The sequence below is a fragment of the Anaeromyxobacter sp. K genome (assembly GCF_000020805.1).
GTDB lineage: Bacteria > Myxococcota > Myxococcia > Myxococcales > Anaeromyxobacteraceae > Anaeromyxobacter > Anaeromyxobacter dehalogenans.
Genome location: NC_011145.1, coordinates 1,966,279 through 2,022,983, shown reverse-complemented (window position 1 = coordinate 2,022,983; position 56,705 = coordinate 1,966,279). Strand labels below are relative to the sequence as shown.

Sequence of the window (56,705 nt, the reverse complement as noted above, 5' to 3'; positions counted from 1 at the left end):
CGGCGGAGGACGGCGGTTCGGCCGGCGGCGGCGCGACGGCCGCCAGCGAGAGGAGGAGCGCGGCGAGCGACGGGGACATCGGACCTGCCCATCCACGGCGCGAGGGGGCGCCGTCGATACCGGCGGCGCGAGGGGGCGCCGTCCGCTCGACGTTGCGTCGCCGGGCGGCGGGGCGCCACGCCCCGCGCCCGGCCAGCGGCGTGCGCACGGCCTGCGACGCGGCGCGGCGTCCCCCTCCGGACGGGCGGCGCACCCGCGCACGGCGGGTTAGAAAGGGGGCGCCCCGCACCCGAGGACGCGCCCCATGAACCCAGCCTTCACCGACCACCTGCGCACCCAGCTCGACCGCCTCCAGGCGGAGGGGCTGTTCAAGCGCGAGCGCGTCATCACCAGCCGCCAGGGCCCCTGGGTCGAGGCCGACGGCCGGCGGGTGGTGAACCTGTGCGCGAACAACTACCTCGGCCTGGCCGGACGGCAGGAGCTGGTGGACGCCGCGGTGGCGGCGCTGCCTCGCTGGGGCTTCGGGATGTCCTCGGTGCGGTTCATCTGCGGCACCCAGGACATCCACAAGGAGCTGGAGCAGCGGCTGGCGCGGTTCCTCGGCTTCGAGGACGCCATCCTATTCTCGTCCTGCTTCGACGCGAACGGCGGGGTGTTCGAGGCGCTGCTCGGCGAGGAGGACGCGGTCGTCTCCGACGCGCTCAACCACGCCTCCATCATCGACGGCATCCGGCTCTGCAAGGCGCGCCGCTACCGGTACGCGAACGGCGACATGGCCGACCTCGCCGCGCAGCTCGCCGCCACCGACGCGGCCGGCGCGCGCTTCAAGCTGGTGGTCACCGACGGCGTCTTCTCCATGGACGGGTACCTCGCCAACCTGCCCGCCATCTGCGACCTGGCCGGGCGGCACGGCGCGATGGTGATGGTGGACGACAGCCACGCGGTGGGCTTCATCGGCGAGCACGGCCGCGGCACGCACGAGCACCATCGGGTGATGGGCCGGGTGGACCTCGTCACCGGCACGCTGGGGAAGGCGCTCGGCGGCGCGTCGGGCGGCTACGTGGCCGGCTCGCGCGAGGTGGTGGAGTGGCTGCGCCAGAAGGCGCGCCCCTACCTGTTCTCGAACACGCTCGCGCCGGTCATCGCCGCCACCAGCATCGCGGTGCTCGACCTGCTGGAGTCCGGCGACGCGCTGCGGCGGCAGCTCCGCGAGAACGCCCGCCACTTCCGCGCCGAGCTGACGCGGCTCGGCTTCGAGCTGCTGCCGGGCGAGCACCCCATCATCCCGGTGATGCTCCACGAGGCGCCGCTGGCGCAGGAGATGGCCCGCCGGCTGCTCGACGAGGGCGTCTACGTCACCGGCTTCTTCTTCCCGGTGGTGCCGAAGGGGCAGGCCCGCATCCGCACGCAGATGAGCGCGGCGCACTCGCGCGAGGACCTCGACCACGCCGTGGCGGCGTTCGAGAAGGTCGGCCGCGCGCTGGGCGTCATCTGAGCACGTTCACCCCGAGGGAACCGACGCGATGAAGGCACTCGTCAAGGCGAAGCGCGAGGAAGGCATCTGGATGCAGCACGACGTCCCGGTCCCCGAGGTCGGGGTCCACGACGTGATGATCAAGGTGACGAAGAGCGCGATCTGCGGCACCGACGTGCACATCTACAACTGGGACGAGTGGAGCCAGAAGACCGTCCCGGTGCCCATGGTGGTGGGGCACGAGTACGTGGGCCGGGTGGAGAAGGTCGGGGCCGAGGTGGAGGCGTTCCGGCCCGGCGAGCGGGTGAGCGGCGAGGGCCACGTCACCTGCGGCTTCTGCCGCAACTGCCGCGCCGGCCGCCGGCACCTCTGCCGGCACACGGTGGGCGTGGGCGTGAACCGGCCCGGCTCCTTCGCCGAGTACGTGGTGATCCCGGCCGACAACGTCTACCGCATCCCGGACGACATCCCCGACGACATCGCCGCCATCTTCGACCCGTTCGGCAACGCCACGCACACCGCGCTCTCGTTCGACCTGGTGGGCGAGGACGTGCTCGTCACCGGCGCCGGTCCCATCGGCGTCATGGCCGCCGCCATCGCGCGGCACGTGGGCGCGCGGCACGTGGTGGTGACGGACGTGAACGACTACCGGCTCGACCTGGCCCGCCGGATGGGCGCGTCGCGGGCGGTGAACGTGGCGAAGGAGGACCTGCGCGCGGTCATGTCCGAGCTGGGCATGCGCGAGGGCTTCGACGTGGGGCTGGAGATGAGCGGGAACGGCCGCGCCTTCCGCCAGCTCCTCGAGGTCATGAACCACGGCGGCAAGGTCGCCCTGCTCGGCATCATGGCCGGGCCGGAGCCGGTCGACTGGAGCCAGGTGGTGTTCAAGGGGCTCCAGCTCAAGGGCGTGTACGGCCGGGAGATGTACGAGACCTGGTACAAGATGGTCGCGATGCTGCAGAGCGGGCTCGACCTCTCCGCGGTCGTCACCCACCGCTTCTCGATCGACGACTTCCAGCAGGGCTTCGACGTCATGCGCAGCGGGCGCTCCGGCAAGGTGGTCCTGGACTGGGGCGCCGCGCGCTGACCGCTTCACCCTCCGTGATCTGAGACCGCACGTGCGGCGCGCCCGCGCCGCGCGACAACAAGCCGCGCGCCGGTCGCACCCGCACGCGGGGTGCGACGCCGCGAGGACTGCGCCCGGATCCCCACCGGACCGGTCCACTTTCGTCCCCGCCGTGCGCTGCGCGAACGTCGCACGCGCAGCGCGTGCGGGCTGCCCGGACCCGGACCGATCGGGCGCGACCGGGCATGCGGACCGGTGGAATCCACATCCCGCGGACCGGCGCGGCCAGCGCGCTCACGTCGCGCGCCCCGCGGGCCGGCGGCGGCCCCGCGCACCCCGCGCCCCGGCGCACGGTGCGGCCCGTCCGCGCGCGCGAACGAACGGCGCTCCGTCGCGCACCGCGTGCGCGGCGCGGGGGTGGGCTCCGACCCATTGCCGCCACCCCGCCCCGGTCGAACGCTGGCTCCCGCAACGCCGCGCCCAGACCGGAGCGCGGCTCATCCGCCCCCCGGCGGAGAGGAGAAGCCAGATGAGCGACCAGCAGCAGAAGAGCGGAATCGGACGGCGCGCGATGCTCAAGGCCACCGCGGTGGCCGCGGGCACGGGCCTCGCGCTCGACCTCTTCGGCGGGAAGGCCGAGGCAGCCGAGCCGCGCGCGAAGCGGCCGCTGCCGAAGAAGTGGGACGAGACCTGGGACGTGGTGGTGGTGGGCTCCGGCTTCGCCGGCCTGGCCGCCGCGGCCGAGGCCGCCAAGGCCGGCGCCAAGGTGACGGTGCTCGAGAAGATGCCGGTGTACGGCGGCAACTCGATCATCAACGGCGGCGAGTACAACGCCTGGACCGACGAGCTGCACCTGCGCGAGAAGCTGAAGCTCCCCGACGACTCGAAGGACCTCCACGGCAGCGACACGCTGAAGGGCGGCGACTACTACGGCGACCCGAAGCTGGTCGAGATCCTCTGCCGCGAGTCGCCGAAGGCGCTCGACTGGATGATCGACGAGGGCGGCCTTCAGCTCCGCGAGATCCTGAACCGCACCGGCGGCCACACCGCCTACCGGACCCACACCTGCAAGGAGGGCGTCGGGCGCGGCTACACCGAGGCCGAGCGCAAGATCGCCGAGAAGGCCGGCGTGAAGGTCCGCCTCAACCACGAGATCACCTGGATCTGGCGCGCCGACGTGGACGGGCCGGTGCTGGGCGTGGAGGTGAAGGCCCGCGGGAAGAAGCTCCAGGTCAAGGTCAACCGCGGGCTGGTGCTCGCGTCCGGCGGCTTCAGCCGCGACGTGAAGATGCGCATGGCGTTCAACCCGAGCCTGGTGGCGAGCTACAACTGCACCAACCACCCGGGCGCCACCGGCGAGACCATCCGCTTCGCGCAGGCGGTCGGCGCGGACACGCTGCACCTCGGGTTCATCCAGCTCTACCCGTACGCCGAGCCGGAGACCGGCATCCTCGACGCGCCGGCCGTCTACCCGTTCCGCGGCCCGGGCTACGGCATCCTGTACGTGGACAAGAAGGGCAAGCGCTTCGTGAACGAGCTGGAGCGCCGTGACGTGGTCTCGCGCGCCGAGATCAACACCGGCATGAAGCCGACCTACTCCATCTTCAACGCGAAGATGGCGCCGCTCATGGGCGGCACCAAGGAGGAGATCGACGCCGGCATCTCCAAGGGCCGCTTCGTGAAGGCCGACACCATCGACGAGCTGGCCGGGAAGCTCGGCCTGCCCGCGGACACGCTCCGCGAGACGGTCGCCACGCACAACCGGTACATCCGGGAGAAGAAGGACCCGGACTTCGCCAAGCCCATCACCGACCGCATGCTGCCGCTCGAGGAGGGGCCGTTCTACGGCATCGCCCAGTGGCCCGCGGTGCACCACACCATGGGCGGCCTGCGCATCGACGAGCAGGCGCGCGTGATCGACATCTGGGGCAACCCCATCCCGAAGTTCTTCGCCGCCGGCGAGGTCACCGGCGGCATCCACGGCGCGAACCGCCTCGGCGGCAACGCCGGCCCGGACGCGGTCGTGTTCGGGCGCATCGCCGGCCGCAGCGCGGCGGGCGCCGGCCCGGCCGCCTAGGCCGGCCCGCGGACGCCCGGCGCCGGTCCCGCTCGCCGGCCCGGGCGCCCGCCCTTCCCTCACGGAGCCATCCATGAACGCCCTCGTCGCGCTCGCCGCGCTGGCGCTCGTCGCCGCCGCGCCCCCTCGCCCCTCCGCCCCCGCGGGCAGCTGCAAGCAGTGTCACCCTTCGTGGACCGTCCTGCCGAAGGACCACCCGCCGGTGAAGGGCACCACGCTCGCCGCCTGCCTCGGCTGCCACAAGCCCGCCGCCGACGCGAAGCCGGACGCGTTCTCGGCCCGCCTGCACCGCGCCCACCGCGCGCCCGACGCCGACTGCACCGTCTGCCACACGCTCTCCCGCGGGCGCTTCGGCCTGGCCGGCGGGAAGCAGCCGATCGGCAAGCTCACCGAGGGCGACGCGCCGCTGCGCCGGGCCGCGGCCTCCTGGGCCGGATCGACGCTGCTCGACGGCGCCCACGCGAAGGCCGACGTCTCCTGCGCCGGCTGCCACGCCGGCGAGCTCCCGGAGACGGGCGCGACGGTCGCGAACGACCGCTGCCTCGCGTGCCACGGCCCGGCCGACGCGCTCGCGAAGGCGACCGAGCCGGCCGTGCACCCCGACCGCAACCCGCACCACTCGCACCTCGGGGAGATCGACTGCACCGTCTGCCACCATGCTCACGCCGCCTCGGAGAACTACTGCCTCAACTGCCACCCCAAGTTCGAGATGAAGAAGCTGCCGGGCGCGGAGCGTTGACGCCCGGTCACGCAGCACCGGAGGAGACACCATGATCGACACCGTCATACGGCTCGCGTGCGCCGCCGCGCTCGCGGCCTCCGCGCCGGCCCTCGCGGCCGAGCCGGCCCCCGCGCCCGAGAAGCCCTCGGTCGCGCTCCACGGGTTCGTGTCCGCCACCGTGTTCGTGCAGGACGCGACCACCGGCCCCTGGAACGGCCAGGGCTCGCTGTTCACCGTGACCGAGCCGCGCACCGACGAGACGTTCCTCGGCGGCGACCTGCGCCAGACCCGGCTCCAGCTCGCCGCCACCGGGCCCGCCATCCTCTCCGGCCGCGCCACGCCGCGCGCGCTGGTCGAGGCCGACTTCTTCGGCGGCAACACCGGCGGCGCGTTCGGCGACGAGTCGGTGGGGCCGCGGCTGCGCCTCGCCTACGCCGAGCTGGTGCTGGGCAACACCACCTTCCAGGTGGGCCAGAACCACGGGCTCATCTTCGCCATGGCGCCGGTGAGCCTCGCGCACGTCGCGTTCCCCGCCAGCTACGCGGCGGGCGGCATCGGCTGGCGCTTCCCCGGCGTGATGGTGTTCCACCGCATCCCGCTCGCCGGCGCCCACGTCCTCGAGCTCGCGGTGAGCGCCACCCGCGGCTCCTGGAGCGACGCGGACGCCGACCTGCCGCTGGGCGTCTCCTACGGCGAGGCGTCCTCGATCCCGCAGGTCGAGGCGCGCGCCATGCTGAGCGGCAAGCCCGCCGACGGCGTCGCCTACTCCGCCTTCCTGGTCGGCCACTACGATCGCAAGGACCTGACCGGCGTGGGCGCCACCGCCCCGGAGGACGGCGTGGACGGCTGGGCCGCCGAGCTGGGCGGCAAGGTGACCGCGGGCCGGCTCCAGCTCGCCGCGAACGGCTGGACGGGCCAGGCGGTCGGCCAGCTCTTCGGCGCCATCGTGCAGTTCGGGGACATCCAGGGCTGGGGCGCCTGGGCGCAGGCGGGCTGGTCGTTCACCGACACCGTCTCCGCGCACCTGTTCGCCGGCATGGACGATCCGGACGACGCCGACGTCCGCGAGGCCGGCGCCACGCGCCTCCGCAACGTGTCGGTCGGCGCGCTGACCAAGTACTGCGAGGGGCCCTACACCCTCGGCCTGGAGTACTACCGGTACGAGACCCGGACCATCACCGGAACCCGCACCGCCGACCAGGGGTCCCTCACCGCGATGTACTCCTTCTGACCGCGGGTGAACCCCTCGCAGCCCCGGGCCCCGGCCGCGTCCCGCTCGCGGCCGGGGCCCACTCGTCCGGGCGCGTCCGCCCCGCCCGGAGCGCACTTTTCGTGAATGTAGGCCTCGACGCGGGGGCACGCGGTGCACAGCGTCGGAGGTGTCCGCCCCCGCGGCGGGCCCCCGATGCTCCCCGCCATCCTCGCGCTCGCCCTCGCCGCCCAGCCCGTCCCGGCCGTCCAGACGGTGCCCGCGGCCCTGCCCTCCCCCGCAGCCATCTCGCCGCCGGTCGCGCCGGACCTGCCGCTCGACGCGCCCGAGGCGCGGCCGCCGGGCGACAGCGTCTACCGCCTGGTCCCCTGGCTGGACGTGCCGCTCACCGCGCTCGCGGCGGGCGTCGCCATCCTGCCGGCGCGCTACCCGTTCAGCTTCATCACCCCGCGGTGTCCGTGCGACCGGGCCGAGGTGAACGGCTTCGACCGCTTCGCCATCGACCTGCACAGCCGCGCCGCCGGCGTGATCAGCGACGTCACCGTGCTCGCCTCGGTGGGCGTGCCGGTGGTGGCGGACGCGTTCTGGGTGGGGAACACGCGGGCGCTCCGCGAGGACCTCATGATCCTCACCGAGACGCTGGCGCTCAACTCGGCCGCGGTGATGACGGTGAAGTTCGCGGTGCAGCGGCCGCTGCCGGTCACCTACGCCGGGCGAGACGGCCTGGTGAAGCAGGCGCAGGGCTACCGCTCGTTCTACTCCGGGCACACCTCGACCGCGGTCGCCGCGCTCACCGCCGCGTCGTGGACGTACACGCTGCGCCGGGGCCCGGCCGCCTGGCCGTGGCTGGTGACCGCGGCGGTGGGCGCGAGCGTGGGTGCGGAGCGGGTGCTGGCCGGGCGCCACTTCCCCACCGACGTGCTGGTGGGCGCGGCGGCGGGGTTCGGGTTCGGGACGCTGGTCCCGCTGCTCCACGCGCGCGGCGGGCGGCTGCCGGTGGCGCTCGCGCCCATGGGGCGCGGCGTCCAGCTCACCGGCACCTGGTAGCGCCTCCCGGCGCGGCGCGGGCTACTTGCGCACGTGCGCGGGCGCGGGGCGGAGCGCGGTGCGGGCGTCGAGCTCGCAGAGCGCGTTCCAGAGGCGGGCCAGCGTGCGGATGAGGCGGATCATGCTCGGTTCCTCCGTGGGGTCCGGCGGGGGGCGACCGGCGGCTCAGCCGTGCAGCCCGGCACCGGCCGGGATCGCGGGCGGCTCGGGCTCGTTGGCCGGCTCCACCTCCTCCGGCACGGTGCCGGCGAGGACGGCGCGGGCGCGGGCCTGGTCCAGCTCACCCTCCCAGCGCGAAACCGCCACCGACGCGACGCCATTCCCGATGAGGTTGGTGATGGCGCGGGCCTCGGACATGAAGCGGTCCACGCCCAGCAGCAGCGCCAGCCCCGCCACCGGGATGTTGCCCACCGCGGAGAGCGTCGCCGCCAGCGTGATGAAGCCGCCGCCGGTCACCGCCGCGGCCCCCTTCGAGGTGAGCAGCAGCACCGCCAGGATCTCCAGCTCCTGCACCAGGGTGACGTGCGTGTTGGTCGCCTGCGCGATGAACAGGGTGGCGAGCGTCAGGTAGATGGACGTGCCGTCCAGGTTGAAGGAGTAGCCCATCGGCACCACCAGCCCGACCACCGGCTTCGAGCAGCCGAGCTTCTCCATCTTCCGCATCATGAGCGGCAGGGCCGACTCGGAGGACGAGGTGCCGAGCACCACGAAGATCTCCTCCTTGATGTACCGGAGGAAGCGGAACAGGCTCAGCCCGCACCAGCGGAGCACCAGCCCCAGCATCAGCACCACGAACAGCGCGCTGGTCGCGTAGAAGCAGGCGATGAGCTTGCCCAGGCTGAGCAGCGTGGCGATGCCGTACTTCCCCACCGTGAAGGCCATGGCGCCGAACGCGCCGACCGGGGCGAGGCGCATCACGAACCCGACGATGCGGAACAGCACCAGCGACAGGCCGTCCACGAACTCGAGCACCGGGCGACCCTTGTCCTTCAGGGCGGCGAGCGCGGCGCCGAACAGCACCGAGAACAGCAGCACCTGGAGGATGTCGCCGCGCGCGAACGCGTCCGCCACGTCGCGCGGGATCACGTTCATGAGGAAGTCCACCGTGCCGTGGGCCTGCGCGCCGTTCGTGTAGGAGGCGATGGCCTTGGTGTCGAGCGTGGCCGGGTCCACGTTCATCCCGGCGCCGGGGCGCGCCAGGCGCGCCACCACCAGGCCGATGGCGAGCGCGACCGTGGTGAGCACCTCGAAGTAGAGCAGCCCCTTCAGCCCCACCCGCCCGACCTTGCGCAGGTCGCCCATCTTCGCGATGCCGGTCACCACCGTGGCGAACACGATGGGCGCGATCAGCATCTTCACCAGCTTGATGAACCCGTCGCCGAGCGGCTTCAGCGACGCGCCGGTGGCCGGGAACAGGTGCCCGACCAGCGCACCGAGGACGACCGCCAGGAGCACCTGCAGGTACAGGCTGCGCGCGAGACGCTTCACGTGTCTCTCCTGCCGGGAGCCGCCGCCGCCCGGCGCGGGGTCGAGGCCGGCGGTCGCGCCGCGGGCCGGTCATGTATGCCGAGGCCCCGCCCCAGAGCACCTTCGGTGCCGGATCGCCCGCGCGCGGAAAGCGGCGTGATCACCCGCCGCTCGCGCACCGCGTCGCGATCCGAACCGGCATGCCCCGGGTTATCGCGACGGCGCGCCGCAGGGCCCGTGCGGGTGCGGACCGCAGTGATCCCGCGCGTCTGCGGGCTGCCATGCCGGGGGGCATGGACATTCCCGCGGGAATGCCCGTTCGGCGGCGCGCCGGGGCCGCTGCGCGATCCGCGGGATCAGAGCGCGTGAATCCATCCCCGGACCGAGCCAGGCGGTCGAGACGCGAGCAGCGCGAGGCGCGACGACCGAGCATGCCCGTCGGCATGTGAGGGAGGAGCAACGACGCGATGCGACGCGGATCGGCCGCCGCGGCGACGGGAGGGGATGGGTTCACGTGCTCTCAGGGACCGTGAAGTAATCCGTTCGCGTCGAGCGTGGCGGCGCCGGAGGCGCCGCGGAGTCGAGACGCGCCCGAGTCCGGGGGGGCAGCGGCGGCGGTTCGGCCGGCCGAAGTCCGATGCTGCCCGGTCAGGACCCTGGTTCGGGCGCCCGAAGTGGGCGCCCGGAGACGCCGGTCAGGCCGAGAGCCCGCTCGCGATGAGCCGCATCACGTTGAAGCTGATGGCGGCCAGCAGCACCACGGTTTTCACCTTCACGAGCCCACGGACGTTCAGCCGGTCGAGACCTCGGTGCGCCCGGAGATCCGCGTTCGTCCGCTCAGCGAGCACGCCGCGCTGGATGTAGACGCGCTTCGCATCCTCGGTGCCCATCCGTATGCGCCACGCACCGACCGCGGGCGGGTCGTTCCGCTTCGGAGCGTGAGGGTCGACGTCCTTGCTCTTCGACTTCGGCAGCGGCGCGTAGGCGGTCGCGCCGCGCTCCGCGATCGCCTCGATGTTGTCGAGGGTCACGAAGCCGCCGTCGACCAGGTACTCGCGTGGCGCCTCGCCGGTGCGGCGCTGGATCTCGTCGAGCATCGGCACGACGTGTGGCTGGTCGGTGCCGTTGTTCGTCACGTCCGCGCCGACGATGAAGCCGCTCTCGTCCGTCGCGAGCTGCACGTTGTACGCGGGGCGAAAGCCGCCGTCGGCCATCTTCATCACGCGGCTCTCGGCGTCCGTCGTGCTCACGCGGATCTCACCGCGGCGTCTCGCGTCTGACGGCTTCTTCTCGTCGCGCTCGGCACGCTCCTCCTCGACCTCACCAATCTCCGCAAGCGCAGCGTCGATGGCGTCGAGCCGCGCCTTCGCCGCGCGCTCCTTCGCGGCTGTCACTCGCTTCGTCGATGCGGACGGATCTTCGCTGATCTCGCGGCGGAGCTTGCGGACCTGCTCCTCGGCCTCGTTGCGGCACCGCTCGAGCGATTGCCGACGCCGGAAGCTCGCCGCCCCGGCGCTCGCGCGGACCTTCATTCCGTCCTGCGCCACGCGCTTCAGCTGCACTACGCCTTCCTTCATCAGCGCGGCGAGCACCTGCGTCATGAGCCGGTCGAGCTTCTTGCCGTGAATCACGCGGAAGTCGGCGAGCGTGTGGTGGTTCACCGGCACTCCGCCGCAGATCCAGCGGTACGGCGCATCCCGCTCGCAAAGCCGCTCCAGCAGCCGGGCGCTCCCCACGCCCTCGGAGTTCGCGAACAGCCACAGCGCCAGCAGCACCGCCGGGTCGGTCGCCGGTCGCCCCGCGTTGCTGCCCCTCGACGCGATCTCGTCGTAGAACGCCGAGAGATCTAGCCGCTCAACGAGCCCCCAGATGGCGCGAACCGGATGCTCGTCCGCGACCAATGCCTCAAGGTCGGTCGGCTGCAACGACAGCTGGTTCCGGACCGGCCTCACCACCCGCGGCGCGTCGTGCTCGCTCACGCCCCGAGAAGATCACGGCCGGCCGTCCTAGGTCCATGGGCGCCGGCCGATTTCTTCACGCTCTCTCAGCGCCGGTACGACTTCAGGCGCTTCGAGAGCGCGGGCTGCGAGATGCCCACCAGCCGCGCGGCGAGCGTCTGGTTCCCGCCGGAGCGCCGCATCGCCTCCTGCACCAGCAGCTCCAGCGCCTCGTCGAACGTGGGCAGCCGCTCCACCACGCCGAAGGGGTTCTGCCCCTCCTCCGCCGCGGGGTGGGCGCCGTTGCCGTGCCGGCCGATCGCCTCCAGGAACGCGTCCATGGAGAGCACGCGGTCGCGGTGGCGGCTGACCGCGTCGAAGCACATCGCGCGCAGCTCGCGCACGTTGCCGGGGAAGTCGTGCGTCATGAGCAGCTGCGCGAGCTGCTTCGGCGGGGTGGGCTTCTTCTTGCCGAGCTGCCGCGCGGCCTCGCCGAGGAAGTGATCGAGCAGGAGCGGCACGTCCTCGCGGCGCTCCCGGAGCGGCGGCACCCGCACGCGGTGCGTGCGCAGCCGGTAGTACAGGTCCCGCCGGAACATCCCGGCGCGCTCCTTGGCGGCGAGGTCCTGGTGCGTGGCGGCGACCACGCGGACCTTCACGCGCTTCGGCCGGTCGCTCCCGAGCGGGAAGAACTCGCCCTCCTGCAGGAAGCGCAGCAGCTTCACCTGCGACGGCACCGACAGGTCCCCGATCTCGTCGAGGAACAGCGTGCCGTCGGCGGCCTCCTCCACCATGCCGCGCCGCGGCTGCTCGGCGCCGGTGAACGCGCCGCGCACGTGGCCGAACAGCGTGTCGGCGAACACCGCGTCGTCGAGCCCGGCCACGTTCACCGCCACGAGCTTCCCGGGCAGCCCGGAGAGCCGGTGCGCCGCCCCGGCCACCAGCTCCTTGCCGACCCCGCTCTCGCCGGTGACGAGCAGCGGCTGCGGGCTGCGCGCCACCGCCTCCACGTACGAGAACAGCGTCAGCATGGTGCGGTCCTGCGTGACGATGCCGGAGAACGCCTCGGGGTTGCGCAGCTCCCCGGACATGAAGCGCGCGGTCATCTCGCCGTTCTCGCGCTGCAGCTCCTGCATGCGCACGGCGCGCAGGACGCCGGCGACCAGCCGGTCCTCCTCCTCGGTCTTCACGTGGTAGTCGAACGCGCCCAGCTTCATGCAACGGACGGCGGTCTCGACCTGATTCATCCCGGAGACCACGATGACCTTCACGTCGGGATGCTCCACCGAGATGCGGCCGAGCAGGTCCTCGCCGGAGAGGTGCGGCATCGTGAGATCCAGCAGCACCACGCCCACGTCGTTGCCGTCGAGCACCTCCATCACCCGGCGCGCGTCCTGGCAGGTGAGCAGGTGGGTGATGCCGGCCGCGCGCTCGAGGGTGAGCGAGACCGAGCGCAGCCAGGCGGCCTCGTCGTCCACCGCCAGGATCGCGAACGCGGGATAGAACGACTCGCTCACGCCGCGGCCTCCTCGCTGAGCGCCGGCAGCACCAGCGCCGCGGTGGTGCCGACGCCGGGCTGCGAGCCGAACTCGAGCCGGCCGCCGTGCTCCTTCACGATCCCGGCGGACACCGACAGGCCGAGGCCGGTGCCGCCGCTCTCGCGCTTCGTGGTGAAGAACGGGTCGGTGAGGCGCGCCAGGTGCTCGGGCGGGATGCCCACCCCCTCGTCGCGCACCTCGAGCACCACCTCGCCGGCGACGGGATCGTGGCGGGTCGAGAGGCGCAGCGCGCGATCGCGGTCGGGGAGCGCCTGGCAGGCGTTCAGGAGCAGGTTCACGATCACCTGCTCGAGCCGGTGCGGGTTGCCGCGCACGCGCGGCAGGCCGGGGGCGAGGTCCAGCTCGAACCGCGAGGTCGCGGCGCGGATGGGCGCCTCGAGCAGGCGGACCGCGGCCCGGGCCGAGGTGCCGAGGTCCATGGGCTCGAGCCGGGGCGCGTCGTCGCGCCGGGCGAAGTCCTTCAGGTCGTCCACGATGCGCTTGATGCGCCGGCCTCCCTCGGCGATCTCGTCGAGCATCTGCGGGATCTCGTCGCGCATGCGCGCGTACGGGACGCCGGCCAGCTTCAGGTCGCGCTCGCGGGCGCGCGCATCGAGCGCCTCCTGCGCGTCGGCGAACGCCGCCTTCAGCGTGGGCACGTTGAGCAGGATGTAGCCGGCCGGGTTGTTGATCTCGTGGGCCACCCCGGACACCAGCACGCCCATGGCCGCCGCCTTCTGCGCCTGCACGAGCTGGTGCTGGTGCTCGCGGAGCGCGGCCACCGCCCGCTCGCGCTCCGCCACCTCGCGCTGCAGCGAGGCGGTGCGCTGCGCGACGAGCCGCCGCAGCGAGCGGCTCCAGGCGACGGTGGCGCCGAGCAGCACGAGGATGGGCAGGGCGCCGAGCGCCGCGTAGCGCGCCACCGCCTGCCAGCCGATGGGCCGCGGCTCGAGCGGCCCGAGCCAGCGCGCGTGGATCGCGTCGTAGCGCCCGGTCTGCTTCAGGATGGCGAGCCCCTCGTCGAAGCGGGCCAGCAGCTCGCGATCGCCCTTGCGGACCGCGTACCCGTAGCGCTCCGCGCGCACCGGGTTCCCCACCGGCTCGATGTTCGTGAGCCCGAGCTGGCGCTGCAGGTAGATGCCCGGCAGGAGCGCCAGCACCACGCAGTCGTGCTGGCCCGAGGCGAGCAGGCGCAGCGCGTCGGCCGGCGTCTGCGTCCGGATCACCCGCGCGGCCGTGCCGGCTCGCGTGATCTCCTCGTCCATGATCCCGCCGCCGAACACCACCACCTCGCGCCCGGCCAGCTCCTCGATCGAGCGCGGCTGGGGCCCGTCCTTCCGGACGAAGATGGCGTGGTGGACGATCGCGTGCGGCGCCGCGAAGTCCAGCCTGCGGGCGCGCTCCTCCGACCACGAGATGCCCTGCAGCGCGTCGATGCTGCCGTCCGCCAGCCCGGCCCGGATCCCGGCCCAGTCGCCGAACCGGAACTCGACCGTGAACCCCATCACCTCGCCGATGGCGCGGGTGAGGTCCACGTTGAACCCCGCCGGCTGACCCTTCTCGTCGAGGAACTCGTAGGGCGGGTAATCGCGGTCTGCCCCGACCACCACCGTCCGCCCCCCCTGCGGCTGCGGCGCGGGCGGGACGGCCCGTGCAACGGGGGCCGCCGCGAGCAGCGCCGCGACGAGCAGGCAAGCCTGGATTCGGCCCATCGGGCGCCACGCTACGACGGGGGCGCGGCGGCGACAAGCGGGCGGCATGACGCGTCCGCTCGCCCTGAGCCTGTCGAAGGGCGGGCGGTTCCCCTGAGCCTGTCGACGGGAAGCGCGGGGGGGGGCGTGACTGCTCGTCGCCGCGTGACTCGAAGCCGGGGGGCCGTGGGGGCGGGTCCTCGTGTGCGCTCCCGCCCTCGCCCGCTCTCGCGACGTGGAGGCGGAATGCTCGGCGCGGGACTTCGGTCGTAGGACGCGCGCGGATGTCGTCCGATGCACCTGGGCGCGGCTCGCAAACTCGGCCGCACGTATCGCTGACGCGACGTGCGGCCTCAGACATGCTCGCCGCGCACGCCGGCTGGATACGCGCGCGAGAGGTGGTCCTGGCGTGCTGCGCCTGCGCTGACAGTCGCGGTCGCGGGCGAGGGCGTCCGCGCTGCGGACGCGGGTCCGTGCGGGCGGCTTCGAGGCGCCACGGCGAGCACTTCTCCCGAGAACTTCTCCCGAGAACTTCTCCCGGCGACAGCGTCCCCACCACCGCCGCCCATCCACGTCAGGCCGCCCCCGAGGCGATCCGGGCGTTCGCGCCGGAGCGCAGCGCAGCAAGCGTTCGGCACGTCCCCAGGATCTTAGACCTGCACCGCCGTGGACAGCCGCTGCGAAGGGACCGGCGCAGCCGGCGCTGGAACCGATCCCGCGGCTGGCCCGTCCGGTGCGTCGGCTTCATCGATCCCACGGCCCCGGTTCCGGCCATCCATCCACGTCCCAGGCCTTGCGGAGCGAGCACCGCCGCGAACGCCCGGAGCGCCGACCCAGCGGCCCCCTCCAGGACAGGGCCCGCTGGACGCGGTCCCCCCCCGACCGCCCCCACCCCCGACCGCACCCACCGCCCGTCCGAATGAGAACGGCCCCGCCCCCCGTAGACGGGAGCAGGGCCGCAAGGTGGCGACGCGTCCGGAGGGACCTAGTGCCCCGGCTCCGGCGAAGGCTCCTGCTGCTTGCCGCCCGCGTGCGCGGTCTTCCAGAACTGCGCGGGCAGGAGCGTGAACGCCATGATGGCGAGCTGCGAGGCGATGAAGCCGGTGAGCGCCCAGAACGCGCTGTCCATGAAGCCGTAGGAGTGGAGGCCCACGCCCAGCATGTTCACGCCGAACCAGGACAGGCTGGTGATGACGTTGCCGAAGATCGCCATCGCCATGATGCCGCGCTCGCGGACGAAGCCGCCCCAGCGCGCGTGCAGGATGATCGCGTTCCACAGCACGATGAGCAGCGCGCCGTTCTCCTTCGGATCCCACCCCCAGAACCGGCCCCAGGACTGGTCCGCCCAGATGCCGCCCAGCACGGTGCCCAGGAAGCTGAAGAACAGCGCGAAGCAGATGACGCCGTAGGTCATCCCCATGAGCGCCTTGGTCGTGCCCGGGTCCGGCTTGCGGACGAGGTGCTTGCGGAGCGTGTAGCCGATCGCCATCGCGCCCGCGAGGAACGTGCCGCTGTAGCCGATGGTGATGGTGACGACGTGGGTGGCGAGCCAGAAGTTCGAGTCCAGCACCGCCCGCATCATCTCCATCGTGTCGCCGTCGCCCGAGAGGTGGTGCGCCACGATGAGCGAGGCGAACCCCGAGGCGGCGGCCACGGCCGTCGCGAACCCCTTCCTGTAGATGCGCTCCAGGATGACGCCCAGCACCACCGCGCCCCACCCCACGAACACCGCCGACGAGTAGAGGTTCGTGACCGGCGGGCGGCCCTGCAGGAGGACGCGCGAGACCAGGCCCAGCGTGTGGATGAGGGCGCCCGCCACCAGCAGCCCGTACGCGGCCGGCTGCAGGATCTTCGGCTTCCACAGCCAGGACGCGAACAGCGCCAGCATGGCGAGCACGTACACCACCATGCCCGCGTAGAACGGCTGCGCGCGGTTGAAGACGATCTCGTGGCCCGCCAGGTCGATCGAGCCGGGGCGCGCCGCCGCGTCCGCCGCGGCCACGTCGGCCACGGCGCGGCCGAAGCTGGAGGGATCCTGCGCCATGTACGCGACCGAGAGGCGCGCCCAGCCCGAGAGCGCGTCGCCCGGCTGGCCCGACGCGGCGCCGCGCAGCGCCTGGCCCATGTTGAGCCAGTCGTCGCCGGTGGTGCCCGCGGCCGGCGGGATGGGGCGGAAGTACGCGAGCTCCTCGATGGCCTGGTGGCGCTGCTGCGCGCCCGGCGTGCCCGCCGAGGCGACCTCGGCGGCGAGGCCCGGAGAGCCGGCGAGCTGCACGGTGTTCTTCAGCCGGTAGTAGAGGTAGACGCGCTCGAACAGGTTCGCGATGGCCGACTGGAAGCGCGTGCGCTGCTTCGCGTCCACCTGGTGCGCCGCCATGGCCTGCTTCTGGATCTCCTCCAGGTGCGGCACGAGCGCGGTGAACGAGAAGTAGCGGTTCGAGCTCTGGCGCATGCCCATGAGCCCGAGGACCTCCGGGTCGTTGATCACGAACACCGGGTACTTGTCCGCCAGCTCCGGCCGGAACAGGACGTCCAGGATCCACTCGTCGGAGGCGATGGTCCGGCCCTTCTCCGGCCCGTCGCCGTCCGCGTCGTACTTGAAGCTCTGCTGGCCGCGGATCATGAGCAGCGCGTTCCGCGACACCGAGTCCACCGGCTTCACGCGCCCGCCCTCCAGCACCGGCAGGCGGCCGAACGCGTCGGTGTCGAACCCGCGGACCGGGCTCGGCGGGATGACGGCGATGGCCGCGCCGACCACGGCGAGGCCGCCGGCGAGCCAGGGGATCAGCTTCTCGAGCTTCATGAGTGCGCCTCCGCCGCGGCCGCACGGCGCCGCATCGACCTTCTCATCGTGATGGCGAAGTGGACGAGCAGCCCCACCGTGACCAGCACGCAGGAGATGTAAGGCAGGAGCCAGCCCGGGTTCGACACCACCTGCAGGATCGAGAGGGTGTCGCCCTTTCCGAAGCTGGCCTGGTAGAACGCCTTCCCGTCGTAGCGCAGCGGCTGGTTCATGTAGATGAGCACGTCGCGCGACTCGCCCCTGGCCGGGTTGTTGAGGTGCACCAGGCTGGAGAAGTTCTTCGGGATCTCGGTGCCCGGGTACACGTCGTGGGTGAAGTCCTTCAGCGTCAGCGAGTACGGCAGGTAGACCCGCCGCGAGCGCATCGCGAGCTGGTAGGTGCGGCCCTCGTGGACGAACTGCTGCGGGGCCGCGAGCAGCGCCGACACCAGCCAGGTGCCGTAGCTCCGCCCGCCCGCCACCGGCTCCACGAACGCCGCGGTGGCGTTGGGCCGGTCGTCGGTGGTGACCGGCGGCAGCTCGGCCACGCGGATGCTGGCGCCCACCCCGGCGGTGGCGATGGCCGGCGCGTCGTTCGGCGTGCGCATGGCCAGGTCGGCGTTCTTGAGGAAGCGCTTCACCTTGAGCGTGATGGGCGTCCCGGGCACCTGCACCTCGTCGGCGCGGGCGAGCAGCGTCTCGGGGATGCCGTACACCTCGTCCCAGGCCGGGTCGGTGACGTCGATGACCGCCAGCTCGTTCTCGCGGGGGTACTCCACGTAGTTCGCGGTGTGCCCCTCCTCGAACGCGAGCTGCATGTCCTGCTGGAACATGCCGGTCACGAACTCGCCGATGACGAGCAGGATGAGGCCGGCGTGGACGATCCAGAGGCCCGCCTTCTTCCAGGACAACTCCAGGCGCTTCAGCTGCGCGGCGATGAGGTTCACCGCCAGCACCGCGCCGGCGAGGGCGCCGCCGGGGAACACCGGCACCGAGAGCACGGTGCCCGGCACGTCCCACCAGACGAGCCAGCTGCGCATGTACACGTTGACCGCGCCCCAGGTGCCGAGGTGGACCTGCGCCAGCGTGCAGGCAACCACCAGCACCATCAGCGCCGCCATGCAGACGATGGTGAGCTTCAGGGACGTGAGCACGTCGAGCAGCGGGCGCAGGGGCCGGATGTCAGTTCGCGTCAAGGCGGAGGCTCTCCAGCAGGGAAACGAACTCCGGCTTGCGCGCGCCGACCGCGGCCGCGTCGCCGGACATCTTCAGGAACCAGGTGTTGCCCTCGGTGAACGTGAAGCCGGCCACCACGCGGGTCTTCTGCTGGCCCTCGCCGAGGAAGTCGTAGACCGACACGTCGCCGGCGCGCGTCTTCACGTGCTTGCGCGCGGAGGCGAGCGCGGCGTCGTCGAGCGGCGGCAGGCCGATCTGCCCGCGCCAGCGGTTCACGTTCGCGAGCTCGCCGCCGGCCGGACCGGGGAGCACGATCACCGTGACCTCCACCTTGCCGCCCGAGGCCGGGGGCGTGATCGTCGCGTACCGCATCGCGCCGCCGCCTCGAACCTCGTTCCAGCCCTTCGGCAGCGTCCACGCCAGCGCGGACGAGCCGGTCGGCTGCGCCGGCGGCGGCACGTCGCCCGCCGTGCCGGGCGCGCCCATCCCGCCGGGCGTCGCCGGCATCCCCGCGGGCATCGCCGCCATGCCGGCCGGCTCCTGCGCCGGCGCAGACTTCGGCACGCGGAAGTGGCTCACCGACTCGCGCTGGCAGCCGCTCGCGGCCAGGGCCAGCGCGCCCAGGACCACCCATGCGGGTGCGACAGACGACCACGGACGTACGCCGTCCCGCCTCGCGCCCGGATCAGGTGCTTCGACTCGCATCCATCCCTCGTGTACGGGCGGCCAGCCGCCCTCGAAACCGCAGCGAAGTTGCGCATGCCGCAGCGCTGTGACCGTCCGGCGCGGGCTGCCATTCAACAGCAAGCCCCCGGAACCCTTCCGTACCAGACGGGGCAGGAACCTATCCCTTGAGATGATCGGGATCAAACGGTTCGTCACGCGCTTTCCGGGCCTCCGGTGCGGCCCTTTGTCGCAGGCGGCCGCTCGCCCGCGGGCGCCGCGGACCGCCCGCCCCTTCCCGCTTGCCGCCGGCCTTGGCCGGGCGGACAACTGGCACCGTCCGTCATGACCACCCCCGCCCCCGCCCGCGCCTCCCTGACCCGCTTCGCCTGGCTCTCCATCGCCGCGGCGGTCACCACCATCGGCCTGAAGACCGGCGCGTATCTGTTGACCGGCTCGGTGGGCCTGCTGTCCGACGCGCTCGAGTCGCTGGTGAACCTCGTCGCCGCGATGCTCACGCTGGCGATGCTGGGCGTGGCGGCCCGCCCGCCCGACGAGGAGCACGCGTACGGGTACGGCAAGGCGGAGTACTTCGCGAGCGGCGCGGAGGGGGCGCTCATCCTGCTCGCGGCGGCCGGGATCGCCTGGACGGCGACCGAGCGCCTGCTCTCGCCGCGCCCCATCGAGCAGGTGGGGCTGGGCCTCGTCGTCTCCGTCGCGGCCTCGCTGGTGAACCTCGGGGTCGCGCGGGTGCTGCTGCGGGCGGGGCGGCGGCACCACTCGATCGCGCTCGAGGCCGACGCCCACCACCTCATGACCGACGTGTGGACGTCGGCCGGGGTGCTGGTGGCGGTCGGGCTGGTGGCGCTGACCGGCTGGCAGCGGCTCGACCCGCTCATCGCGATCGCGGTGGCCGCCAACATCGTCTGGACCGGCGTGAAGATCATCCGCCGCTCGGCGCTGGGGCTGCTGGATCGCGCGCTCGCGCCCGAGGAGCAGGCCGCGCTCCGCGCCGTGCTCGACCGCCACGCCTGCTCCGAGGTGCAGTTCCACGCGCTCCGGACGCGGCAGGCGGGCTCGCGCCGCTTCGTGACGGTGCACGTGCTCGTCCCCGGCGCGTGGACCGTGGCGCGCGGCCACGCGCTGGTGGACGCCATCGAGCAGGAGGCGCGGGCGGTGCTGCCCAACGCCACCATGGAGACGCACCTCGAGGCCCTCGAGGATCCGGCCGCCTGGCAGGACCAGGAGCTCGACCGGCCGCTGCCGCCGGCCACGCCGCGCCAGGCACCTTGACGCGGCGCGAACGCCTCGCCATCAGTTGCAGGCCGCCGGGTGGCCGGCGCGGAGGCGCTGCATGACCCAGGAGACGCTGAACCCGCAGGCCCGCCAGATGGCGGACGAGTCGATGTTCCGCAACCTGGCCGCGCAGGCCTCGGCCATCTGGCCACAGGAGGCGCCGCTGTTCCGGCGCTACGAGCTGCCGCCGCGGGCGCGCATCCTCGACGCGGGCTGCGGCACGGGCGAGATCACCGCCCGCCTGGCCGGGCTGTTCCCGCAGGCGACGCTGCTCGGGGTGGACGTGCTCGAGGCGCCGCTCCGGGTGGCCCGCGCCCGGCACGGCGCGCTGGCGCCGCGCGTCTCGTTCACGCAGGGCAGCGTGTTCCACCTGGCGCTGCCGGACGGCGAGCTCGACCTCACCGTCTGCCGCCACGTCATCCAGGCCATCCCCCACCCCGAGCGCGCGCTGGCCGAGCTGGCCCGCGTGACGCGCCGCGGCGGGCGCATCCACCTGCTCGCCGAGGACTACGGGATGATCCACATCCCGCCGCGCACGCTCGACCCGGCCGACTTCTGGCCGGCCGCGCCGCGCGAGTTCGGGGCCCGCACCGGCTCGGACATGCTGGTCGGGCGGCGCGCCTACGCGATGATGCGCGCGCTCGGGCTCGCCGACATCACGCTCGACTACGTCGCCGTGGACACGCTGCGCGTGCCGCGCGAGACGTTCGCGGCGATCTGGGAGGCCTGGCGCGACGGCTACGTGGACGCGATCGGGCAGCACACGCGCTTCAGCGCGGAGCAGGCCCGGCGCCACTTCGACGACCAGATCGCGACCATCCGCGATCCGGACCAGTACGCGGCCTGGGTGATCCCGATCCTCTCCGCGCGCGTGCCGTAGCCGGCCGCACGACCGGCGGGCCGGCGACTTTCCGACCGGGAATCGCCCCTGCGCGGGGTGGAACGGACGCGCCGATCGGGTGTATTTTCGCTCCCCTTCCCCCGCGCCGGAGCGAGCCCGTGCAGAAGACCGAGGACCTGAACATCGCCGCGTTCGACCTCATGCCGTCGCCGGACGAGGTCAAGGCGCGCATCCCCATCACCGAGGCGGCCGTCCGCACCGTGGTGGAGGGCCGCCGGGCCATCGAGGCCATCCTCGACGGCCGCGACCCGCGCATGTTCGGCGTCATCGGCCCCTGCTCCATCCACGACGCCGCCGCCGGGCTCGACTACGCGCGCCGCCTGCGCCTGCTCGCCGAGGAGGTGAAGGACACGCTGGTGCTGGTGATGCGCGTGTACTTCGAGAAGCCGCGCACCTCCGTGGGCTGGAAGGGCTTCATCAACGATCCGTACATGGACGACTCGTTCCGGGTGGACGAGGGCATGGAGCGGGCGCGCCGCTTCCTGCTCCAGGTGAACGAGCTCGGCCTGCCCGCCGGCACCGAGGCGCTCGACCCGCACGCGCCGCAGTACTACGGCGACCTCGTCTCCTGGACCGCCATCGGCGCCCGGACCTCCGAGTCGCAGACGCACCGCGAGATGTCGTCGGGCCTCTCCACGCCGGTCGGCTTCAAGAACGGCACCGACGGCGACGTGGACGCGGCGGTGAACGCCATCCTCTCGGCGGGGCGGCCGCACAGCTTCCTGGGCGTGAACGGCCAGGGCCGGTCGGCCATCATCCGCACCCGCGGCAACCGCTACGGCCACCTGGTGCTGCGCGGCGGCGGCGGCCGGCCCAACTTCGACACCGTCTCCATCTCGCTGGCCGAGCAGGCGCTCACCCGCGCGAAGCTCCCGCTCAACCTGGTGGTGGACTGCTCCCACGCGAACTCGTGGAAGAAGCCCGACCTGCAGCCGCTCGTGCTCCGCGACGTGGTGCACCAGGTGCGCGAGGGCAACCGCTCGGTGGTCGGCTTCATGGTCGAGAGCTTCATCGAGGCGGGCAGCCAGCCCATCCCCGAGGACCTCTCCAAGCTCCGCTACGGCTGCTCGGTCACCGACGCCTGCGTGGGCTGGGACACCACCGTGGAGATGGTGCGCCAGGCGCGCGAGGTGCTGAAGGACGTGCTGCCGCGCCGCGACCGCGGGTAGCGGCCGGACCGCTCGCCCCTCGACAGGCTCGAGGTGAGCGGGGCATGGGCGGCGGCCTACAGCAGCGTCCGCGGATCCGTGTACGGGATCCCGAGGCTCTCCGCCGCGGGCGCGCAGGTGAGCTTGCCGCGGTAGGTGTTGAGCCCGGCCAGGAAGCCCGGATCCGGGAGGAGCGCGTCCTTCACGCCGCGGCCGGCGAGCAGCATCGCGTAGGGCAAGGTCGCGTTGGTGAGCGCGAGCGTCGAGGTCCGCGGCAGCGCGCCGGGCATGTTCGCGACCGCGTAGTGCAGCACGCCGTCCACGAAGTAGACCGGGTCGGCGTGGGTGGTCGGCCGGGTGGTCTCGACGCAGCCGCCCTGGTCCACCGCCACGTCCACGATGACGCAGCCCGGCTTCATGTCCTTCAGCATGCGCCGCTGCACCAGCCGCGGCGCCGCCGCCCCGGGGATGAGCACCGCGCCGATGACGAGGTCGGCCTGGACCAGCGCCTGCTCCACGTGCGCCTCGTTGGACCAGAGCGTCTCGATGCGGTTCCCGAAGATGTCGTCGAGGTAGCGGAGCGTGGGCAGGCTCTTGTCGAGCACCGTGACCCGCGCGCCCATGCCGGCCGCGACCTTGATGGCGTTGAGCCCCACCACCCCGCCGCCCAGCACCACCACGTGCGCGGGCGGCACGCCGGGCACCCCGCCGAGCAGCATGCCCCGCCCGCCGTTCGGCTGCTGCAGGTAGAACGCGCCCACGTGCGCGGCCATGCGGCCGGCCACCTCGGACATGGGCGTGAGCAGCGGCAGCCGGCCGGAGGCGTCGCGGATGGTCTCGTAGGCGATGGCGGTGACCTCGTGCTCGAGGAGCGCCTTCGTCTGGAGCGGATCCGGCGCGAGGTGCAGGTAGGTGAACAGGATCTGCCCGGGCCGGAGCGCGGCCAGCTCGGGCGGCTGCGGCTCCTTCACCTTCACGATCAGCTCGGCCTGCTCGAACACCTGCCGGGCCACCGGCGCGATGCGCGCGCCCACCGCCGCGTACTCGGCGTCGGGGAACCCGCTCCGCTCGCCGGCGCCGGCCTCGACCAGGACCTCGTGCCCGGCCGCGACCAGCGACCGCGCCCCGCCCGGCGTGAGGCCGACGCGGTTCTCGTTGTTCTTGATCTCCTTGGGGCAGCCGACGCGCATGCGAAGCTCCGGGGTGAGGGTCGAGCGGCCCCCACCGAGTAAGACGAACGCGGGCCGCCGTCGACCCCCGCACCGGGTGTTCGCGATGGCGCGTCCCACGGTTCTGGGCTAAGGAGCGGCCATGAACGCGAAGGAGCGCGCCGCCCACCGGCTCGCCCTGGAGCGGCTGCGCGCGCAGCTCGTCCAGGCGGGCCCCGCCCGCATCGAGCCGAACCGCCGGGATCCGGCCAGCACCGGCGTGTCCGACGAGGACGCGCAGGCGCTCTCGGAGATGCTCCAGGTGCTCGCCTCGCAGCGCAACAAGGGGCAGGCCGAGCTGGTCGGCCGGATCGACCGCGCGCTGGCGAAGCTGGCCAACCGCCCGGACGACTTCGGGCTGTGCGAGTCGTGCGAGGAGGAGATCGCGCCCCGCCGGCTCGCGCTCATGCCCTACGCGGCGCTCTGCCCGGAGTGCCAGGCGCGCTCCGAGCCGCGCCGCAACGCGACGCGCAAGAACCTGACCGACTTCAGCTGACCCGCCCCCGAGGAGATCCCCGTGCGCATCCTCCACACCATGCTCCGCGTCGGCGACCTGGAGCGCTCGCTCGCCTTCTACACCGGCGTCCTCGGCATGACGCTGCTCCGCCGCCAGGAGTACCCCGACGGCCGGTTCACGCTCGCGTTCGTGGGCTACGGCCCGGAGTCCGAGCAGACCGCCATCGAGCTGACGCACAACTGGGACACGCCGAAGTACGACCTCGGCACCGGCTTCGGCCACGTGGCGCTGGAGGTGCCGGAGGCCTACGCCGTCTGCGCCCAGATAAAGGCGCGCGGCGGGCGCGTGGTGCGCGAGGCCGGCCCGATGAAGCACGGGACCACGGTGATCGCGTTCGTCGAGGATCCCGACGGCTACAAGATCGAGCTGATCCAGCGCGGCAGCTGAGGCGGGTTCGCCCGCTCACCCTGAGCGGAGGCGGGCCGCAGGCCGCCGAGGTCGAAGGGCGAGCGGGCGCGGCTCAGGCGGCGCGGACGACCACGCCCGTCGCGGTCTCGGCGAACCGGTACTCGGGGTGGAGCCGCTCCGCGGTGCGGAGCGCCCACTCGCGGTCGAACAGCACCACCGGCCGGTCGCGCACGTCGAGCACCACCATGCCCTCGACCGCGTCGTGGAGCGCGTCGAGGTCGAGCGGCTTGCCGTCGGTGCGCGAGACCCAGCGCGCGAGCTGGTAGGGCACCGGCTCGACCCGCACCTGCACCGAGTACTCGGACTCGAGCCGGTAGCGCACCACCTCGAACTGGAGCTGGCCGAGCGCGCCCAGCACGAGGTCGCCGGCGCGGCCGGCGGGCGGGCGGTAGAGCTGCACCGTGCCCTCCTGCGCGAGCTGCTCGAGGCCGGTCGCGAACTGCTTGCGGCGCATGGGATCGACCAGCGCGAGCCGCCGGAAGTGCTCCGGCGCGAAGCTGGGGATGCCCTCGTAGACGAAGCGCGAGCCGCCGGTGAGCGTGTCGCCGATCTCCAGGTTCCCGGGGTCGTGGATGCCCACCACGTCGCCGGCCCAGGACTCGTCCACCACGTTGCGGTCGCGGGCCAGGAACTGGGTGGGGTTCGCGAGCCGGACGTCCTTGCCGGTGCGGACGTGGTGCGCCTTCATCCCGCGGACCATCCGGCCCGAGCAGATCCGCACGAACGCGACGCGGTCGCGGTGCGCCTTGTCCATGTTCGCCTGGATCTTGAACACGAACCCGCTGAACTCGTCGCGGGTGGGCTCCACCGGGCCCTGGTCGGTCTCGCGGGGGCGCGGCGGGGGCATCAGCTCGCTGAACGTCTCGAGGAACGCCTCCAGGCCGAAGTTGTTCACCGCGCTGCCGAAGAACATGGGCGACAGCTCGCCCGCCTCGAAGCGCTCGCGGTCGAACCCGTCGCCGGCGGCGTCGAGCAGGTCGGCCTCGGAGCGGAGGCGATCGTAGCCGGCGTCGTCGAGCTCCTCGCGCAGCATCGGGTCGTCGATGCCGGTCACCTCCACCGGCGGCCGCTCGGCGCCGGTGGTGGAGCTGGAGTTCGCGTGGTCGGCGTCGAACAGGTACACGCGCCGGGCCATGCGGTGGTAGACGCCGCGGAACACGCCGCTGCGGAACACCGGCCAGGTGATGGGGTAGACGCCGATGCCGAGGACGCTCTCCACCTCGCCGATGAGCTCGAACGCGTCGCGGCCCGGGCGGTCCATCTTGTTCACGAACGTGAAGATGGGGATGGAGCGCTGGCGGCAGACGCGGAACAGCTTGCGGGTCTGCGACTCGACGCCCTTGGCGCAGTCGAGCAGCATCACCGCCCCGTCCACCGCGTGCAGCGTGCGGTAGGTGTCCTCGCTGAAGTCGGCGTGGCCGGGGGTGTCGAGCAGGTTCATCTGCAGCCCGCGGTAGGGGAACTGCAGCACGCTGGTGGTGATGGAGATGCCGCGCTCGCGCTCCATCTCCATCCAGTCCGACACCGCGTTGGCCCGGCCGCGCTTCGCCTTCACCGCGCCGGCGAGCTGGATGACGCCGCCGTAGAGCAGCAGCTTCTCGGTGAGCGTGGTCTTGCCCGCGTCCGGGTGGGCGATGATGGCGAAGGTGCGCCGGCGCGAGATCTCGTGGTGGCTCATGGACTGCGGGGGTCCTTCCAGAATGCGAATCGCCCCGGGCCGCGGGACCCGGGGCGAGCGAGCGTCTGTGTTCGGGGGCGCACTCTAACCCAGCGGCGCGTCCGTTGCATCCTCCCCCCGTCGCCGCCCTCCGTCCGGCCGTACCGGGGCCCCTCCGCTCCCGGTCGGCGGACGTCCGGCGGCGACTAGCTCACCAGCAGGAGCTTGCGCATGTGGACGTGCGGGACGCCCTGATCCTCGAACACGTCCCCGTCGCGCCGGTAGCCGCGCGCGTGGAAGAACGGCTCCGAGCCGAGCTGCGAGGCCACCACCACCTCGCGGATCCCGCGCAGGCGCGCCATGCGCTCGAGCGACTCGAGCATGGCGGCGCCGACGCCGGTCCGGCGGGCCTCCTGCGCCACCGCCATGCGGCCGATGTGGCAGGTGCGGTGGTCGGTCCGGACCACCCGGCCCGTGCCGACGCAGCGGCCGCCACGGTCGAACGCGACCACGTGGTCGGCGGAGAAGTCGAAGGCGTCGCGGTCGAGCGGCCGGGGGATGTGCTGCTCGAGCTCGAACACGTCGCGGCGCAGCGCGTAGGCGGCGTCGCGGTCTTCGGTGGAGGAGGCGAAGCGGACGAGGAAGGGCATGTGGGAAAGGTACCCGAAACGATCGTTCAGGCTCATGCCGCGGTGCGGCGAAACGGCACGGTTTCCCTCGACCGGGCGAGCCCTTCGGCGGCCGTGCCACCGGCGGCGCCGCCGATGGAGCATCGGCCATGCCCGCGAACGTTCCGCCCCGGTACAAGGACGCGGAGCTGCGCCTCCATCGCGCCACCACGCGCGAGGAGAAGGAGGACGCGCTCCGCGAGATGATCGCGCTCCTGCCGCATCACAAGGGGACCGACAAGCTGCTGGGGGACCTGCGCGCCCGGCTCTCGAAGCTGGAGGAGGAGGCGACCCACGCGCACCGCCCCGGGCGCCGCGCCGAGGTCGGCCAGGTGGTGCGCGAGGGCGCCGGGCAGTGGGTGATGATCGGGCCGGCGAACTCGGGGAAGTCGTCGCTGCTCGCGGCGCTCACGCACGCGCGGCCGGAGATCGCGGAGTACCCGTTCACCACGCGTGATCCCTTGCCGGGGATGATGGAGTTCGAGGACGTGCAGGTGCAGCTCGTGGACACGCCGGCGGTGGGGGAGGCGCAGGTGCCGGCCTGGCTGCCGCAGCTCGTCCATGGGGCGGACGGGGTCCTGATCGTGCTCGACGTGGCCGCGGACGACCTGGAGGCGGGGCTGACTGCGACGCTGGAGTTGCTGGAGAGGGCGCGGGTCCGGCCGGCGGGGCGGGCGGCGGCGCCGGGGGCGTCGCCGCTGGAGCGGACGGTGCCGGTGGTGGTGCTCGCGAACCGGTGTGACCTGGACGACGACGGGACGTTCGCGGCGCTGGCGCGGGAGGCGGTGCCGCCGGACCTGTTCATGTTCTCGGTGTCGGCCACCCGGGGCGACGGGCTGGATGGGCTGCGGGCGGTGCTGTTCCGGTCGCTGCACCGGATCCGCGTGCACACGAAGGAGCCGGGGCACGCGGCGGACGCGGGGAAGCCGTTCGTGCTGCCGGAGGGGGCGACGGTGCACGACCTGGCGGATCGGGTGCATCACGATCTCGCCGAGCGGCTGAAGTTCGCGAGGCTGTGGGGGCCGCACGCGCGGTTCGAGGGGCAGCAGGTGGATCGGGGGCACGTGCTCGGGGATGGGGATGTGGTGGAGTTGCATTCTTGAGCGCGGCGGTCCGTTGAAGGGGAGCTGGAGGTCGGAGAGCGGGGCCGGTGCGGGTTAGAGGAGCTTGAGGTCGGGGGAACCAGTCAAGACATCGCTGACGGCCCAGGTGTGAGTCGACGAGACCTCAGGCGCTTACAGGAATGCGTTCTCGCGCACGCTCCGAGGGACGAACGGTGGTGACGGTCTCCATGACAGTTCCACCGAGGTACGCGTGATCGATCGGCAGGATCTCGATCATGCCTAGGTCGACGTCGAAGAACCGAGCGGACCACCGCAACTCGGACTCCTGGCGTAGTCCGATGAGCTGGCGGGCGAGAGCCGTCGCAACAAACACCTGGTCGCCGTTGATTCGGACGTAGCCGGCCTTGTTCGCGCGACGTGTCAGCCACTCGGGCGGATAGGTTGGCAGCAGCGGTGACAGCGAGCGACGCGTCGAGTTCCGGTAGAGCTCCGCCGGCGTCTTTCCGCCGAGCGCGTCGTGCGGCCGCACGTGGTTGAAGTCGAGCATCCAGCGATCGCACTGGCGCTGCTGGGCGCGGCGGCTGCGAGCAGGCGAAAGCTGGAGCTCGCTGAGGTCGCGGTGCATGCGCTCGTGGCCACCGTTGTCCTGCGGGTGACCGGGGCGCGACCGGACGATGCGGATGCCGAGCGAGACGAGCCACGCGGAGAGCACTGTCAACCCGCCGCGTGATCGAGAGCAGATGAAAGGGCTACCGTTGTCGCTCTGGATGGCGCTGGGGAGGCCGTGTTTGCGGAATAGCAGCTCGAGGACGCGCCTCACGTGAGCGGCCGTCGTCGCGGGGACGAGGGCTACGGCGAGTACTCTTCGGCTGAACGCGTCACGCACCGTCAGCGGCTCGCACTTGTCGCCGTTGAGCGCGCGCCACCAGCCCTTGAAGTCGATCGTCCACAGGTCGTTAGAGGCCTTCACCTCGATCCGGGGCCGGCCATCGACTGACCAGATTCGTGCCGCTGGGCGCCGGCGCTTCACCTTGCCGAGGCGGCGAAGGACTCGCGCGACAGTGGTGGGACTTGGGGCCTCCGGCCCCAGGCGACGCGCAAGCACGCCCGCAATCTTCTGCGGCCCCCAGCTCGCGTGTTTGCTGCGGAGCTCGATGATGCTGACGACCACGTCCTCGGCCGTCGCGAGTGGCGACGAGGCAGGTCGTCGGCTCTTCTCGACGAGCCCGAGGTAGCCCTGGTCGCGGTACCGTCGGAGCCACTTGTGCGCCGTCTGCCGCGAGATGCCGAAGTCGCGGCAGAGGGCTGACACGTTGGCACCGGGGACGATCGCCTTCTCGACGAACTCGAGCTTCTGGCTCATTGGGCGGAGCTCTTTCCAGGGCACCCACCGACTCAACCTGTCAGCGATGCCCTGACGCAAAAGGTGTCAGCGATGTCCTGGTACAGCACCGGGCGGCGGGCTGGCGGGGCGGGGTGCTCCTCGAAGAGGAGCTGGACGTCGGGCAGCGGGCCTGCGGGACGGGGGCTCCTCGAAGAGGAGCTAAAGGTCGGGCAGCGGACATCGGCGACGGGCCTGGCTGACCGGGACCGGCGGCGCGGGATCGGCTCGAGAGAGGCCTGTGGTGGACGCGGGGCTGGCTCTCGATTCGCGCGCGCGGCTCTGCTCGCCGCTCATGGTGAGCCCCGTCGAACCATGAGCGTAGCGTAGTCACCGTGAGTGACCGCTTGCGACCCAACGGGCACTCACTGCGCGCTTGACGTGGTTTCACTGTTCGGCGATTCGCGCGACGCGGGAAGTGCGGGAACGGGGCCTTGGATGCGCTGGGGATTGCCTGGCGATCGTGTTGGGGCTTCGAGCGCGTTCGCGGCGTCGACTGCCCCTTCTCGCGTCCGAGGGCGAATGCGTGCGTCCGGTGAGGGCTCGGAAACGCATGAGACAGTGTCGGCATGGACACTGCTCGTGAACTCTCTGCCCGCCTTGCCACCCTCCTCGGCCGCGAGCGTAGCGCGCTTGCGGACTTCCTGGTCGCGCTCGCGGACTTCGACGGGCGGCGCGCGTGGGCGGACCTGGGGTACGCCTCGCTCTTCCACTACCTGCACCGGGAGCTCGGGCTGTCCAAGGGCTCTGCCCAGTACCGCAAGGTCGCGGCGGAGCTCATCCAGGCGGTCCCCGCGGTCGTCGAGCCGCTCCGGGATGGGCGGCTCTGCCTCACGACCATCATCGAGGTGGCGCGGGTGGTCAGGGGCGAGAACTGGGAGAGGGTCCTGCCGCGGTTCTACGGGCTGTCGCGGCACGAGGCGGCAAAGGTCGTGGCGGCGCTGGCGCCGCACCCGGCGCCGCCGGTTCGGACGGTCCTCACGGCGGTGCGCCGGCGGAGCGGTTCAACTGTTGAGCTGGATGGCCCTACGAGGACGGCCGGTTCAACCGTTGAACCGACGGAGCTGCTCGGCGCGGCTGGTTCAACGGTTGAACCGGCTCACCGTGCCATGACCCTTGGTTCAACTGTTGAACTGGGCGGCCCTGCCGGGACGGTCGGTTCAACTGTTGAACCGCCGCGGCTCGGCGCCGCTGGTTCGCCCGTTGAGCGGCCGGCTGCGGCACCTCCGTCTCGCTCTGCGGCGCTGACGCCGCTCACGGCCACGCGTCAGCGGCTCCACGTCACCGTAAGTGAACGTTTCGCGCGCAAGCTGGAGCGGCTGCGGGATCTCCGGCCGGACCTCTCCGACGACGCGCTGCTGGAGGCGGCGGTCGATCTGCTCCTGGCGAAGGCGGAGAAGCGGAAGGGCGCGCTCACGGAGCGGCCGCGGGCCCCCGCCACCCGGCCTTCCCGCCCTGGCCGCGATCCTGGCCGCGTCCCTGCCCACGTTCGCCGCGAGGTCTGGCGGCGGGACGGCGGCTGCTGCCAGTGGCGGCTCGCCAACGGCGGGGCCTGCGGCTCCACGCATGCGCTGCAGCTCGACCACATCGTGCCGCTTGCGCTGGGGGGAGCGTCCACCGTCGCCAACCTTCGCCTGCTCTGCGCGGCGCACAACCTCCTCGCGGCGCGGGCCGTGCTTGGGGATGCGGTGATGGATCGCTACGCGGGGACGCCACGGGGACGTGTGACGTGACGGCGATCGCTGTGCGTACGCGGAGCCGCTTGACCTTCTTCCCTCCCTCCCCCATCTTGCGCCCCCCTATGCCCATTCGACGAGGTTCGGTCACCTTCGCTCGCTTCCGCGCGGAGATTCCCGCGAAGCGCTCCTCCGACACGCGACGCTGGCTGGCCCGCGGGCTGGCCAAGGGGGCCTTCGAGCCGCTCGACATCGAGCGCGGGGAGGACGATCGCGCGGCCGGGTTCGTGTCGGCGGAGGATCCGGGGGTCACGGACTTCACCTCGGGGGTCCTGGAGGGCGAGTGGGCGCTGTTCGCGTTCCGGGTGGACACGCTGCGCATCCCTTCCTCGGCGGTCCGGGCGGAGCTGGATCGGTGGATCGCGGCGCACGAGAAGGAGCGCGGGCGGCCGCCGACGAAGGGCGAGAAGGCGACTCAAAAGGACCTCATCCGCCACGCGCACCGGCAGCGGGCGGTTCCCTCCAGCAAGGTCCACGACGTCTCGCTGCACCTCGCCTCGGGCGAGCTGCTGGTCTGGGCGGCCTCGCGCAAGCTGGTGGACGAGATCGCGGCGGGGGTCGAGGGCGCGCTGGAGATCAAGCTGACGCCCTCCTCGGTGAGCGCGCTGGCGGTCCGGTCGGAGATCTCCGACGCGGCGCTGGCGCCGACGGCGGCGCTGACGGGCATCTCGGGCAAGGAGGCGCTCCATGTCGAGGCGTGATCAGGCGAGGGCGGAGGCGGCGTTCCTGCGGGGCGACACGGGCGTCGATGGCGTCGCGACCGACGCGGACGGGCGGGACGAGGCGGAGGTCGAGCGCGACAAGGCGCGGGAGGCGCTGGTTCGCGGCCGGACGTGGCTGGGGCGGGAGCTGCTGACGTGGCTCTTGTGGCGCTCGGAGTCGGGCGAGCCGGTCACCGAGCTGGACGGGACGCCGGTCGTCGTCCTCTTCGTGGGGCGGGTCACGCTGCGCGGCGTGGTGGGCGACGTGACGGAGCTGGCGGCGCGGGGCACGCAGGCGCCGTACGCGCGCGAGGTCCGGCGGGCGCTCGACGCGGGGCTGCTGGTGCACCAGGCGCGCGTGCGCCTGCAGCACGGCGAGCAGGCCTACGAGGTGACGCTCGACGCGGAGTTCCTGGACGTGAAGGGCGCGAAGCTGCCGGCGCCGCTGGCGGAGGCGGACGACGACAAGCTCGTCGAGCGCCTCGAGCAGGCGCAGCGGCTCTCGGCGCTGGTGGACGCGCTCGCGGCGGCGTTCCTGGAGGTCCGCGCCTCGCGGGCCTGGGCCTCGCGCACGGTGCCGGCGCTGAAGCGCTGGATGCAGGACGAGGAAGGCGGCGCGGAGCGGGAGGACGCTCCGGCGCCCGTATCGAGGCCGGCGCGCAAGACGCGGTAGCTGGGGCACCGCTCGCCCTTCGACGGGCTCAGGGCGAGCGGAAGGATCGGGCGGCGCTTCGACCCCGTCGCTCGTCCCGACCCTTCGACTCCGGCGGGCCTGCGGCCCGCCTAAGCTCAGGGCGAGCGGACCGTCCAGAAGCCCGCTCATGGTGAGCCCCGTCGAACCATGGGCGGGACGGCGCCTCAGCTCCGGCCGGACCGCACTTTTCGCGTGCCGGCGCGGCCGCGCGGCGGAATACTGCGCGGCCATGCTGCGCATCGCGGCGCTGTCGGACATCCACGGGAACGTCTGGGCCCTCGAGGCGGTGCTGGAGGACGCGCACCGGCAGGGCGTGGACCTCGTCGTCAACACCGGCGACCTCCTCTCCGGGCCGCTCGAGCCGGCGGCCACCGCGGACCTGCTCATCCCGCTGGGCCTGCCGACCATCGCGGGCAACCACGAGCGGCAGCTCCTCGCGTGCGAGCACCACGCCGGCGGCGCGGCCGACCAGCACGCGTTCGAGCACACCACGCCGCGCCACCGCGAGTGGCTGCGCCACCTGCCGCCCACGCTCGACCTGGCGCGCGGCGGCGTGTTCCTGTGCCACGGCACGCCCACCAGCGACACCCAGCACCTGCTCGAGGACGTCGAGCACGGCGGCCTGCGCCTCGCCGCGCCGGCGACGCTCGAGACCCGCGCATTCGGCGTGGACCGGAGCCTCATCCTCTGCGGCCACTCGCACGTGCCGCACGCGATCGGGCTCAGCGGCGGCCGGCTGGTGGTGAACCCGGGCAGCGTCGGGCTCCAGGCCTACGAGGACGACCACCCTTCCCACCACAGGGTCGAGAACGGCTCGCCGCACGCCCGCTACGCCATCTGCCACCGCACGCCCCGCGGCTGGAGCGTCGCGTTCCGCTGCGTCGCCTACGACCACCTCCGCGCCGCGGAGACGGCGCGCGCGAACGGCCGCGAGGACTGGGCGCGCTGGCTGGAGACGGGGCGGGCCTGAGTCCCTCGACCCCGCGCGGCCTCCGGGGAGAAGCCCGCTCGCCCTGAGCGTAGGCGGGCCGCAGGCCCGCCGGAGTCGAAGGGCGAGCGTCGCCTCACGGCGGCGCGGTGCGCCGCACCGCCACCACCGTCAGCTCCGCCTCGCCGCCGGGCCGGTTCACCTCCACCACGTCGCCGGCGCGTCGGCCCAGCAGCGCGCGCGCCACCGGCGAGCCGGCGCTGATGAGCCCGCGGCGCGCGTCGGCCTCGTCCGGTCCGACCAGGCGCCAGGTGACGCGCCGGCCGTCCTCCTCCTCGACCGTCACCCAGGTCCCGAACCCGACCTGCCCCTCCGGCGTGGCCTCGGGCCCGAGGACCGTGAGCGCGCCCAGCGTCGCGTCGAGCGCGGCGATGCGCGCGTCCAGCTCCCCGAGCCGCGCCGGGCGCTCGGCGTCGGGGAGCCGGGCCGCGTCGCCGCGGTCGGCCCGGAGCCGCGCCAGCGCCTCGCGCAGCGCGGCCTGCCCCTCGGGCGTCACGTAGCGCACCTCGCCGGGCGCGAGCCGCGGCGGCGGTCGCACCACCGGGCCGAGGTCGGGCGTCTCCTCGCTGGTGAAGGCCTTGGACACGCCCCGAGGATAGCGGCCGGCCGCCGGCCGCGCCCGCGCCGACCTCCGCCCCGGGCCGGGCCCTGCGACACCTGGGCGCAGCTTGCGCCCGCGCGCCGGAGGCGCCATCACCTCCACCCATGGACACCACGCGACTGGGAAGGACCGGGCTCGAGGTGAGCCGGCTGTGCCTCGGCACCATGAACTTCGGGCCGGAGACGCCGGAGGACGAGGCGTTCCGGATCATGGACCGCGCGCTCGACGCCGGCGTGTTCTTCTTCGACACCGCCAACGTCTACGGCCAGAAGGCGAGCGAGTGGGGCCGGCTCCCGCGCGAGGGGCGCACCGAGCAGATCGTCGGCCGCTGGCTGGCGCAGGGCGGTGGGCGGCGCGAGCGGATCGTGCTCGCGACCAAGGTGTACGGGCCGATGTGGGAGGGGCCGAACGGCCGCGGGCTCTCCGCGTTCCACATCCGCCGCGCCTGCGAGGACAGCCTGCGCCGGCTCGGGACCGACCACGTGGACCTGTACCAGATGCACCACGTGGACCGCGCCACGCCCTGGGACGAGCTGTGGGAGGCGATGGACCGGCTGGTGCGCGACGGCAAGGTGATCTACGTCGGCAGCAGCAACTTCGCCGGCTGGCACGTGGCGCAGGCCTGCGAGGCCGCGGCGCGGCGGAACCTCCTCGGCCTCGTCTCCGAGCAGAGCCTCTACAACCTCGCCTCGCGCACCATCGAGCTGGAGGTCATCCCGGCCTGCCGCGCCTACGGCGTCGGCATCCTGCCCTGGAGCCCGCTCGCGGGCGGCCTCCTGGGCGGCGCGCTCGCGAAGGCCGCCACCGGCCGGCGCGCCGGCGAGCGGGTGCAGAAGAAGATCGAGCAGCACCGGCCGCAGCTCGAGCGCTGGGAGAAGCTCTGCGCCGAGATGGGCCAGCGGCCCGCGGACGTGGCGCTGGCGTGGGTGCTGGGCCGGCCGGGCGTCACCGCGCCCATCGTCGGGCCGCGGACGGTGGCCCAGCTCGACGAGGCCATCGCCGCGACCGAGCTGACGCTCGACCCCGCAGCGCTGCAGGCCATCGACGCGATCTGGCCGGGCCCCGGGGGCGAGGCGCCCGAGGCGTACGCCTGGTAGCCCTTCGACTCCGGCGAGCCTGACGGCTCGCCTACGCTCAGGGTGAGCGGGCGATCTGCTCACCTGGCGCGAAGTCGAGGGCCGAAAAGTCGGAGGCTCCGCCGGTTTTCCGGCGGAGCCCCCGTGGCCCCCCGGCCACTTCGAGTGGAGCGCTCACCCTTGGACGCTCCGCAGACTTGGAACGGCCGGCCCGCGGCGTGTGACGCGTCGGGCGCGGGTTCCGCGCCGCCCCGGGAAATCCCTCACGCTTCCCGCGTAATAAAACGTTTGCCCAGAATGGGGCATCCCTCAGGATTCTTCGCGGCTGCCCTCGACCGCGCGGCGCCGGATGATCTCGGCCAGCCGGTCCTTGATGCGCTCGTAGCGCTTGCGGAGCGTGGCCGGGTCCACGCGCTGCCCGTCGTGCGAGAGCACCTCCGCGACCTCGTCCCAGGAGAGCTCCTGGTCGAGCCGGAGGACGAGCAGCGTCTGCTCCTCGTCGTCCAGCATCGCCCGCAGCTCCTCCAGCTCCTGCCGCTGCCGCTCGAGCCGGACGGCGGTGCGGGTGCGGACGTCGGCGGCGAGCCGGGTGGCCTCGGTGGTGTCGAGCCGCTGCCCCAGCCGCCGCCAGGCGTCGTCGCGGACCTTCATGGCGGCGCTCCAGGCCGCCTTGAACGCCCAGGTGCGGGCGCTGGAGCGGCGCTGGAAGCCGGGCATGCCGCGCCACACCTGTTCGGCGAACAGCGCGAACGCGTCGGCGGCGGCGGTCTCGTCGCGGAGCAGGACGTTCAGGTAGCCCAGGATCCGCGGGCCGTAGCCGCGGATGATCTCGGTCGCGGCGAGGCGGTGATCGCCCGCCTCCAGCGCCGCCGATATCCGGGCCTCGACGTCCATCCCGGGCAATGTAGACGACCCTGCACGGCGGGTCGAGGCGGCCGCGAGGTGGGTCACCGGCCCGCCAGCAGCCGGGCGAGGGCCGAGGTGATCGGCTGTCCGGTCCGCTCCTCCACGAACCCCCACTGTCCGCTCGGGTTCAGCTCGAGGAACGCCCAGGAACCGTCGTCGCGCCGCCGGAAGTCGGCAGCGCCATAGACCAGCCCCAGGTCCGCCGTGAGCCGCCGCAGCCCGGCCGCGACCGCGTCCGGCAGCTCGCAGGCCGCCACGCGGCAGAGGTGGGTCACCGGCCGGAAGTCGTCCGGTGAGACCGTGTCGCGCGCGTCGAGGTCGGCCGCGAAGAGCTGGTCGCCCACCACGGTCACCCGCACGTCCACGCCCGGCACGCGCTCCTGGAAGATGACCGGCGCGAGCGGCAGCGAGGCGAGCCGCGCCAGGTCGTCGCGACCCACGCGGCGGGTCGGCCGCCACAGCGCCGCGCTCCCCGCGGCGAGGACCTTGTGGACGGCGCCGTCCGGGCCGCAGGCGTCGAGGAAGGCACGCGCGGCGTCCGGGTCGCTGGTGACGAGCGTGCGCGGCACCGGCAGCCCGGCGCGCTCGGCGGCGGCGAGCTGGTGCGGCTTGTGCGCGGCGGCCGCGTCGCGCCAGGGATCGTTGATGAAGCGCGCGCCGCGCAGCGAGGCCACGAGGCCCATCACCGCCTCGCCGGTCTGCCGGGTGGCGAACGCGGCGTCCTCGGGGCGGAGGCCGGGCGCGGCGGCGTGTGGCTGTGGCCGCCGCCACCAGACCGCGGTGATCTCGGTCGCGTCGATGGGCGGGCGTCCTTCGAGCCGGAGCTCCCGCGCGCCACCGCCCGCGCCGTAACCGAGCACCACCCTTCCCCGGCGCGGCAGGTCCGAGAGGTCGAGCACGGTCGCGTCCGCGCCGAGCGCCTCGAGCGCGCGGAGCACGAGCGGCGCGTGCTCGTCGCCGGCGTGGGTGATGGCGAGGATCACGGGAAGGAGCCGGCGCGCCGGGCCCGCGCGCGCCGGCGATGCGCCACTAGATGGCGGTCTTCTCGGGCGCGGCCGCGGCCGTGGCCTGCGCCGCCTCGGCCTGGAGCGTCGTGTACCAGCGCTCCACCGCCTGCATGTGCTGGATGCTGCTCTCGCTCAGGAAGCTCTCGCGGTGCGCGCGCTGCAGCAGGTCGAGCAGCTTCGCGAGCGTCGCCACCAGCTCGGCGGCGGTCGCCTGGCGCTTCGCGGCGAGCTCGGGGCTGATGCTCTCGAGGCCGAACGGGCGGGAGGCCGCGAAACCGACGGCGGTGATGCCCGGCGTGTCCTTGTCCTGGTTGGTGGCCATCAGGTCCGGATTCTTGGGCATGGCATTCCTCTGTTTGGGATGGAAGTGGAACGGGCCGATGCTACGTCGCCGACGGACACGCTCGGCGCGACGCACACTTACAGCGAAGCACGTAGCACCCGCGCGTCCCGCGCCAGCGGGACATCGGGATCCGCGTGGGCCAAGATCCCCAGCAGGCGGTCGAGCGTCTCGCGCGCCGCAGCGCTATCGCCCAGGTTTCGCTGGGCACGCGCGGCGATGAAGAGGCCGCGCGGGAAGGCGAACGCTCGCCAAGCGCCTCGCGGTGGCAGGCGGAGGAACCGCTTCACCGCGGCGAGCGCCTCGCGGTCGTCGCTGATCGCCGCGCTCACCTCGGCGGCGAGATAGGCAGGGGGTAGCCCCTCAACCGGCCAGGCATCCCGCGCCTCTGCGCCGGCCAGTCGTGCGAGCGCAGCGGGAGCGTCGCCCGCCTGCCACAGCTCGAGCGCGGCCAACTCCTCCGCCGCCACCGAGCCGGGGGGGAGCGCTCGCCCCAGTTCGCGAGCATGCGGAAGATCGCCGAGTAGCGCCAGCGGCACCGCGAGGTCTGCGGCATACTCAGGATTGACTGCCGCCGCTTTGGCGGCATACGGCCACACGCGAGCAGGGTCCCATGCCACCGCTGCCAGAAGCGCGGCGCCCCAGTCGCGCGTTTGGTTCCGGGCATCCGGCAGCTGAGAATACGACCTCGCGTTCTCCAAGAGCGCCTCGCGGACCCTCCCCTGCATCGCGAGCACATGGCCACGCTTGCGGCTCGCGTCCCCGGCAGGAAAGCGTCCGGCGACCGCCTCCATCTCGCGAACGTCGCCGGCCGCGCTCGCGGCGAACCAGAGGAACTCCGCCTGGGAATTGCCGTGGAGCGCGAGCGAGCGCCGCGCCTCCGCGAGGGCTCGCTGCGGCTCCCCCAGCCACAGATGGATTTCCACCAGCGACGCGCTGCGTCCCGGCGAGTCCGCCCGGGCGACGATCCTGTTGCGTAGAGAGCGAAGATCGTCCCAGCGTCCGAGGCGCCCGAACGCCTCGGTGAGCATGGCGAGCGGGTCGGGCCGGTCCGGCGCGAGCGCGAGCACCTTCTCGTAGTACGGCACGCAGTCCGCCCACTTGCCCTGCCGCCACAGGATGTCCCCCGCTCCCTCCAGAGCCTCCAGATCATCTCCTGCCTGCGCGAGGTTCGCGTCATACAGCTCGCGTGCCTCGTCGAGCCGCCCATCGATGCGCGCGGCCAGCGCCTGGACCAGCAACTGCTCGCGATTCCCGAGGCGACTCACTCCGCGGCGCGCCGCATCGATATGTCGCCTGGCGGCGTCGTCCCTCGTTCCCAGGAGCGACCGCGCTGCCGCCAATCGGTAGTGCGCCAGGGGGAACGCGGGATCGAGCGCGAGCGCACGCTCGAACGAGGCGGCGCACCCCTCCACGGATCGCTCTCGAGGCTCGACCTTCGCCAGACAATCCACCCCCGCGTAGTACCAGCGCGCCGCCTCCGGGCTCGCGGTCACGGCCTCGGCGACCGGGCGCCGCACGCGGCGGTCGGCGCGGCGCTCCTTGGCCTCGCGACGGATACGCTCGGCGAGCTCGTCCACGCCGTCCGACATGCCCGAGGCGCTCCACAGGTCCACGCTCGCCTCGAACAGCTCCTTGCCGGTCTCGGACTCGACCGCCCGCACCGACAGGACCGCGCCGCGCTCACCCCGCTCCGCGGACGGCAGGAGCACCAGCCCCGCGCCGGCGATGCGCGCCAGGTCGCGGGCCCGCTCCGCGTCGAGCCGCCCCGGCTCGCCCAGGCCGGCCTCGCGCGACACCGCCGCGAGGCGCGCCGGCGCGACCAGCCGCACGCGCTTCGAGGGCTCGAGCGCCGCGGCGAGCAGGCCGGGCACCGCGTCGAGCGTGGGATCCTCGGCGCGGTTCTCCATGGCGGCGAGCACCGCCTTCACCTGCTCACCGGGTGGCGGCTCGCGGTCGAGCGCGAGCCACGCCGAGAGCACCACCGCGGTGACCGCCACCGTGCCGGTGGCGTAGAGGAGGCCGCGGCGGGCGCGGCCGGCGTGCGCCTGCTGGATGGCGAGCAGCGCGTCGCGGGCCTCGCGGGCGCTGGCCGGGCGCCTCGCGGGATCGCGATCGAGCAGCCGCCGCACCAGGGCCCGGAGCGCCCGCGGCGCGGCCCGGCGCGGCAGGGCGGGCGTCGGGCCGGGCTCCTGCGCCTCGCTCCAGTCCTTGTCCACCCGGTACGGCAGCGCGCCCGAGAGGCACTGGTGCAGGATGACGCCGAGCGCGAACAGGTCCACCCGCGCGTCGCCGCCCTCCCCCTCCCACTGCTCCGGCGCCATGTACGCGGGCGTGCCGCCGTCGCCGATGCCGCCGCGGCCGAACAGGTGCGCGAACCCGAAGTCGAGCACCTTCACCTCGCCGTCGTCGGCGAGGTGCACGTTGCCGGGCTTGAGGTCGCGGTGGACCACGCCGGCCGCGTGCGCGTGGACGAGCGCCCGGGTGACGGCGACGCCGAGGCCCACCACCTGCTCGAACGTCAGCGTCTTCTCGCGCTCCAGCCGCCGCGCCAGCGAGTCGCCGCGGAGCAGCTCGAACACCAGGTACGGGCCCTCCGGCGCCTGCCCGAAGTCGTGCAGCGTGACGATGTTCGGGTGGTTGAGCCGGGCCACCGCCTCGGCCTCGCGCTGCATCCACTCGCGGCCGCGGGTCGCGATGCGCGTGCCGGGGCGCACCACCTTCACCGCCACCGTCCGTCCCAGGTCGCCGTCCTCGGCCTCGTACACCACCCCGAAGCCGCCGCGGCCCAGCTCGCGCACCAGTCGGAAGCGCCCGATGGTCGCGCCGGGCCGGAGCACCGGGGACCAGGCGTCGCCGAGCGACACCTCGTTCACGTGCACCATCTCCGCGAGCAGCCGCGTGAGCTGGACGGAGCGGTGCGCGTCGGCCGGCTCGGCGCGTGGCGAGTCCTGGCTGGGCGGCTCTGCGGACGCGGCGGGTCTGGAGGGCGGCGACACGGGAGGCCTCGGGCTCAGCCCCGGGTTCTACCAGATGCCCGGACAGGACGTCGCGTGGGGGCCCGGCCGGGAGCGGGCCCGGGAGGCGGCGGTATCGCCCGGCCGCCTACTCGTAGACCTCGGCCTGCCGGAGCGCGGCGTGGCCGTCCTCGCCCCCGACCACGAGCACGCGCCCGTCGGGGAGCGCGGTGGCGGTGTGGAGGGCGCGCGCGGCGCCGAGTCGGGCCGGCCCCGGGGTGAACGCCCGGGTCGCCGGGTCCCACAGCTCCACCGTGTCGAGCCGCGTGCCGTCGGCGTCGGTGCCGCCCGCCACCAGCACCCGCCCGTCGGCGAGCAGCGTGGCGGTGTGGTCCGCCCGCGGGGTCGCGAGCGCGCCGGCCGGCGTGAACGCGCCGGTGTCCGGGTCCCACAGCTCGGCCTCGGCCACGTAGGTCCACGCCGCGTCGAGCCCGCCCACCACCAGCACGCGCCCGTCGCCGAGCCGCACCGCCGCGTGGCCGCCGCGGGGGTGCGCGAGCGACCCGGTGTACGTGAACGTCTCGGTGGCCGGGTCGAACAGCTCGGCCTCGACCGCGTCGCCGCCGGAGAAGCTGTTGAGGCCCCCGGCCACCAGCACCCGCCCGCCGCCCAGCACGGTGGCGGTGTGGAAGGCGCGCGGCTGGACCATGGGCGAGCCGGCCGTCGGGTGGGTCGCGCCGGCGTCCGGGTCGAGCAGCTCCTCGGTCGCGACCGAGCCCGGCGCGCGCCCCAGCCACTCGCCGCCGGTCACCAGCACCCGGCCGTCGTACAGGAGCGCGAGCGCGTGGCCGGCGCGCGCCTGCGCCAGGGCGCCCGGCTCGGTCCAGCGCCCGTCCGCCGGGTCCCAGACCGCGACGAGATCCTCCCGGTCGCGGAAGTTGCTCTGGCCGCCGGCCAGCAGCACCCGCCCGTCGGCGAGGCGCAGCGCGGTCGAGCCCGCCATGCCCAGGCGCAGCTCCCCGGTCTCGGTCGAGGTGCCGGTGGCCGCGTCGTACACCTCCGCGGTCCAGCTGAAGGTGGAGATGTTCGCCGAGCCGGTGGCGAGGAGCACCCGCCCGTCTCCGAGCCCCACCGCGACGTGCTGCGCGCGGGCGCTCCGCGGCGGGTCCAGCGGCCGGATCGCGTCGCGGTAGGCGAACGGGACCTGCACCGCGGCCTCGGCGCGCTCGGCGCCGTCCTCGACGATCAGCCGGTAGGTGCGCCCCGCCACCGCGGGGCCGACCGCGTACCGGCCGCCGCTCGTCACCGGCCCGACGTCCGGCTCGATGCGCGCGGTGCCGCGCGCGAACGCCGGCACCAGCGCCACCGTCGCGCCCGGCGCGAACGCGGGCGGGTCGGCGGCGAGCGCCGCGGCGAGCGGGCGCGGATCGGAGCCGGAGGAGCCGCCGGAGCAGCCGGCGAGCGGGGCCGCCGCGGCCGAGAGGGCGGCGAACATCACCATCAGTGCGTGGCTGGAGCGCATGCGGGCGGCACGTGTACACCGGCGCGCGCCCCGAACGCACGCGCGCGGGTGGGTGCTCTCGGGGCCGCGCTTCCGGGCCACCCCGCGCGTCGTCCCTCGCGGCCCGGTCCCCCGCGCCATTCCCCCGTTCCCCCCGGACAACGAACCGCAACGCCGGCCCCGCCGCGTGGGCTTAGGAGTGAAGAGGGGACGCCGATGTTCGACACGATCCTGAACCGGCGAGGCGCGGGACGGAGGGGGCAACGAGGCGCTCAGGACGCGGTCCAGGCCCGTCCGGCGGAGGGCGCGGTGCCGGTCGATCCCGGACCTCCGGTGAACGCCGGGATGGCGGACGCCCGGCCCACGCCGGTCGAGGTGCACGATCCGGAGCGCGCGCGCCGGCTGTTCGGCGATCTCGTGCCGCTGCCGCGCGGCGCGGCGGAGCCCCCGCCCCCGGACCTGAGCGCGCTGCTCTCCATCCTGTCCTTCCCGCCGCCGGATCCCGACCACCCGCTGTTCGAGCGGCTGGCGGGCCCGGGGACCTCCCCCGCCCCGCGCCGCGAGCGGCCGCCGGAGGGCAAGGCGCGGCCCGCGCTCGCGCCGGTCCCGGGCCTGGCGCCGCCGTCCTTCGCGTCGCTGCTCCGCCACGACAGCGCGGCGCGCGCCGGCCGCCGGGCGGCCTGGACCGGGCTCGGCGCGGGCGTGCAGGCGTGCCTCGTCGGCGCCGCGCTGATCCTGGCCTCGACGGTGGCCGCGCCGGAGCGCGAGGAGATCGAGATGATCGTGCCGGTGCACCTGCCGGCGCCGGCGACGCGCAAGGCGCCGGGGCCGCCCGGGCTGCCCGGGATGCCGGCCGCGCCCGCGCCGCGGCGGAAGGCGCCCGGGGCCCGCCCGCGCGCGGCCCTCCCGCCGCCGCCGCCCACCGCGCTCCTGCAGCCGCGCGAGCTGCGGGCGGCGATGCGGGTGCCGGATCCGGACGAGCCCATCGAGGCGCTGCCCGAGGGCGCGGACGAGGGCGAGGTCTCCGCGGGCGAGGTGGAGGGCGGCGTCATCGGCGGCGTGGTGGGCGGCGGCGGGGGCGGCGCCTGGGGCGGGGGCGCGGCCGTGGCCGGGACCGTCGCCGGCGCGCACGCGCAGGAGATCGAGGACGCGCCGCAGTACATGACGGTGGGCTTCCGCAAGCCGGTCGAGCTGGACCCGGGCTGCGTGCGGCGCGCCATCCGGCTGCCGCGCGAGCTGACCGGGTTCACCTCGGGGCCCATCACCGTGCGCGTGGCCGTCGGCGGCGACGGGCGCGTCGGGCGCATCGAGCTCCTGTCGAGCGTGCCCGACCTGCGCATCGCGCACGCCATCGAGGCCGCGGTGCGGGGCTGCGCCTGGCGCGGCGGCGCGGACGCCGCGGGTCGCCCGGTGGCGATCTGGGTGGTGATGCCGATCCGCTTCGAGGGCGTGTAGCACCCCGGCGCCGCGGGCGACCCGCTCAGCCCGCCAGCCGGGCCTCGGCGCCGCCGATGCGCACCACCATCCAGCGCTGCTCGCCGAACGCGGCGGCGCTGCGCACGATGACGTCCTCGCCGGCGCCGCGCGACCCGAGGCGCGCCTCGCTCATCACGTAGCCGGCCAGCCCGCCGTCGTCGGCGTAGGTCACGCAGGCGAGGTCCTCGAAACCGCGCTCCACCGCCTCGATGCGCAGCGCGCGCCCGCGGAGCGGCGCCGGCAGCGGGACGCACCAGGCGTCCGGCGGGAGCCGGAGGACACGACCGTCGTCGAGGCTGCACACCGCGATGCCGTGGAGCGCCATTCGACACCTCCCGTGCGTGCGGGACCGACGCTACGCTGCGTCCGTGCCCGCCACCACTCCACGGACCGCGGGACGCGTGCGCCGGCCACATTCACCCACCGGAAAACGGGCGCGGATCGTGGCGCCGCTCCACGCCCGGACCGCCCCGCTGCGCGCGGGCGTCGCACGTGCTACACCAGGAGTGATGCAGACCCACCCACCTCCGCGCCTCTACGCGCAGGTCGCCACCGCCGCCCCGGTGGCGCTCGTCTTCCGCCGCGGGCCCGGCGGCTGGTGGCACCTGCTGCGCTGGCACCTGGAGCAGGACGCGCTCGAGCCCGGCGCGTGGTTCCGCGGGACGCTCTACCCGCGCCGCTGCGATCTCTCGCTGGACGGCGCGCTGCTCGCGGCGTTCGCGGCCTCGGCCTCGTCGGCGGAGTTCCTCGGCGAGCACCCGTGGACCGCCTACCTGCTCGTCTCGAAGGCGCCCTGGCTGTTCGCGCTGGCCGCGTGGCGCGAGGGCGGGACCTGGAGCCGCGGGCACCACTTCGCGGCCGCGGGCGAGGCGGGCGCGGTCGCGCCGGCGGACGCGGGCGACGCGTCGCCGCTCCGCGCGCGCGGCGGGCTCGCGCCGACGCCCGTCGTGCAGTACGCGGCCGAGCGCCGGCGCGGCTGGGAGGACGACCCGCGCGGCGAGCCGCGGGATCCGCGCGGCGATCCCTGGGACGAGCGGCGGCGCGCGAGGCTGGTGAAGCCGCGTCCCGGCGGCGGCGCGCGGCTGGTGCTCGAGGACCAGGGGCTCGACCTGCGCGCGCCGCGCATCGAGGGGCGCAGCCCCGCGTACTCGGTCGAGCTGGGCCGGCGCACCGTCCCCTTGCCGGAGGCGGCCTGGGCCGACTGGGACGGCCGCGGGCGGCTGCTCGTCGCCACGCACGAGGCGCGGCTCGAGCTGCGCGACGGGCGCGCCGCGGGGCTCGCCCTCCGCGGCGCGCACGATCTCTCCGCGCTCCGCCCCGCCCCGCAGCCGGCGCCCGCGTGGGCGCGGCGCTGGTGATCGCTCAGCGGATCCAGTGCACCGCGTCCAGCTCGGCGTAGGCCGGGATCCACTCGTACGCCACCCACGCGTCGGTGGCCGTCGCCGAGAGGAGCGCCGCGTTCCCGAGCGCGTCGTAGAAGTCCCAGTGGTAGAGGACCGGGATTCCCTCGGGCGGCGAGACGCTCAGGTCGGCCCCGGCCCACGCCACCCGGACCGCCGGCCCCTCCTGTCCCCACGGCACCGGGTAGCGCTGCGCGTCGCCCCAGTCGATGACGAAGCCGTCCCCGACCGGCACGGCGAGCGTCTCGGTCTCGGAGTCGATCGGGCCGGCGAGCCGCACTGCGGTGTGCTCCGCCAGCGCGCCGGGCGCGAGGCGGATCGCCGCGAGCTCGTCGGAGCCGTACGGCATCGCCGGCCGCCGCCAGGTGAGCAGGCAGGAGGTTTCGCCGCAGGCGAGATCGCTCGGGAACTTGTAGTCCTGATCGGCGACCAGCCGCACCGGCGCGGCGTCCACTGGAGCGCCCGCGGCGCTCACCCGCACGCCCACCACCTCGGTGGCGGCCGACGACCCGCGGCCCCAGACCACCACGTGCTCGGTCCCGCGACCCGACGCCTGGACGTACTGCACCGGTCCGTCGCCGAGGAACACCGGCGCGCCCACCGCGCCGTCCCGGCCGACGGTGGCCGCGTACACGCCGCTCACCGGCGCGCTGCAGCCCCAGGCCACCAGGTCGCCGTCGCCGGCGCGCGACGCCGCCACCGCGTGGCCGGTCCAGGCCGCGCACTGCGCCACCAGGATCCCGGAGGGCCCGTCGAGCGCGACGCCGTCCCCGGTCACCCGCGCCACCCGGATCTCCGCGGTGCCCGGCGCCTGCGCCGGCTCCGCCGCGAACGCGACCAGGTGCCGGTCCGGCCCCGGCGCGACCTGCGTGGCCATGTGCCAGGGCAGGATCGTGGAGGTGGACGTCCACTGCGGCACCACCTCGAACGGCGCGCCGGCCGCGCCGTCCTCGACGAAGCGACCCAAGAGCCGCACCGGACCGTCGCGCCAGGCGATCTCCAGCACCATCGCGCGGGTGGAGCCGCCGCGGGCCGGGATCACGCGCCACGGGGTCACGTACGGATCCGAGCTGGGCGGCGGGACCACGAGCCGGGTCAGCTCGGCGAGCCCGCCGCTGCCGGCCGGGCCCGACCAGCCCACCAGCTCGTACGCGGTGGTGGGCGAGAGCTCGCCCCCGTCGCTCCGGCGCACGATGCCGACGCCGCGCGCGTACCAGGTCTCCTGCCACGCCGTGGCGGTGACCGGGGCGTAGCCGGGGGCGGTCGGGTGGAGCGTGAGCGTCAGCGTGAGCCGGACGTGCGCGGCGCCCGCGAACGTCCCCGCCGGCACGGTCACGTCCTCGAGCCCGAGGACCTGCCCGTCGAGCGCGAGATCGAGCGTCTCGTGCTTCCCGTCGCCGTCCAGGTCCTCGCCGTAGTCGAGCCCGGTGCAGCGCTCCGACCACCCTCCACCCGCCGTGACGGGGAAGCGGAGGTCGTAGGTGGACGGCGTGGGATTCGACGCGCTCCCGTCGCCCAGCTCCACCAGGCCGGCCGGCGCGGAGGCGACGAGCGCGGTCCCACCCGCGAGCTCGCCGCCGGTGGTCGGATCCAGCTCGCGCAGCTCCGTGGCCGCGAACCCGCGGTAGCTCCGCGCGGGCCCGACCTCGATGCGCAGGTCCGCGGGGCGGGTGACGGGCTGCCCGGCGATCCGGTAGCTCCAGGCCCAGCCCGGCGCGAGCGGGAACCAGCCCTCCACGTCCCCTGGCCCGGCCGTCCCCGGATCCGGCGCTCCCTCGCACACTGCCGGCGCGGGTCCGTCCCCGCCGCTGCTGCACCCGTGCCCGGCCAGGAAGGCGAGCACCACCCCAGCCGCAAGTCCGATCGGACGCGTCCGCATGGCCCCCTCCTCGCGACGCGCTCCCCTGCGCGCGCCCCCGCGTTCCAGTGTCCGACGTTCGAGCGGGGGTCACAACGACGTTCGGTGTCGCCTGCGTGGCGCGGTGCGGCACGGTTGCGCGCCGGTGCGCACCGTCCTCTCGGGGTCCAAGGGTTCGTTTGAATCCGGGACCCCTCCCCAGTAGGAGTAGCGCGCAACCAACGCCCAGGGACCGACATGGACAAGCTCCCCGACCTCGATCCGCAGGAGACGCGCGAGTGGCTGGACGCCCTCGAGGGCGTGCTCCAGCGCGAGGGCACGGACCGCGCCCACTTCCTCATCGAGCAGCTCATCGACCGCGCCCGCCGCTCCGGCGCGTACCTGCCGTTCTCGGCCAACACCGCCTACGTGAACACCATCCCGGTGGAGAAGCAGCCGCGCTACCCGGGCGACTTCGCCATCGAGCAGACCATCCGCCACTACCTCCGCTGGAACGCGATGGCGATGGTGGTGCGGGCGAACAAGCACACGAACGTCGGCGGCCACATCGCCAGCTTCGCCTCGGCCGCGACGCTCTACGACGTCGGCTACAACCACTTCTGGCGGGCCTGGACGCCCGAGCGCGGCGGCGACCTGGTGTACATCCAGGGCCACTCCGCGCCCGGCATCTACGCGCGCGCGTTCCTGCTCGGCCTGCTGAGCGAGGAGCAGCTCCAGAACTTCCGCCAGGAGGTGGACGGCAAGGGCCTGTCCTCGTACCCGCACCCCTGGCTCATGCCGGACTTCTGGCAGTTCCCCACCGTGTCGATGGGCCTCGGGCCGCACATGGCCATCTACCAGGCCCGCTTCATGCGGTACCTGCACGACCGCGGCATCGCCGACACGTCCGACCGCAAGGTCTGGGCGTTCTGCGGCGACGGCGAGATGGACGAGCCGGAGGCCATGGGCGCCATCGACCGCGCCGGCCGCGAGAAGCTCGACAACCTCATCTTCGTGGTGAACTGCAACCTGCAGCGGCTCGACGGGCCGGTGCGCGGCAACGGCAAGATCATCCAGGAGCTGGAGGGCACGTTCCGCGGCGCCGGCTGGAACGTCATCAAGGTGATCTGGGGCCGCCACTGGGATCCGCTGTTCGCGAAGGACTCGGAGGGGATCCTGCGCCGCCGGATGATGGAGGTGGTGGACGGCGAGTACCAGCTCTACAAGTCGCGCAACGGCGCGTTCGTCCGCGAGCACTTCTTCAACTCGCCCGAGCTGAAGGCCATGGTCTCGGAGCTGTCCGACGAGGACGTCTGGCGGCTGAACCGCGGCGGGCACGATCCGTTCAAGGTCTACGCGGCCTACGGCGCGGCGGTGAAGCACACCGGCCAGCCCACCGTGATCCTCGCGAAGACCATCAAGGGCTACGGCATGGGCGAGGCCGGCGAGGCCATGAACATCGCCCACCAGCAGAAGAAGATCGCGGTGGACGCCATCCGGCGCTTCCGCGACCGCTTCGACCTGCCGGTGCCGGACGATCAGCTCGAGAAGGTGCCGTTCCTGAAGCTGCCGGAGGGCTCGAAGGAGCTCGAGTACCTGAAGGCGCGCCGGCAGGACCTCGGCGGCGACCGCCCGCGGCGCCGCGCCAAGGCGAAGCCGCTCGAGGTGCCGCCGCTCTCCACGTTCGACCGGCTGCTGAAGAGCAGCGAGGACCGCGAGCTGTCCACCACCATGGCGCTCGTGCAGATCATGACGCTCCTCGCGCGCGACAAGGCCATCGGGAAGCGGGTGGTGCCCATCGTGCCGGACGAGGGGCGCACCTTCGGCATGGAGGGCATGTACCGCCAGCTCGGGATCTGGAGCCACGTCGGCCAGCTGTACACGCCGGAGGACGCGGACAAGCTCGCCTACTACCGCGAGGACAAGCAGGGGCAGGTGCTGCAGGAGGGCATCACCGAGGCCGGCGCGATGTGCGACTGGATCGCCGGGGCGTCGGCGTACGCCACGCACGGCGAGCCGATGATCCCCTTCTACCTGTTCTATTCGATGTTCGGCTTCCAGCGCGTCGGCGACTTCGCCTGGGCGGCGGGCGACATGCGCTGCCGCGGCTTCCTCGTCGGCGGCACCTCCGGGCGCACCACGCTGAACGGCGAGGGACTCCAGCACGAGGACGGGCACTCGCACGTGCTCTCGTCGGTGATCCCGAACTGCCGCTCCTACGACCCGACCTTCTCGTACGAGGTGGCGGTGATCGTGCACGACGGCCTGCGCCGCATGCTGGCGGAGCAGGAGGACGCGTACTGGTACGTCACCGTCCTCAACGAGAACTACGCGCACCCGGGCATGCCGGAGGGCGCGGAGCAGGACATCGTCAAGGGCATGTACCTGTTCAAGCAGGGCGCGAAGGCGAAGGGCAAGGCGCCGCGCGTCCAGCTCCTCGGCTCGGGCGCCATCCTCCGCGAGGTGATCGCCGCGGCCGACCTGCTGAAGAGCCAGTGGGGCGTGGACGCCGACGTGTGGAGCTGCCCGAGCTTCACCGAGCTGGCGCGCGACGGCATGGCCGTGTCGCGCCACAACCGGCTCCACCCCGAGGACGCGCCGCGCCGCTCGCACGTGGAGACCTGCCTCGGCGGCACGCAGGGGCCGGTCGTCGCCGCGACCGACTACGTCCGCACCTTCGCCGAGCAGATCCGCCCCTGGGTGCCGCGCGCGTACCACGTGCTCGGCACCGACGGCTTCGGCCGCTCCGACACGCGCGAGAAGCTGCGCGGCTTCTTCGAGGTGGACCGGCACCACGTCGCGATCGCCGCGCTGAAGGCGCTCGCCGACGAGGGCACCGTGCCCGCCGCGAAGGTGGCCGAGGCACTGAAGAAGTACGGCATCGACCCCGCGAAGCCCGCCCCCTGGACCGTCTAGACCGCGAGAACGAGGACATGCGCACCATCGAGGTCAAGGTCCCGAACATCGGCGACTACAAGGACGTCCCGGTCATCGACGTGCTGGTGAAGCCCGGCGAGCAGGTGGACGCCGACGCGCCGCTGGTCACGCTCGAGTCGGACAAGGCCACCCTGGACGTGCCCGCCCCCGCGGCCGGCACCATCCGCGAGGTGAAGGTGAAGGTCGGCGACCGCGTCAGCGAGGGATCGCTGGTGGTCACCCTGGAGGCGGCGGACGGGCAGGCCAAGGCGGAGGCGCCCGCCGCGCCCGCCCAGGCCGCGCCCGCGAAGCCCGCCGCCGCGGCGCCCGCGCCGGCGCCCTCCCCTGCCCCTGCTGCGCCCTCCGCGCCTCCGGCCGCGGCCGCGCCGGCGGGCGCGCCGCGCACGGTGGAGGTGAAGGTCCCGAACATCGGCGACTTCAAGGACGTCCCGGTCATCGAGGTGCTGGTGAAGCCGGGCGATCGGGTCGAGGCCGACGCGCCGCTCGCCACGCTCGAGTCGGAGAAGGCCACGCTCGACGTGCCCGCGCCCGCGGCCGGCACGATCCGCGAGGTGGCGCTGAAGGCCGGGGACAAGGTGAGCGAGGGATCGCTGGTGGCGATCCTGGACGCGGTCGCGCCCGCCGCCGGGACGACCGGCGCCGCGCCACCGCCCGCCGCGCCGGCCCCGTCCCAGCCCGCCGCGGCTCCCGCAGCGAAGGCCGCCGCGCCGGCCCCGGCGACGGCCCCCGCCGCGCCACCGGTCGCGCCGGAGGCCGGTGCCCAGGGCCAGGTGCCGCACGCCTCGCCCTCGGTCCGCAAGCTCGCCCGCGAGCTGGGCGCCAACCTGGCCCGCGTCGAGGGGACCGGCCCGCGCGGCCGCATCCTGCAGGACGACGTGCAGAAGTTCGTGAAGGCCTCGCTCGCCCGGCTCGAGGCGGGCGGCGGCGGGGGCGGCGCGCTCGACCTCGCGCCCTGGCCCAAGGTGGACTTCACCCGCTTCGGGCCGGTGGAGCGGCAGCCGCTCTCGCGCATCCGCAAGCTGTCGCGGACCAACCTGGCGCGGAACTGGGTGATGATCCCGCACGTCACGCAGTTCGACGAGGCGGACATCACCGAGCTGGAGCGCTTCCGCGTCGAGCTGAACCGCGAGCACGAGAAGCAGGGCGTGAAGGTGACGCTGCTCGCGTTCCTGGTGAAGGCCTGCGTCGCCGCCATGAAGCGCTTCCCCGAGCTGAACGCCTCGCTCGACGGGGACGAGCTGGTGCTGAAGCGCTACTTCCACGTCGGCTTCGCCGCCGACACGCCGCAGGGGCTGGTGGTGCCGGTGCTGCGGGACGCCGATCAGAAGGGCGTCCTGCAGCTCGCGAAGGAGCTGGGCGAGCTCGCCGCGAAGGCGCGCGACGGGAAGCTCTCCCCCGCCGACGTGCAGGGCGGCTGCTTCTCCATCTCCAGCCTGGGCGGCATCGGCGGCACCGCGTTCACGCCCATCATCAACGCACCGGAGGTGGCCATCCTGGGCGTCTCGCGGAGCGCCATGCGCCCGGTGTGGGACGGCGCGCAGTTCCAGCCCCGGCTGATGCTGCCGCTGTCCCTCTCCTACGACCACCGCGTCATCGACGGCGCGCTGGCGGCGCGGATCACGACGTACCTGGGCCAGCTCCTCGGCGACCTGCGGCGGATCGTGCTCTAGGGCCCGTTCCCGTAGGCCTTCAGCTTGCGCCAGAGCGTGTTCCGGCCGATGCCGAGCGCGCGCGCGGCCTCGGCCTGCGAGCCGCCGCAGCGCTCCAGCACCGCGAGCACGTGCGCCCGCTCCACCTCGGCGAGCGTCGCCACCGGGCCCGGGGCGCCGCCCCGCGGCGCGGCACCGGCGGGCGCGGCCGGCGCGGTCAGCTCCTCCGGCAGGTGCTCGGGGCGGATCTCGGCGCCGCGCGCCACCGCCGCCGCGTAGCGCACCACGTTGCCGAGCTCGCGCACGTTCCCCGGCCAGCGGTAGGCGAGGAGCCGCCGCTCGGCCTCGGCGGAGAACCCCGGCCCCGGCCGCTTCTCCTCGGCGAGGAAGCGGCGCGCCAGCGGCAGCACGTCCTCGGGGCGATCCCGGAGCGGCGGGAGCCGCAGCACCAGCACCTTCAGCCGGTAGTAGAGGTCCTCCCGGAAGCGCCCCTCCGTCACCAGGCGCGCCAGGTCCTGGTGCGTGGCGCAGACGAAGCGGACGTCCACGCCGAACGCGCGCGTGTCGCCCACCCGGCGCACCTCGCCGTCCTCGAGCGCCCGCAGCAGCTTCGCCTGGAGCGGCAGCGGCATCTCGCCGATCTCGTCGAGGAAGAGCGTGCCCCCGTGCGCCGCCTCCAGCAGCCCCTGCTTCTCGGCGGTCGCGCCGGTGAACGCGCCCTTCACGTGGCCGAACAGCTCGGACTCGAGCAGGTCCGCCGGCAAGGCCGCCACGTTCACCGCCACGAACGGGCGGGCGCCCCGCGGGCCGCTCGCGTGGAGCGCGCGGGCGACCACCTCCTTGCCCGTCCCGCTCTCGCCCAGGATGACGACCGGGGCGTCGGCGTCGGCGAAGTCGCGCGCCCGAACCAGCACCGCCTGCATGGCCGGGCTCTCGGCGACCACGTGCGTGGTGCGCCGCACCCGGGAGACCACCGTCCCCAGCCCGCAGACCGCGCAGGCGTCGCTCATGACCGGAAGGCGTTCCATGGTGTTCCAGGGTGGAGCTTAACCGGGGCCGCCGCCGCGCGCACCGGCGCATTCCGGCCGGAAAACCGGGGGATCGGTATACGGCACGGCCCGTGCTCTGGGCTCCCTCCGAGGAGACCGAACGAACATGCCTGCCATCGACCGCAACGCCACCGTCGCCGAGATCGTCACCGCCCACGCCGTCACCGCCCGCATCTTCCAGAAGCACCGCATCGACTTCTGCTGCCACGGGGACGTCAGCGTCGCCGAGGCCTGCCGCCCGCGCGCGCTCGACCCGGACACGGTGTTCGCCGAGCTCGAGGCCTCGCTCCCGCAGGCGGACGGCGACGACGATCCCCGCGCGCTCTCCACCTTCGCGCTCGTCGCCCGCATCGTGGACCGCCACCACGCCTACCTGCGCCGCACCCTGCCGTTCCTCGAGCCGCTCGCGCACAAGGTCGCGAGCGTGCACGGGGACCACAACCCGCGCCTGCTCGGCGTGCGCGACGCGTTCCTCGAGCTGGCGGCCGCGCTCGAGCCGCACCTCGACCACGAGGAGGCGGTGCTGTTCCCCGCGCTCCTCTCGCCGGCGCCCGACCGCGAGATCCTCCGCAAGGAGCTCGAGGGCATGATGAGCGACCACCTCCAGGTCGGCGCGCTGCTGGAGCGGATCCGCGCGCTCTCGGAGGCGTTCACGGTGCCGGAGTGGGGCTGCCGCAGCTACCGCGTGCTCATGAGCGAGCTGGAGACGCTGGAGACCGACGTGCTCCGCCACGTCCACCTCGAGAACCACGTGCTCATGCCGCGCTTCGCGGGGCGCGCCGCGGCCGAGGCCCGGAGCTGATGGCCCGCGCCACCGACGCCCTGCGGGCCACGCGCGCGGGGATCCGGGCGCGGCTGCAGGAGGTGGCGGAGAAGGCCGGCGCGGTCACCGCCGGCCCGCCCGCGGCGCGCGCCGCCACCATGCGCGAGGTGGTCGCCGGGCTCGATCGCTGCCTGCGCGGCCACCTGGAGTGGGAGGAGCGGACGCTCCACCCGGTGGTGGACAAGTTCGCCTGCGAGGGGCCGCGCGCGTTCAGCGCCTCCATGCGCTACGAGCACGACATCATCCACCGCGGGATGGCCGAGCTGGCCCGGCGCGCCGGCGACCCCGAGGACGCGGCCGGCTTCGTCCGCCACGCCGATCGGCTCCTGGGCGTGGTGCTCGCGCACTTCGAGCTGGAGGAGGCGGTGTTCTTCCCCATCCTCGACGAGACCGCGGCCGGGCGCGCCATCGGCGGCCCGCTCTCGCCCGCGCTCCCCTGAAGAGGAACGGCCCCGCCGCCCGTGAAGGGCAGCGGGGCCGTCGCCCCTCCCGTACGGCGAGCGGGGCCGCGCCCCGCCCGGCCCCCCCCGCTACGGCGCCGTGAGCGCCACGTTCGCGGTGGCGCCGTTCGTCACGGTCGCGGCCACCGGCGCGGCCACGGCGTGACCGGTCTGGTCGCCGTTCGCGTCGAACGTGTCGCGCGTGAGCACCAGCGAGTAGGCGCCGGCGGGCAGGTCCGGCGCCGCGAACGTCTCGGTCGCGGCCACCACCGGGGTGACCTCGCGGACGATCAGGTTCACCGGCGTCGCCCCGAACGGCTGGATGACCTGCAGCAGGTCGCGCTGCGTGTCGGTCGCGATGGGCGTCACCGCCCCGTTGATGCCGCCGTGCTCGGCCGCCACGGTGAGCGCGATGTCCTGCACCGGCAGCGGCGCCGCCGCGGTGAGCTCGATCGGCCCGCTCGCGAAGCTCTGGTAGACCGTGCCGCCGACCACCGGCTGCGTGACCACGTAGTAGGTCGTGGCGACCGGCAGCAGGCCGACGGCGTACTTGCCGTCGGCGCCCGTCACGGTGGCGCGGACCACGCTCGGCGCGCCGCCCTCGACCGTCTCGATCAGCACCTTGGCGCCGGCGACCGCCGTGCCGCCCGCGGTGACCGTGCCGGAGATGGTGCCGGTGACCACCTGGTCGAACGCGCGCACCACCGGGCGGAGGATGTACTGGTCGGAGTTGCCGGCGCGGTGGACGAAGACCGACTTGTGGGCGTCGAAGTCGATGAAGACGTCCTTGGTGGTGCCGGGCTCGACGTCGAAGTTGACGGTGAGCTTCACGCCCGACTGCATGCCCGAGGGCACCTTGAGCGGCTGCGGCTCGGCGATGCCGTCCACCACCACGGTGTTGTCCGGCCCGAGCAGCAGGCGCATCTGCCCGTAGTGACCCGCCGCGATGGGCGCGTTCTCGGCCAGCGTCTTGCTCAAGCCGTTGGTGAGCGTGAGCAGGTCGATCGGGCCGCCGGTCCAGGTGCCCAGCGTCTGCCAGCCGTCCGGACCGTCGATCTGCACCTCGCGGACGTCGAGGAACAGCTGCGTGTAGTCGCCGGGCGCGTCCACCAGGCGGACGTTGATCCGGGCGGGCGCGTCGTTGCTGGACGAGCCGCACGCGGCGAGACCGAGCGCGAGCGCGCCGGCGAGCGCGATGCGAAGACCCTGAAGCTTCATGTACGAACCTCCTTCGATGACCAGGGGAGCGACGCCAGCAACCGGGCTGGCGGTCGCAACCTTGAACACTCGGGGCCGGGAAACGCTCGTCTCAGGCCCTGAATTTCCGGAAGACGACCTCCACCCACCTCCGACGACCACGCCGCCCCAGGGTTGCGCGACACCACGCCAGGGCACAGCGAGGCCGCGCGTCCGCGACGCTGCGACGCAGCGGGGAGAAGCTCCAGTCCGAGTCGGGTGCGGCGCGCCCGACCAGCGCGCGCGTCGAGTCCGGTGGCCGGACGCGCTCAGGCGAGGTCTTCGAAGGTCCCGGTCTGCCGGTTCTTGCGGACCTTGTCGCCCGGGAACACGCGGCCGTTCATGGCCACGTAGACGCCGGGCGGCAGCACCTGCACGAACGAGAGCGCGCTGCCGAGGTTGAAGAGGCCATCGGAGCTGCCGAACGCGTACGGGATCATCGCGCCGGTGAGCACCACGGTCTTGCCGAGGCCTGCGGCGAGGAGCGCCCGCGCCGTCTCGGCCATCGTGTCGGTGCCGTGGGTCACCAGGATGCGGTCCTCGGCGGCGGAGCGGCAGCTCTCCACGATGATCCGGCGGTCGCCGTCGGTCATGTCGAGGCTGTCCACCATCATGAGGTTCCGGACGCTCACGTCGAGGCGGCAGCGCGCCAGCCGCAGCATCTCCGGCAGGTGCGTGTCCTTGAAGTAGAGCCGACCGGACAGCTCGTCGTACTCCTTGTCGAAGGTACCACCGGTGACGAACACGCGGATGGGCTGGCTCACGGGGAGCATTCTAATCCCCTCGGGCCGGGTTGCCGCGGGAACCGTCGCGCGCGGGGGCCGGCGCGCGCCGCAGCCCGAGCGCCCAGAGGGCCAGCGCGGCCGCGAGGAACGCCGCGCCCGCCGCGCACACGCCCCCCCAGCCGCGGGCGGTCCAGGCCCAGGTCCCGACCGCGGTCCCGAGCGCGCCGCCGGCGAAGTAGGTCACCATGTAGATGGTGTTCATGCGGCTGCGCGCCTCCGGCCGGCGCCCGTGCACCCGCGCCAGGTTCGAGACGTGGTTCCCCTGCACCCCCACGTCGAGGAGCAGCACCCCCGCCACCAGCGCCGGGACGCTCCCGCTCGCGGCGAACACCGCGAACCCGGCCAGCGCCACCACGATGGAGATCCCGGCGTTCGCGCGGGGGCGGGTGCGGTCGGCGAGCCGGCCCAGCACCGGCGCCGCCAGCGCGCCCGCGGCGCCGAGCACCCCGAACAGCCCGGCCACGTCCGGCCCGAGCCCGTGCCGCGCCTCGAGCTGGAACGCGAGCGTGCTCCAGAACACGCTGAACGCCGCGAACCCGAGCGCGCCGAGCGCCGCCGCCTCGCGGAGCACCGGCTCCTCGCGCGCGATGTCGAGCATCGACCGGAGCAGCGCCGGGTACGGCATGGAGGCGTCCGGCTCGCTCCGCGGGAGCAGCGCCCGGAGCGCCGCCGCCAGCGCCACCATGAGCGCCGCGGCCACCACGTACACCGCGCGCCAGCCCAGGTGCGCGCCCAGGAAGCCGCTCGCGGTGCGCGCGAGCAGGATGCCCACCAGCAGCCCGCCCATCACCGCGCCCACCGCGCGGCCGCGCTCCTCCGGCGGCGCCACGTGCGCGGCGAGCGGGAGCGCCAGCTGCGGCACCACCGTGGTCGTCCCCACCGCCAGCGACGCGCCCGCCAGCACCGGCAGCGTCGGCGACGCCGCCACCGCGAGCAGCGCCACCGCCACCGCGCCGAGCAGCGCCAGCATGAGCCGGCGCCGCTCCAGCACGTCGCCGAGCGGCACGAACAGGAACATGCCGGCGCCGTACCCGACCTGCGTCAGCATCGAGACCACCCCCACCGCCCGCGGCGAGGTGGAGAACGCGCGCGCCACCTCGGGGAGGAGCGGCTGCAGCAGGTACAGGTTGCCCACGCTGGCGCCCGCCGCGACGGCGAGCACGAGCACGATGAACCGGACGGAGGGCGCGGCGGGCACGGCCGGACGTTTTAGATCCGATCCGGCCGCCGCGCTCGCGGAACCGTCGGCCCGGGCCGTCAGCCGCGCGGCGCGCCATCGCGCGATCCGCTCGCGCCGAGCCCCGTCGCGCGACCGGGCGCTTCAGCCGCGCGGCGCGTCGAACAGCGCCAGGAGCGCGGGCGGATCCAGCTCGGACACCGCCAGCGCCGGGCGCGCCAGGGGCAATGCGCAGACCCGCTCGCCGAGCGGCCCCGCGGTGCAGCTCGCGCCGCCTCGCGCCACCCGCTCC

48 protein-coding genes (2 of these 48 only partly in view) are annotated in these 56,705 nt (G+C 73.9%); 23 read left to right on the top strand and 25 right to left on the bottom strand.

All coding sequences use genetic code 11. The annotated features are described in order from the left end of the window. On the bottom strand, positions 1–79 hold the 5' portion of the coding sequence (locus ANAEK_RS08940) for a hypothetical protein (protein ID WP_012525830.1). It extends 485 nt beyond the left edge of the window; 79 of the gene's 564 nt are visible here — the first part of the coding sequence; its start codon is at positions 77–79; its stop codon lies off the left edge, out of view. Positions 80–304: 225 nt separating this feature from the next. Between ANAEK_RS08940 and ANAEK_RS08935 the strand changes: the two genes are divergently transcribed. The 6 genes from ANAEK_RS08935 to ANAEK_RS08910 all read left to right on the top strand — a co-directional run bounded on the left by ANAEK_RS08935 (position 305) and on the right by ANAEK_RS08910 (position 7,595). Then, positions 305–1,495: a glycine C-acetyltransferase gene (locus ANAEK_RS08935; protein ID WP_012525829.1), complete on the top strand. Its 1,191-nt coding sequence runs from the start codon at positions 305–307 to the stop codon at positions 1,493–1,495. Between the two features lie 28 nt (positions 1,496–1,523). Beyond that, positions 1,524–2,561, top strand: coding sequence for an L-threonine 3-dehydrogenase (tdh, locus tag ANAEK_RS08930; RefSeq protein ID WP_012525828.1), 1,038 nt, complete (start codon positions 1,524–1,526; stop codon positions 2,559–2,561). Between the two features lie 508 nt (positions 2,562–3,069). After that, positions 3,070–4,617, top strand: coding sequence for a flavocytochrome c (locus tag ANAEK_RS08925; RefSeq protein ID WP_012525827.1), 1,548 nt, complete (start codon positions 3,070–3,072; stop codon positions 4,615–4,617). A gap of 73 nt (positions 4,618–4,690) precedes the next feature. After that, positions 4,691–5,356, top strand: coding sequence for a cytochrome c3 family protein (locus ANAEK_RS08920; protein ID WP_012525826.1), 666 nt, complete (start codon positions 4,691–4,693; stop codon positions 5,354–5,356). A gap of 31 nt (positions 5,357–5,387) precedes the next feature. Continuing rightward, entirely contained in the window at positions 5,388–6,569 is a 1,182-nt protein-coding gene (locus tag ANAEK_RS08915; RefSeq protein ID WP_012525825.1) for a hypothetical protein, read from the top strand. 174 nt (positions 6,570–6,743) lie between these two features. Next, positions 6,744–7,595 carry a phosphatase PAP2 family protein gene (locus ANAEK_RS08910; RefSeq protein WP_012525824.1) on the top strand — a complete coding sequence of 284 codons (852 nt, stop codon included), beginning with the start codon at positions 6,744–6,746 and terminating at the stop codon, positions 7,593–7,595. A 165-nt stretch (positions 7,596–7,760) separates the two neighbouring features. On the opposite strand, the gene ANAEK_RS08905 is transcribed toward ANAEK_RS08910, so the two are convergent. The 7 genes from ANAEK_RS08905 to ANAEK_RS08875 all read right to left on the bottom strand — a co-directional run bounded on the left by ANAEK_RS08905 (position 7,761) and on the right by ANAEK_RS08875 (position 18,816). Then, complete coding sequence (locus ANAEK_RS08905) at positions 7,761–9,083, bottom strand: dicarboxylate/amino acid:cation symporter (protein WP_012525822.1); 1,323 nt, start codon at positions 9,081–9,083, stop codon at positions 7,761–7,763. Positions 9,084–9,757: 674 nt separating this feature from the next. Further along, complete coding sequence (locus ANAEK_RS08900) at positions 9,758–11,041, bottom strand: IS1182-like element ISAnsp1 family transposase (protein ID WP_012525171.1); 1,284 nt, start codon at positions 11,039–11,041, stop codon at positions 9,758–9,760. 65 nt (positions 11,042–11,106) lie between these two features. Then, positions 11,107–12,516: a sigma-54 dependent transcriptional regulator gene (locus tag ANAEK_RS08895; protein WP_012525821.1), complete on the bottom strand. Its 1,410-nt coding sequence runs from the start codon at positions 12,514–12,516 to the stop codon at positions 11,107–11,109. Beyond that, the gene (locus ANAEK_RS08890; RefSeq protein ID WP_012525820.1) at positions 12,513–14,249 is read right to left on the bottom strand and encodes a transporter substrate-binding domain-containing protein; all 1,737 of its coding nucleotides are present in this window, start codon (positions 14,247–14,249) and stop codon (positions 12,513–12,515) included. The genes ANAEK_RS08895 and ANAEK_RS08890 overlap by 4 nt, the downstream gene beginning before the upstream one ends. A 964-nt stretch (positions 14,250–15,213) precedes the next feature. Continuing rightward, entirely contained in the window at positions 15,214–17,031 is a 1,818-nt protein-coding gene (locus tag ANAEK_RS08885; protein ID WP_012525819.1) for a cytochrome c biogenesis protein, read from the bottom strand. Beyond that, on the bottom strand, positions 17,028–18,206 hold the full coding sequence (locus ANAEK_RS08880) for a cytochrome c biogenesis protein ResB (protein WP_012525818.1): 1,179 nt from the start codon (positions 18,204–18,206) through the stop codon (positions 17,028–17,030). The genes ANAEK_RS08885 and ANAEK_RS08880 overlap by 4 nt, the downstream gene beginning before the upstream one ends. Then, the gene (locus ANAEK_RS08875) at positions 18,193–18,816 is read right to left on the bottom strand and encodes a hypothetical protein (RefSeq protein WP_232288412.1); all 624 of its coding nucleotides are present in this window, start codon (positions 18,814–18,816) and stop codon (positions 18,193–18,195) included. Before ANAEK_RS08875 ends, ANAEK_RS08880 begins: the two co-directional genes overlap by 14 nt. A 378-nt stretch (positions 18,817–19,194) precedes the next feature. On the opposite strand from ANAEK_RS08875, the gene ANAEK_RS08870 reads away from it, so the two are divergent. The 3 genes from ANAEK_RS08870 (at position 19,195) to ANAEK_RS08860 (ending at position 22,215) form a co-directional block, all read left to right on the top strand. Beyond that, positions 19,195–20,142 (top strand): cation diffusion facilitator family transporter, encoded by a 948-nt coding sequence (locus tag ANAEK_RS08870; RefSeq protein WP_012525816.1) that lies wholly within the window; start codon positions 19,195–19,197, stop codon positions 20,140–20,142. Between the two features lie 61 nt (positions 20,143–20,203). Further along, complete coding sequence (locus tag ANAEK_RS08865; RefSeq protein WP_012525815.1) at positions 20,204–21,025, top strand: class I SAM-dependent methyltransferase; 822 nt, start codon at positions 20,204–20,206, stop codon at positions 21,023–21,025. A gap of 119 nt (positions 21,026–21,144) precedes the next feature. Next, positions 21,145–22,215 (top strand): 3-deoxy-7-phosphoheptulonate synthase, encoded by a 1,071-nt coding sequence (locus tag ANAEK_RS08860; protein ID WP_012525814.1) that lies wholly within the window; start codon positions 21,145–21,147, stop codon positions 22,213–22,215. A 56-nt stretch (positions 22,216–22,271) separates the two neighbouring features. Here ANAEK_RS08860 and ald read toward each other — a convergent pair whose 3' ends face one another. Next, a complete protein-coding gene (ald, locus tag ANAEK_RS08855) occupies positions 22,272–23,384 on the bottom strand; it encodes an alanine dehydrogenase (RefSeq protein WP_012525813.1) in 1,113 nt (370 codons plus the stop codon). A gap of 121 nt (positions 23,385–23,505) precedes the next feature. On the opposite strand from ald, the gene ANAEK_RS08850 reads away from it, so the two are divergent. Both ANAEK_RS08850 and gloA read left to right on the top strand, forming a co-directional pair. Then, entirely contained in the window at positions 23,506–23,898 is a 393-nt protein-coding gene (locus tag ANAEK_RS08850) for a TraR/DksA C4-type zinc finger protein (RefSeq protein ID WP_011421162.1), read from the top strand. A 21-nt stretch (positions 23,899–23,919) separates the two neighbouring features. Beyond that, positions 23,920–24,306 carry a lactoylglutathione lyase gene (gloA, locus tag ANAEK_RS08845; RefSeq protein ID WP_012525812.1) on the top strand — a complete coding sequence of 129 codons (387 nt, stop codon included), beginning with the start codon at positions 23,920–23,922 and terminating at the stop codon, positions 24,304–24,306. 73 nt (positions 24,307–24,379) lie between these two features. Here gloA and ANAEK_RS08840 read toward each other — a convergent pair whose 3' ends face one another. Both ANAEK_RS08840 and ANAEK_RS08835 read right to left on the bottom strand, forming a co-directional pair. Beyond that, the gene (locus ANAEK_RS08840) at positions 24,380–26,005 is read right to left on the bottom strand and encodes a peptide chain release factor 3 (RefSeq protein WP_012525811.1); all 1,626 of its coding nucleotides are present in this window, start codon (positions 26,003–26,005) and stop codon (positions 24,380–24,382) included. Between the two features lie 185 nt (positions 26,006–26,190). Beyond that, entirely contained in the window at positions 26,191–26,634 is a 444-nt protein-coding gene (locus ANAEK_RS08835; RefSeq protein WP_012525810.1) for a GNAT family N-acetyltransferase, read from the bottom strand. Positions 26,635–26,762: 128 nt separating this feature from the next. On the opposite strand from ANAEK_RS08835, the gene ANAEK_RS08830 reads away from it, so the two are divergent. Further along, positions 26,763–27,755: a GTPase gene (locus ANAEK_RS08830; RefSeq protein ID WP_012525809.1), complete on the top strand. Its 993-nt coding sequence runs from the start codon at positions 26,763–26,765 to the stop codon at positions 27,753–27,755. Positions 27,756–27,879: 124 nt separating this feature from the next. Here ANAEK_RS08830 and ANAEK_RS08825 read toward each other — a convergent pair whose 3' ends face one another. Then, on the bottom strand, positions 27,880–29,079 hold the full coding sequence (locus tag ANAEK_RS08825) for an IS481-like element ISAnsp2 family transposase (protein WP_049778378.1): 1,200 nt from the start codon (positions 29,077–29,079) through the stop codon (positions 27,880–27,882). Between the two features lie 587 nt (positions 29,080–29,666). Between ANAEK_RS08825 and ANAEK_RS08820 the strand changes: the two genes are divergently transcribed. The 4 genes from ANAEK_RS08820 (at position 29,667) to ANAEK_RS08805 (ending at position 33,198) form a co-directional block, all read left to right on the top strand. After that, positions 29,667–30,830, top strand: coding sequence for an HNH endonuclease (locus ANAEK_RS08820; RefSeq protein ID WP_012525807.1), 1,164 nt, complete (start codon positions 29,667–29,669; stop codon positions 30,828–30,830). 68 nt (positions 30,831–30,898) lie between these two features. After that, positions 30,899–31,534, top strand: coding sequence for a recombination-associated protein RdgC (gene rdgC, locus ANAEK_RS08815; protein ID WP_012525806.1), 636 nt, complete (start codon positions 30,899–30,901; stop codon positions 31,532–31,534). Next, positions 31,521–32,207, top strand: coding sequence for a hypothetical protein (locus ANAEK_RS08810; RefSeq protein WP_012525805.1), 687 nt, complete (start codon positions 31,521–31,523; stop codon positions 32,205–32,207). Before rdgC ends, ANAEK_RS08810 begins: the two co-directional genes overlap by 14 nt. Positions 32,208–32,457: 250 nt before the next feature. Beyond that, positions 32,458–33,198: a metallophosphoesterase gene (locus ANAEK_RS08805; RefSeq protein ID WP_012525804.1), complete on the top strand. Its 741-nt coding sequence runs from the start codon at positions 32,458–32,460 to the stop codon at positions 33,196–33,198. Between the two features lie 94 nt (positions 33,199–33,292). Here ANAEK_RS08805 and ANAEK_RS08800 read toward each other — a convergent pair whose 3' ends face one another. Then, complete coding sequence (locus ANAEK_RS08800; protein WP_012525803.1) at positions 33,293–33,802, bottom strand: GreA/GreB family elongation factor; 510 nt, start codon at positions 33,800–33,802, stop codon at positions 33,293–33,295. Between the two features lie 119 nt (positions 33,803–33,921). On the opposite strand from ANAEK_RS08800, the gene ANAEK_RS08795 reads away from it, so the two are divergent. Then, positions 33,922–34,914, top strand: coding sequence for an aldo/keto reductase (locus ANAEK_RS08795; RefSeq protein WP_012525802.1), 993 nt, complete (start codon positions 33,922–33,924; stop codon positions 34,912–34,914). 288 nt (positions 34,915–35,202) lie between these two features. Here ANAEK_RS08795 and ANAEK_RS08790 read toward each other — a convergent pair whose 3' ends face one another. The 5 genes from ANAEK_RS08790 to ANAEK_RS08770 all read right to left on the bottom strand — a co-directional run bounded on the left by ANAEK_RS08790 (position 35,203) and on the right by ANAEK_RS08770 (position 41,625). Then, complete coding sequence (locus ANAEK_RS08790; RefSeq protein WP_012525801.1) at positions 35,203–35,787, bottom strand: RNA polymerase sigma factor; 585 nt, start codon at positions 35,785–35,787, stop codon at positions 35,203–35,205. A 53-nt stretch (positions 35,788–35,840) separates the two neighbouring features. Beyond that, positions 35,841–36,782 (bottom strand): MvdC/MvdD family ATP grasp protein, encoded by a 942-nt coding sequence (locus tag ANAEK_RS08785; protein ID WP_012525800.1) that lies wholly within the window; start codon positions 36,780–36,782, stop codon positions 35,841–35,843. A gap of 46 nt (positions 36,783–36,828) precedes the next feature. Beyond that, a complete protein-coding gene (locus tag ANAEK_RS08780; RefSeq protein ID WP_012525799.1) occupies positions 36,829–37,149 on the bottom strand; it encodes a hypothetical protein in 321 nt (106 codons plus the stop codon). A 77-nt stretch (positions 37,150–37,226) separates the two neighbouring features. Then, complete coding sequence (locus tag ANAEK_RS08775) at positions 37,227–40,145, bottom strand: protein kinase (RefSeq protein ID WP_012525798.1); 2,919 nt, start codon at positions 40,143–40,145, stop codon at positions 37,227–37,229. A gap of 106 nt (positions 40,146–40,251) precedes the next feature. Beyond that, positions 40,252–41,625 (bottom strand): kelch repeat-containing protein, encoded by a 1,374-nt coding sequence (locus tag ANAEK_RS08770; RefSeq protein WP_232288411.1) that lies wholly within the window; start codon positions 41,623–41,625, stop codon positions 40,252–40,254. A 288-nt stretch (positions 41,626–41,913) separates the two neighbouring features. On the opposite strand from ANAEK_RS08770, the gene ANAEK_RS08765 reads away from it, so the two are divergent. Further along, on the top strand, positions 41,914–43,059 hold the full coding sequence (locus ANAEK_RS08765) for a hypothetical protein (protein ID WP_232288410.1): 1,146 nt from the start codon (positions 41,914–41,916) through the stop codon (positions 43,057–43,059). 25 nt (positions 43,060–43,084) lie between these two features. Here ANAEK_RS08765 and ANAEK_RS08760 read toward each other — a convergent pair whose 3' ends face one another. Next, complete coding sequence (locus tag ANAEK_RS08760; protein ID WP_012525795.1) at positions 43,085–43,405, bottom strand: hypothetical protein; 321 nt, start codon at positions 43,403–43,405, stop codon at positions 43,085–43,087. Between the two features lie 184 nt (positions 43,406–43,589). Here ANAEK_RS08760 and ANAEK_RS08755 point away from each other — a divergent pair, with 184 nt between their 5' ends. Further along, entirely contained in the window at positions 43,590–44,438 is an 849-nt protein-coding gene (locus ANAEK_RS08755) for a hypothetical protein (protein WP_012525794.1), read from the top strand. 4 nt (positions 44,439–44,442) lie between these two features. Here the strand turns inward: ANAEK_RS08755 and ANAEK_RS08750 are convergent, their stop codons facing one another. After that, a complete protein-coding gene (locus ANAEK_RS08750; RefSeq protein WP_012525793.1) occupies positions 44,443–46,359 on the bottom strand; it encodes a hypothetical protein in 1,917 nt (638 codons plus the stop codon). 216 nt (positions 46,360–46,575) lie between these two features. Here ANAEK_RS08750 and aceE point away from each other — a divergent pair, with 216 nt between their 5' ends. Both aceE and aceF read left to right on the top strand, forming a co-directional pair. Further along, complete coding sequence (gene aceE, locus ANAEK_RS08745; RefSeq protein WP_012525792.1) at positions 46,576–49,233, top strand: pyruvate dehydrogenase (acetyl-transferring), homodimeric type; 2,658 nt, start codon at positions 46,576–46,578, stop codon at positions 49,231–49,233. Between the two features lie 17 nt (positions 49,234–49,250). Then, a complete protein-coding gene (aceF, locus tag ANAEK_RS08740) occupies positions 49,251–50,924 on the top strand; it encodes a dihydrolipoyllysine-residue acetyltransferase (protein WP_012525791.1) in 1,674 nt (557 codons plus the stop codon). Here the strand turns inward: aceF and ANAEK_RS08735 are convergent. Continuing rightward, a complete protein-coding gene (locus ANAEK_RS08735; protein WP_012525790.1) occupies positions 50,921–51,931 on the bottom strand; it encodes a sigma-54-dependent Fis family transcriptional regulator in 1,011 nt (336 codons plus the stop codon). The genes aceF and ANAEK_RS08735 overlap by 4 nt on opposite strands. 127 nt (positions 51,932–52,058) lie before the next feature. Here ANAEK_RS08735 and ric point away from each other — a divergent pair, with 127 nt between their 5' ends. Both ric and ANAEK_RS08725 read left to right on the top strand, forming a co-directional pair. After that, positions 52,059–52,754 (top strand): iron-sulfur cluster repair di-iron protein, encoded by a 696-nt coding sequence (gene ric / locus ANAEK_RS08730; RefSeq protein ID WP_012525789.1) that lies wholly within the window; start codon positions 52,059–52,061, stop codon positions 52,752–52,754. Then, positions 52,754–53,215, top strand: a complete 462-nt coding sequence (locus ANAEK_RS08725; RefSeq protein WP_012525788.1) for a hemerythrin domain-containing protein — start codon at positions 52,754–52,756, stop codon at positions 53,213–53,215. The genes ric and ANAEK_RS08725 overlap by 1 nt, the downstream gene beginning before the upstream one ends. A 90-nt stretch (positions 53,216–53,305) precedes the next feature. Here ANAEK_RS08725 and ANAEK_RS08720 read toward each other — a convergent pair whose 3' ends face one another. The 4 genes from ANAEK_RS08720 to ANAEK_RS08705 all read right to left on the bottom strand — a co-directional run. Continuing rightward, the gene (locus tag ANAEK_RS08720; protein ID WP_012525787.1) at positions 53,306–54,433 is read right to left on the bottom strand and encodes a DUF4382 domain-containing protein; all 1,128 of its coding nucleotides are present in this window, start codon (positions 54,431–54,433) and stop codon (positions 53,306–53,308) included. 287 nt (positions 54,434–54,720) lie between these two features. Then, positions 54,721–55,224, bottom strand: a complete 504-nt coding sequence (locus ANAEK_RS08715) for an asparaginase domain-containing protein (RefSeq protein ID WP_012525786.1) — start codon at positions 55,222–55,224, stop codon at positions 54,721–54,723. Between the two features lies 1 nt (position 55,225). Further along, entirely contained in the window at positions 55,226–56,434 is a 1,209-nt protein-coding gene (locus ANAEK_RS08710; RefSeq protein WP_012525785.1) for an MFS transporter, read from the bottom strand. A 123-nt stretch (positions 56,435–56,557) separates the two neighbouring features. Then, positions 56,558–56,705: the final stretch of a zf-HC2 domain-containing protein gene (locus ANAEK_RS08705; protein ID WP_012525784.1), read on the bottom strand. Its footprint extends 599 nt past the window's final position; 148 of the gene's 747 nt are visible here — the last part of the coding sequence; its start codon lies beyond the right edge, outside the window; its stop codon occupies positions 56,558–56,560.

Bases quoted from the DNA above. Each gene is read 5' to 3' on its own strand.
- ANAEK_RS08935 (WP_012525829.1), top strand. From the start codon at position 305: ATGAACCCAGCCTTCACCGACCACCTGCGCACCCAGCTCGACCGCCTC.
- tdh (WP_012525828.1), top strand. From the start codon at position 1,524: ATGAAGGCACTCGTCAAGGCGAAGCGCGAGGAAGGCATCTGGATGCAG.
- ANAEK_RS08925 (WP_012525827.1), top strand. From the start codon at position 3,070: ATGAGCGACCAGCAGCAGAAGAGCGGAATCGGACGGCGCGCGATGCTC.
- ANAEK_RS08920 (WP_012525826.1), top strand. From the start codon at position 4,691: ATGAACGCCCTCGTCGCGCTCGCCGCGCTGGCGCTCGTCGCCGCCGCG.
- ANAEK_RS08915 (WP_012525825.1), top strand. From the start codon at position 5,388: ATGATCGACACCGTCATACGGCTCGCGTGCGCCGCCGCGCTCGCGGCC.
- ANAEK_RS08910 (WP_012525824.1), top strand. From the start codon at position 6,744: ATGCTCCCCGCCATCCTCGCGCTCGCCCTCGCCGCCCAGCCCGTCCCG.
- ANAEK_RS08890 (WP_012525820.1), bottom strand. From the start codon at position 14,249: ATGGGCCGAATCCAGGCTTGCCTGCTCGTCGCGGCGCTGCTCGCGGCG.
- ANAEK_RS08885 (WP_012525819.1), bottom strand. From the start codon at position 17,031: ATGAAGCTCGAGAAGCTGATCCCCTGGCTCGCCGGCGGCCTCGCCGTG.
- ANAEK_RS08870 (WP_012525816.1), top strand. From the start codon at position 19,195: ATGACCACCCCCGCCCCCGCCCGCGCCTCCCTGACCCGCTTCGCCTGG.
- ANAEK_RS08865 (WP_012525815.1), top strand. From the start codon at position 20,204: ATGACCCAGGAGACGCTGAACCCGCAGGCCCGCCAGATGGCGGACGAG.
- ald (WP_012525813.1), bottom strand. From the start codon at position 23,384: ATGCGCGTCGGCTGCCCCAAGGAGATCAAGAACAACGAGAACCGCGTC.
- ANAEK_RS08850 (WP_011421162.1), top strand. From the start codon at position 23,506: ATGAACGCGAAGGAGCGCGCCGCCCACCGGCTCGCCCTGGAGCGGCTG.
- ANAEK_RS08840 (WP_012525811.1), bottom strand. From the start codon at position 26,005: ATGAGCCACCACGAGATCTCGCGCCGGCGCACCTTCGCCATCATCGCC.
- ANAEK_RS08835 (WP_012525810.1), bottom strand. From the start codon at position 26,634: ATGCCCTTCCTCGTCCGCTTCGCCTCCTCCACCGAAGACCGCGACGCC.
- ANAEK_RS08830 (WP_012525809.1), top strand. From the start codon at position 26,763: ATGCCCGCGAACGTTCCGCCCCGGTACAAGGACGCGGAGCTGCGCCTC.
- ANAEK_RS08825 (WP_049778378.1), bottom strand. From the start codon at position 29,079: ATGAGCCAGAAGCTCGAGTTCGTCGAGAAGGCGATCGTCCCCGGTGCC.
- ANAEK_RS08820 (WP_012525807.1), top strand. From the start codon at position 29,667: ATGGACACTGCTCGTGAACTCTCTGCCCGCCTTGCCACCCTCCTCGGC.
- rdgC (WP_012525806.1), top strand. From the start codon at position 30,899: ATGCCCATTCGACGAGGTTCGGTCACCTTCGCTCGCTTCCGCGCGGAG.
- ANAEK_RS08810 (WP_012525805.1), top strand. From the start codon at position 31,521: ATGTCGAGGCGTGATCAGGCGAGGGCGGAGGCGGCGTTCCTGCGGGGC.
- ANAEK_RS08805 (WP_012525804.1), top strand. From the start codon at position 32,458: ATGCTGCGCATCGCGGCGCTGTCGGACATCCACGGGAACGTCTGGGCC.
- ANAEK_RS08795 (WP_012525802.1), top strand. From the start codon at position 33,922: ATGGACACCACGCGACTGGGAAGGACCGGGCTCGAGGTGAGCCGGCTG.
- ANAEK_RS08790 (WP_012525801.1), bottom strand. From the start codon at position 35,787: ATGGACGTCGAGGCCCGGATATCGGCGGCGCTGGAGGCGGGCGATCAC.
- ANAEK_RS08780 (WP_012525799.1), bottom strand. From the start codon at position 37,149: ATGCCCAAGAATCCGGACCTGATGGCCACCAACCAGGACAAGGACACG.
- ANAEK_RS08770 (WP_232288411.1), bottom strand. From the start codon at position 41,625: ATGCGCTCCAGCCACGCACTGATGGTGATGTTCGCCGCCCTCTCGGCC.
- ANAEK_RS08760 (WP_012525795.1), bottom strand. From the start codon at position 43,405: ATGGCGCTCCACGGCATCGCGGTGTGCAGCCTCGACGACGGTCGTGTC.
- ANAEK_RS08755 (WP_012525794.1), top strand. From the start codon at position 43,590: ATGCAGACCCACCCACCTCCGCGCCTCTACGCGCAGGTCGCCACCGCC.
- ANAEK_RS08750 (WP_012525793.1), bottom strand. From the start codon at position 46,359: ATGCGGACGCGTCCGATCGGACTTGCGGCTGGGGTGGTGCTCGCCTTC.
- aceE (WP_012525792.1), top strand. From the start codon at position 46,576: ATGGACAAGCTCCCCGACCTCGATCCGCAGGAGACGCGCGAGTGGCTG.
- aceF (WP_012525791.1), top strand. From the start codon at position 49,251: ATGCGCACCATCGAGGTCAAGGTCCCGAACATCGGCGACTACAAGGAC.
- ANAEK_RS08735 (WP_012525790.1), bottom strand. From the start codon at position 51,931: ATGGAACGCCTTCCGGTCATGAGCGACGCCTGCGCGGTCTGCGGGCTG.
- ric (WP_012525789.1), top strand. From the start codon at position 52,059: ATGCCTGCCATCGACCGCAACGCCACCGTCGCCGAGATCGTCACCGCC.
- ANAEK_RS08725 (WP_012525788.1), top strand. From the start codon at position 52,754: ATGGCCCGCGCCACCGACGCCCTGCGGGCCACGCGCGCGGGGATCCGG.
- ANAEK_RS08720 (WP_012525787.1), bottom strand. From the start codon at position 54,433: ATGAAGCTTCAGGGTCTTCGCATCGCGCTCGCCGGCGCGCTCGCGCTC.
- ANAEK_RS08715 (WP_012525786.1), bottom strand. From the start codon at position 55,224: ATGCTCCCCGTGAGCCAGCCCATCCGCGTGTTCGTCACCGGTGGTACC.